General features: G+C 61.0%; 55 protein-coding genes (2 of these 55 cut by a window edge). 40 read left to right on the top strand and 15 right to left on the bottom strand.

Annotation, left to right across the window (positions count from 1 at the left end):
- The 3 genes in view from nadA to nadC are tightly spaced (each overlapping or abutting the next) and all read left to right on the top strand, a layout consistent with a single transcriptional unit that may run on beyond the window.
- Positions 1-421 carry the final stretch of a quinolinate synthase NadA gene (gene nadA, locus C7T36_RS00975; RefSeq protein WP_033230932.1) on the top strand. It extends 617 nt beyond the left edge of the window, so the window shows 421 of its 1,038 coding nt (coding positions 618-1,038); its start codon lies off the left edge, out of view; the stop codon is at positions 419-421.
- The gene (locus tag C7T36_RS00970; protein ID WP_045070196.1) at positions 418-1,992 is read left to right on the top strand and encodes an L-aspartate oxidase; all 1,575 of its coding nucleotides are present in this window, start codon (positions 418-420) and stop codon (positions 1,990-1,992) included. Before nadA ends, C7T36_RS00970 begins: the two co-directional genes overlap by 4 nt.
- A complete protein-coding gene (gene nadC, locus C7T36_RS00965; RefSeq protein ID WP_045070193.1) occupies positions 1,989-2,861 on the top strand; it encodes a carboxylating nicotinate-nucleotide diphosphorylase in 873 nt (290 codons plus the stop codon). Before C7T36_RS00970 ends, nadC begins: the two co-directional genes overlap by 4 nt.
- A 57-nt stretch (positions 2,862-2,918) precedes the next feature.
- Here the strand turns inward: nadC and C7T36_RS00960 are convergent, their stop codons facing one another.
- The gene (locus C7T36_RS00960; RefSeq protein WP_033230929.1) at positions 2,919-3,371 is read right to left on the bottom strand and encodes a GNAT family N-acetyltransferase; all 453 of its coding nucleotides are present in this window, start codon (positions 3,369-3,371) and stop codon (positions 2,919-2,921) included.
- 112 nt (positions 3,372-3,483) lie between these two features.
- Here C7T36_RS00960 and C7T36_RS00955 point away from each other — a divergent pair, with 112 nt between their 5' ends.
- The 3 genes from C7T36_RS00955 to C7T36_RS00945 all read left to right on the top strand — a co-directional run bounded on the left by C7T36_RS00955 (position 3,484) and on the right by C7T36_RS00945 (position 7,219).
- Complete coding sequence (locus C7T36_RS00955; protein ID WP_084703055.1) at positions 3,484-5,370, top strand: glycosyltransferase family 39 protein; 1,887 nt, start codon at positions 3,484-3,486, stop codon at positions 5,368-5,370.
- A gap of 47 nt (positions 5,371-5,417) precedes the next feature.
- The gene (locus C7T36_RS00950) at positions 5,418-6,602 is read left to right on the top strand and encodes a hypothetical protein (RefSeq protein WP_045070190.1); all 1,185 of its coding nucleotides are present in this window, start codon (positions 5,418-5,420) and stop codon (positions 6,600-6,602) included.
- 68 nt (positions 6,603-6,670) lie between these two features.
- A complete protein-coding gene (locus C7T36_RS00945) occupies positions 6,671-7,219 on the top strand; it encodes a GbsR/MarR family transcriptional regulator (protein WP_084703020.1) in 549 nt (182 codons plus the stop codon).
- Between the two features lie 28 nt (positions 7,220-7,247).
- On the opposite strand, the gene C7T36_RS00940 is transcribed toward C7T36_RS00945, so the two are convergent.
- Positions 7,248-8,282, bottom strand: a complete 1,035-nt coding sequence (locus tag C7T36_RS00940; RefSeq protein WP_045070188.1) for an iron-siderophore ABC transporter substrate-binding protein — start codon at positions 8,280-8,282, stop codon at positions 7,248-7,250.
- Positions 8,283-8,428: 146 nt separating this feature from the next.
- On the bottom strand, positions 8,429-8,884 hold the full coding sequence (locus C7T36_RS00935; protein ID WP_084703018.1) for a MarR family winged helix-turn-helix transcriptional regulator: 456 nt from the start codon (positions 8,882-8,884) through the stop codon (positions 8,429-8,431).
- An 85-nt stretch (positions 8,885-8,969) separates the two neighbouring features.
- Here C7T36_RS00935 and C7T36_RS00930 point away from each other — a divergent pair, with 85 nt between their 5' ends.
- The 7 genes from C7T36_RS00930 (at position 8,970) to C7T36_RS00900 (ending at position 16,485) form a co-directional block, all read left to right on the top strand.
- Complete coding sequence (locus C7T36_RS00930) at positions 8,970-10,232, top strand: multidrug effflux MFS transporter (protein WP_308191100.1); 1,263 nt, start codon at positions 8,970-8,972, stop codon at positions 10,230-10,232.
- A gap of 340 nt (positions 10,233-10,572) precedes the next feature.
- Positions 10,573-10,854: a hypothetical protein gene (locus C7T36_RS00925; RefSeq protein WP_033230926.1), complete on the top strand. Its 282-nt coding sequence runs from the start codon at positions 10,573-10,575 to the stop codon at positions 10,852-10,854.
- Between the two features lie 39 nt (positions 10,855-10,893).
- Positions 10,894-11,307, top strand: a complete 414-nt coding sequence (locus tag C7T36_RS00920; protein ID WP_033230925.1) for a hypothetical protein — start codon at positions 10,894-10,896, stop codon at positions 11,305-11,307.
- 113 nt (positions 11,308-11,420) lie between these two features.
- Positions 11,421-12,794 carry an MFS transporter gene (locus C7T36_RS00915; RefSeq protein WP_084703016.1) on the top strand — a complete coding sequence of 458 codons (1,374 nt, stop codon included), beginning with the start codon at positions 11,421-11,423 and terminating at the stop codon, positions 12,792-12,794.
- Positions 12,784-14,298 (top strand): aminotransferase class V-fold PLP-dependent enzyme, encoded by a 1,515-nt coding sequence (locus C7T36_RS00910; RefSeq protein ID WP_045070186.1) that lies wholly within the window; start codon positions 12,784-12,786, stop codon positions 14,296-14,298. The genes C7T36_RS00915 and C7T36_RS00910 overlap by 11 nt, the downstream gene beginning before the upstream one ends.
- Positions 14,299-14,481: 183 nt before the next feature.
- Positions 14,482-15,771, top strand: a complete 1,290-nt coding sequence (locus C7T36_RS00905; RefSeq protein ID WP_045071058.1) for a cyclopropane-fatty-acyl-phospholipid synthase family protein — start codon at positions 14,482-14,484, stop codon at positions 15,769-15,771.
- A 21-nt stretch (positions 15,772-15,792) separates the two neighbouring features.
- Positions 15,793-16,485 carry a DUF1345 domain-containing protein gene (locus C7T36_RS00900; protein ID WP_202025942.1) on the top strand — a complete coding sequence of 231 codons (693 nt, stop codon included), beginning with the start codon at positions 15,793-15,795 and terminating at the stop codon, positions 16,483-16,485.
- Positions 16,486-16,500: 15 nt separating this feature from the next.
- Here the strand turns inward: C7T36_RS00900 and C7T36_RS00895 are convergent, their stop codons facing one another.
- Entirely contained in the window at positions 16,501-17,130 is a 630-nt protein-coding gene (locus C7T36_RS00895) for a LysE family transporter (protein WP_033230922.1), read from the bottom strand.
- A 161-nt stretch (positions 17,131-17,291) separates the two neighbouring features.
- On the opposite strand from C7T36_RS00895, the gene C7T36_RS00890 reads away from it, so the two are divergent.
- Genes C7T36_RS00890 through C7T36_RS00880 form a run of 3 tightly spaced genes read left to right on the top strand, consistent with a single transcriptional unit; the run spans position 17,292 to position 19,659 of the window.
- Complete coding sequence (locus tag C7T36_RS00890; RefSeq protein ID WP_045070181.1) at positions 17,292-18,404, top strand: diguanylate cyclase; 1,113 nt, start codon at positions 17,292-17,294, stop codon at positions 18,402-18,404.
- A 56-nt stretch (positions 18,405-18,460) separates the two neighbouring features.
- Positions 18,461-19,117, top strand: a complete 657-nt coding sequence (locus C7T36_RS00885; protein ID WP_033230921.1) for a nitroreductase family protein — start codon at positions 18,461-18,463, stop codon at positions 19,115-19,117.
- Entirely contained in the window at positions 19,111-19,659 is a 549-nt protein-coding gene (locus tag C7T36_RS00880) for a dihydrofolate reductase family protein (protein WP_045070179.1), read from the top strand. Before C7T36_RS00885 ends, C7T36_RS00880 begins: the two co-directional genes overlap by 7 nt.
- Before the next feature lie 8 nt (positions 19,660-19,667).
- Here C7T36_RS00880 and C7T36_RS00875 read toward each other — a convergent pair whose 3' ends face one another.
- From C7T36_RS00875 to C7T36_RS00865, 3 genes are read right to left on the bottom strand one after another with little or no spacing between them, the layout of a single operon-like run.
- Positions 19,668-20,108, bottom strand: a complete 441-nt coding sequence (locus C7T36_RS00875) for a hypothetical protein (protein ID WP_033230919.1) — start codon at positions 20,106-20,108, stop codon at positions 19,668-19,670.
- Between the two features lie 8 nt (positions 20,109-20,116).
- A complete protein-coding gene (locus C7T36_RS00870; RefSeq protein ID WP_045070176.1) occupies positions 20,117-21,403 on the bottom strand; it encodes a glycoside hydrolase family 1 protein in 1,287 nt (428 codons plus the stop codon).
- Positions 21,404-21,452: 49 nt separating this feature from the next.
- Positions 21,453-24,692 (bottom strand): arabinosyltransferase domain-containing protein, encoded by a 3,240-nt coding sequence (locus tag C7T36_RS00865; RefSeq protein WP_052683649.1) that lies wholly within the window; start codon positions 24,690-24,692, stop codon positions 21,453-21,455.
- 270 nt (positions 24,693-24,962) lie between these two features.
- Between C7T36_RS00865 and hisD the strand changes: the two genes are divergently transcribed.
- The 11 genes from hisD (at position 24,963) to hisF (ending at position 32,975) form a co-directional block, all read left to right on the top strand.
- Positions 24,963-26,285, top strand: coding sequence for a histidinol dehydrogenase (hisD, locus tag C7T36_RS00860; RefSeq protein WP_033230917.1), 1,323 nt, complete (start codon positions 24,963-24,965; stop codon positions 26,283-26,285).
- Complete coding sequence (locus C7T36_RS00855) at positions 26,282-27,418, top strand: histidinol-phosphate transaminase (protein WP_045070174.1); 1,137 nt, start codon at positions 26,282-26,284, stop codon at positions 27,416-27,418. Before hisD ends, C7T36_RS00855 begins: the two co-directional genes overlap by 4 nt.
- Complete coding sequence (gene hisB / locus C7T36_RS00850) at positions 27,415-28,029, top strand: imidazoleglycerol-phosphate dehydratase HisB (protein WP_033230915.1); 615 nt, start codon at positions 27,415-27,417, stop codon at positions 28,027-28,029. The genes C7T36_RS00855 and hisB overlap by 4 nt, the downstream gene beginning before the upstream one ends.
- Positions 28,026-28,175, top strand: coding sequence for a hypothetical protein (locus C7T36_RS29965; protein ID WP_033230914.1), 150 nt, complete (start codon positions 28,026-28,028; stop codon positions 28,173-28,175). Before hisB ends, C7T36_RS29965 begins: the two co-directional genes overlap by 4 nt.
- A gap of 62 nt (positions 28,176-28,237) precedes the next feature.
- Entirely contained in the window at positions 28,238-29,392 is a 1,155-nt protein-coding gene (locus C7T36_RS00845; protein WP_239654794.1) for an MFS transporter, read from the top strand.
- Positions 29,379-29,675 carry a DUF2470 domain-containing protein gene (locus C7T36_RS00840; protein WP_033230913.1) on the top strand — a complete coding sequence of 99 codons (297 nt, stop codon included), beginning with the start codon at positions 29,379-29,381 and terminating at the stop codon, positions 29,673-29,675. Before C7T36_RS00845 ends, C7T36_RS00840 begins: the two co-directional genes overlap by 14 nt.
- Before the next feature lie 37 nt (positions 29,676-29,712).
- On the top strand, positions 29,713-30,348 hold the full coding sequence (gene hisH, locus C7T36_RS00835; protein ID WP_033230912.1) for an imidazole glycerol phosphate synthase subunit HisH: 636 nt from the start codon (positions 29,713-29,715) through the stop codon (positions 30,346-30,348).
- The gene (locus tag C7T36_RS00830; RefSeq protein ID WP_033230911.1) at positions 30,345-30,608 is read left to right on the top strand and encodes a membrane protein; all 264 of its coding nucleotides are present in this window, start codon (positions 30,345-30,347) and stop codon (positions 30,606-30,608) included. The genes hisH and C7T36_RS00830 overlap by 4 nt, the downstream gene beginning before the upstream one ends.
- Before the next feature lie 19 nt (positions 30,609-30,627).
- On the top strand, positions 30,628-31,362 hold the full coding sequence (gene priA, locus C7T36_RS00825) for a bifunctional 1-(5-phosphoribosyl)-5-((5-phosphoribosylamino)methylideneamino)imidazole-4-carboxamide isomerase/phosphoribosylanthranilate isomerase PriA (RefSeq protein WP_045070169.1): 735 nt from the start codon (positions 30,628-30,630) through the stop codon (positions 31,360-31,362).
- A 9-nt stretch (positions 31,363-31,371) separates the two neighbouring features.
- Positions 31,372-32,205, top strand: coding sequence for an inositol monophosphatase family protein (locus C7T36_RS00820; protein ID WP_045070167.1), 834 nt, complete (start codon positions 31,372-31,374; stop codon positions 32,203-32,205).
- The gene (gene hisF, locus C7T36_RS00815; protein WP_033230908.1) at positions 32,202-32,975 is read left to right on the top strand and encodes an imidazole glycerol phosphate synthase subunit HisF; all 774 of its coding nucleotides are present in this window, start codon (positions 32,202-32,204) and stop codon (positions 32,973-32,975) included. Before C7T36_RS00820 ends, hisF begins: the two co-directional genes overlap by 4 nt.
- On the opposite strand, the gene C7T36_RS00810 is transcribed toward hisF, so the two are convergent.
- The gene (locus tag C7T36_RS00810; protein WP_084703054.1) at positions 32,972-33,601 is read right to left on the bottom strand and encodes a TetR/AcrR family transcriptional regulator; all 630 of its coding nucleotides are present in this window, start codon (positions 33,599-33,601) and stop codon (positions 32,972-32,974) included. The two genes, hisF and C7T36_RS00810, sit on opposite strands and share 4 nt — an antisense overlap.
- Before the next feature lie 77 nt (positions 33,602-33,678).
- Between C7T36_RS00810 and C7T36_RS00805 the strand changes: the two genes are divergently transcribed.
- The 4 genes from C7T36_RS00805 to C7T36_RS00790 all read left to right on the top strand — a co-directional run bounded on the left by C7T36_RS00805 (position 33,679) and on the right by C7T36_RS00790 (position 39,616).
- A complete protein-coding gene (locus C7T36_RS00805) occupies positions 33,679-35,160 on the top strand; it encodes an NAD(P)/FAD-dependent oxidoreductase (RefSeq protein WP_045070163.1) in 1,482 nt (493 codons plus the stop codon).
- Positions 35,161-35,276: 116 nt separating this feature from the next.
- On the top strand, positions 35,277-38,609 hold the full coding sequence (locus C7T36_RS00800) for a protein kinase (RefSeq protein WP_045070160.1): 3,333 nt from the start codon (positions 35,277-35,279) through the stop codon (positions 38,607-38,609).
- Between the two features lie 101 nt (positions 38,610-38,710).
- Positions 38,711-39,220, top strand: a complete 510-nt coding sequence (locus tag C7T36_RS00795; RefSeq protein WP_045070158.1) for a DUF3558 family protein — start codon at positions 38,711-38,713, stop codon at positions 39,218-39,220.
- A gap of 57 nt (positions 39,221-39,277) precedes the next feature.
- Positions 39,278-39,616 (top strand): hypothetical protein, encoded by a 339-nt coding sequence (locus tag C7T36_RS00790; protein ID WP_045070155.1) that lies wholly within the window; start codon positions 39,278-39,280, stop codon positions 39,614-39,616.
- 307 nt (positions 39,617-39,923) lie between these two features.
- Here the strand turns inward: C7T36_RS00790 and C7T36_RS00785 are convergent, their stop codons facing one another.
- Positions 39,924-40,460, bottom strand: coding sequence for a universal stress protein (locus tag C7T36_RS00785; protein WP_045070153.1), 537 nt, complete (start codon positions 40,458-40,460; stop codon positions 39,924-39,926).
- A 129-nt stretch (positions 40,461-40,589) separates the two neighbouring features.
- On the opposite strand from C7T36_RS00785, the gene hisI reads away from it, so the two are divergent.
- From hisI to C7T36_RS00765, 4 genes are all read left to right on the top strand, one after another.
- Positions 40,590-40,934: a phosphoribosyl-AMP cyclohydrolase gene (gene hisI, locus C7T36_RS00780; RefSeq protein WP_033230902.1), complete on the top strand. Its 345-nt coding sequence runs from the start codon at positions 40,590-40,592 to the stop codon at positions 40,932-40,934.
- 25 nt (positions 40,935-40,959) lie between these two features.
- The gene (locus C7T36_RS00775; protein WP_033230901.1) at positions 40,960-41,253 is read left to right on the top strand and encodes a DUF1905 domain-containing protein; all 294 of its coding nucleotides are present in this window, start codon (positions 40,960-40,962) and stop codon (positions 41,251-41,253) included.
- A 24-nt stretch (positions 41,254-41,277) separates the two neighbouring features.
- Positions 41,278-41,904: an SRPBCC family protein gene (locus C7T36_RS00770; RefSeq protein WP_045070150.1), complete on the top strand. Its 627-nt coding sequence runs from the start codon at positions 41,278-41,280 to the stop codon at positions 41,902-41,904.
- A 73-nt stretch (positions 41,905-41,977) separates the two neighbouring features.
- The gene (locus tag C7T36_RS00765) at positions 41,978-42,367 is read left to right on the top strand and encodes a DUF2784 domain-containing protein (protein ID WP_045070148.1); all 390 of its coding nucleotides are present in this window, start codon (positions 41,978-41,980) and stop codon (positions 42,365-42,367) included.
- 8 nt (positions 42,368-42,375) lie between these two features.
- Here C7T36_RS00765 and C7T36_RS00760 read toward each other — a convergent pair whose 3' ends face one another.
- The 3 genes from C7T36_RS00760 to C7T36_RS00750 all read right to left on the bottom strand — a co-directional run bounded on the left by C7T36_RS00760 (position 42,376) and on the right by C7T36_RS00750 (position 44,154).
- Positions 42,376-42,987: a glyoxalase gene (locus C7T36_RS00760; RefSeq protein ID WP_045070146.1), complete on the bottom strand. Its 612-nt coding sequence runs from the start codon at positions 42,985-42,987 to the stop codon at positions 42,376-42,378.
- A 128-nt stretch (positions 42,988-43,115) separates the two neighbouring features.
- Positions 43,116-43,703 (bottom strand): DinB family protein, encoded by a 588-nt coding sequence (locus C7T36_RS00755; protein ID WP_033230897.1) that lies wholly within the window; start codon positions 43,701-43,703, stop codon positions 43,116-43,118.
- A 25-nt stretch (positions 43,704-43,728) separates the two neighbouring features.
- The gene (locus C7T36_RS00750) at positions 43,729-44,154 is read right to left on the bottom strand and encodes a nitroreductase/quinone reductase family protein (protein WP_033230896.1); all 426 of its coding nucleotides are present in this window, start codon (positions 44,152-44,154) and stop codon (positions 43,729-43,731) included.
- 103 nt (positions 44,155-44,257) lie between these two features.
- Here C7T36_RS00750 and C7T36_RS00745 point away from each other — a divergent pair, with 103 nt between their 5' ends.
- The 4 genes from C7T36_RS00745 (at position 44,258) to C7T36_RS00730 (ending at position 50,396) form a co-directional block, all read left to right on the top strand.
- Positions 44,258-44,671, top strand: coding sequence for a metalloregulator ArsR/SmtB family transcription factor (locus C7T36_RS00745; RefSeq protein WP_084703014.1), 414 nt, complete (start codon positions 44,258-44,260; stop codon positions 44,669-44,671).
- Entirely contained in the window at positions 44,668-45,687 is a 1,020-nt protein-coding gene (locus C7T36_RS00740; protein WP_045070141.1) for a cation diffusion facilitator family transporter, read from the top strand. Before C7T36_RS00745 ends, C7T36_RS00740 begins: the two co-directional genes overlap by 4 nt.
- 137 nt (positions 45,688-45,824) lie before the next feature.
- Positions 45,825-48,932 carry a multicopper oxidase family protein gene (locus tag C7T36_RS00735; RefSeq protein WP_375128876.1) on the top strand — a complete coding sequence of 1,036 codons (3,108 nt, stop codon included), beginning with the start codon at positions 45,825-45,827 and terminating at the stop codon, positions 48,930-48,932.
- A gap of 132 nt (positions 48,933-49,064) precedes the next feature.
- Entirely contained in the window at positions 49,065-50,396 is a 1,332-nt protein-coding gene (locus tag C7T36_RS00730) for an HNH endonuclease signature motif containing protein (RefSeq protein ID WP_045070136.1), read from the top strand.
- A gap of 209 nt (positions 50,397-50,605) precedes the next feature.
- Here the strand turns inward: C7T36_RS00730 and C7T36_RS00725 are convergent, their stop codons facing one another.
- The 3 genes from C7T36_RS00725 to C7T36_RS00715 are packed head-to-tail and all read right to left on the bottom strand — an operon-like array spanning position 50,606 to position 55,100.
- Positions 50,606-51,577 carry an antibiotic biosynthesis monooxygenase gene (locus C7T36_RS00725; RefSeq protein WP_045070134.1) on the bottom strand — a complete coding sequence of 324 codons (972 nt, stop codon included), beginning with the start codon at positions 51,575-51,577 and terminating at the stop codon, positions 50,606-50,608.
- Positions 51,574-54,279, bottom strand: a complete 2,706-nt coding sequence (locus tag C7T36_RS00720) for a molybdopterin-dependent oxidoreductase (protein ID WP_045070132.1) — start codon at positions 54,277-54,279, stop codon at positions 51,574-51,576. The genes C7T36_RS00725 and C7T36_RS00720 overlap by 4 nt, the downstream gene beginning before the upstream one ends.
- Entirely contained in the window at positions 54,276-55,100 is an 825-nt protein-coding gene (locus C7T36_RS00715; protein ID WP_033230890.1) for an FAD binding domain-containing protein, read from the bottom strand. The genes C7T36_RS00720 and C7T36_RS00715 overlap by 4 nt, the downstream gene beginning before the upstream one ends.
- A gap of 244 nt (positions 55,101-55,344) precedes the next feature.
- Here C7T36_RS00715 and C7T36_RS00710 point away from each other — a divergent pair, with 244 nt between their 5' ends.
- Positions 55,345-57,198, top strand: the 5' end (the start) of a protein-coding gene (locus C7T36_RS00710) for a non-ribosomal peptide synthetase (RefSeq protein ID WP_084703012.1). It continues 25,041 nt past the right edge of the window; only the first 1,854 of its 26,895 coding nucleotides appear in the window; the start codon lies at positions 55,345-55,347; its stop codon lies off the right edge, out of view.

Raw genomic sequence — 57,198 nt, 5'->3', positions numbered from 1 at the left:
CGAGTTGACGGCGAAGTCCAAGGCTCACCCCGATGCCGAGCTTTTTGTGCACCCTGAATGCGGTTGTGCCACTTCGGCTCTGTACTTGGCCGGTGAAGGTGCGGTTCCGGCGGACAAGGTCAAGATCCTCTCCACCGGTGGCATGCTCGACGCTGCCCGCGTCACGAAGAGCAAGCAGGTTCTGGTCGCCACGGAAATCGGCATGCTGCACCAGTTGCGTAAAGCCGCACCGGATGTCGACTTCCAGGCGGTGAACGACCGCGCGTCGTGCCCGTACATGAAGATGATCACTCCGGCCGCGTTGCTTCGTTGCCTCCTCGAAGGCAAGGACGAGGTTCACGTCGACCTCGAGATGGCCAAGCGTGCTCAGAAATCTGTGCAGCGCATGATCGAGATCGGTAATCCGGGCGGCGGCGAGTGACGAGCCCTGCCGGGCGCTACGCCTGGGAGGCGCATGCCGATCTTGTTGTGGTCGGCGGCGGCGTTGCGGGGCTCACAGCCGCGCGCGTCGCGTCGATACGCGGGTTGAAGGTGCTCACTGTCAGCAAGGGCGGTCCGACCGATACGTCGACGCAGTATGCGCAGGGCGGGATTGCCGTCGTGGGCGACTTGAGTACCGATTCGGTGGATTCACATGTCGCCGATACCTGCGAAGCCGGTGTCGGACTGTGCGACGAAGCAGCGGTGTACTCCGTTGTGGAAGCAGGGCACGAGGCAGTCGCGGCACTGGCCGCGCTCGGTGCAGTGTTCGATCGTGGGCGTGACGGCGAAGTGTCCCGTACCCGCGAGGGTGGCCACAGCACCAGGCGAATCATCCACGCCGGTGGAGACGCCACCGGCGCGGAAGTGCAGCGGGCACTCAACGCCGCTGGTCTCCCGGTCCTGTTCGGCGCCGCTGCCGTGCAGGTAGTCACCAATCGGCGCGGTGTGTGCGGGCTTGTCGTGTCCTCCCCGGACGGCCTGGGCGTGATCCATGCGCCTGCTGTTCTGTTGGCGACGGGTGGTCTCGGCCAGTTGTACTCGTGCAGTACCAATCCGCCCGGTGCAACCGCTGACGGTATCGCGCTGGCGCTCGCAGCTGGTGCGTCGGTCGCCGACCTCGAATTCGTGCAGTTCCACCCGACGGTTCTGTTCACTCCCGGCGGCCTCGGTCGACGGCCGCTGATCAGTGAGGCCGTACGCGGTGAGGGTGCAATTCTTGTTGACACCAACGGTGATTCGGTGACTGCAGGAGTTCACCCCCTTGGTGATCTGGCGCCCCGTGACGTCGTCTCGCGGGCAATTGCCGCGCGTCTGCGTGACCTGGGCAGCGATCATGTGTACCTCGACGCTCGAAAACTCGACGGGTTCTCGACGCGATTCCCGAACATCACGGCCTCGTGCCTCGAGGCGGGCATAGATCCTCGGACGCAGCTGATTCCGGTTGCTCCCGCCGCCCACTACTCGTGTGGTGGTGTCGCGACGGACGTCCACGGACGTACCGGAGTTCCGGGACTCTATGCGGCGGGAGAAGTTGCCCGTACCGGTCTGCACGGTGCCAATCGCCTTGCATCCAATAGTCTTCTCGAAGGATTGGTCGTTGGGGAGCGAGCCGGGATCGCCGCCGCGGAGCGACGTGAGGTTCACGCCGAGGTTGTCAACGTCGCCAGCGCACCGCTGCCGATATTGCCCCGCGAGGCCGTTCAGACGATCATGACTACTCACGCATCGGTTGTTCGAGACGGCGCCGGCCTCGAAGCTGCACGCACCGGCCTTGCGAATGCGGAACTCACTCTTGCAGTGAATGCCGAGGAACTCGAGGACGCCGCGTTGACGGTGACTGCGACGGCACTGGTTGCGGTCGCCGCTGCACGTACCGAGAGCCGCGGGTGCCACACCCGCACCGATTACCCGGAAACCGATCCCGATCAGCGTCGCAGCATCCGCATCAAGCGCGGTGCCGATGGCGAGATGGAAATACACGACATGTTGTTGACAGGAGCCCACCGATGACCGCGCAGAAGACCTTGCCGGCCCCCCTCGAGCTTGACGAAGTCCTGACGCTGGTTCGACTCGCTTTGGACGAAGATCTTCGCTATGGACCAGACGTCACCTCCGTTGCGACAGTTCCCGCTGACGCGACCGCGAAGGCGTCGGTTGTCTCGCGCGCCGAAGGCACTGTTGCGGGAATCGATATCGGACTGCTTGTCCTCGACGAAGTGATCGGCGCGGGCAACTACGACGTTGTCGATCGAGTTGCCGACGGCACCCGTGTGGTTCCTGGCCAATCGGTGCTGACCGTCGAAGCGCCTACCCGCGGACTGCTCACGGCGGAACGGACGATGCTCAACTTGGTGTGCCACCTGTCCGGAATCGCCACCGCTACAGCGGCTTGGGTTGATGCCGTTGCCGGCACCGATGCAAAGATCCGCGATAGCCGCAAGACCCTTCCCGGTCTGCGCGCGCTGCAGAAGTACGCCGTCCAGGTCGGTGGGGGAGTCAATCACCGCATGGGTCTCGGTGATGCGGCTTTGATCAAGGACAATCACGTTGCTGCCGCCGGATCTGTCGTCGCAGCACTGCGGGCTGTGCGTGAACTTGCGCCGGACATCGAGTGCGAGGTCGAGGTAGACACCCTCGAGCAGCTTGATCTGGTGCTTGCCGAAAATGTCGAACTTATTCTGCTGGACAACTTCCCGCTGTGGCAGACCCAGATCGCGGTGCAGCGACGTAACACCGCGTCGCCCACGACCAAGCTCGAATCTTCCGGCGGTCTGAGTCTCGACGTTGCCGCCGAGTACGCGGGTACCGGAGTCGATTATCTGGCAGTCGGTGCCCTCACGCACTCTGTGACGGTTCTGGATCTCGGTCTGGATATGTGACTCTCATGGCCGCCGCCTGTTCGGGGGCGGCCATGAGAGCATGTGTGGGTTCGGCCGTCAGGTCGTCAGGCGAAGCTGGATCAAAACGTGGTCGGTCTCGGCATCGGTGTAGCGTCCCGTTTCCTCGAAACCCATGATGTCGTAGAAGCGTCGTGCCGATCCGTTGAGTTCGTAAACCTCGAGCGTTACCGCTCCGTGCAGTGTCGTTGCATGCTCGACGAGCAGCCGCCCGATTCCGAGTCGTTGAGCCTGTGGTGACACGAACAGGCCGCCGATCTCGGCTCCCAGTAGGCCGAGCAGGCCTACAACCTGCTCGTCGGTTTCGGCAACCCAGTTGTCTGCCTTCACGAGGTAGATGTCGCGCATCTTCGCCTCACGTGCACCTTCGCCCTCGCCGTCGATAAAGGGGTGTGCGAGTTTTGATGCCTGCGACCACAATTCGATGACGGCATCCTCGTCGGAGGGCCGATAGGGTCGAATCTTCACGATGTTGGCGCCTGTTGAGTCCACGGCATCACCCTAGGTCATCTCGAGTTCACAGGAATCTCGCAGCCACTGTGCAGTGGCGTCGCGGGTCCGCGCGCGAAGGTAGTGAATATCACCACCTGTGAAGGGACTCATGATGACCGCAGTTCTGAATCCGGCGCCGACGCGGCCGCCGGCGCCCTCTGTCCATCACGGCGGCCCGTCACAGTCGTGGATTCGTACCCGCGGCGCCGCATCGGCCTTGACTGCGCTTCTCGTAGGCACCGCAGTTCTCTACCTGTGGAACCTGAGCGCAAGTGGTTATGCCAACACCTTCTATGCGGCAGCGGCTCAGGCAGGTTCGCAGGACTGGAAAGCTTGGTTCTTCGGATCGCTGGACACGTCCAACTTCATCACCGTCGACAAACCACCCGCGTCGCTGTGGGTAATGGGGTTGTCAGGACGAATCTTCGGATTCTCGAGCCTGAGTCTGCTTGTGCCGCAGGCGTTGATGGGAGTTGGTTCGGTTGCGCTCGTCTACGCGGCAGTGAAACGCGTCGCGACTCCGACAGCGGGGCTCATTGCGGGCGCCGTTCTCGCGGCAACACCCGCCGCTGCGCTCATGTTCAAGTTCGACAATCCCGATGCCTTGTTAGTGCTCCTGATGACACTGGCGGGTTACTGGGTGGTTCGAGCAGTCGAGACGTCGGTGGGCCGACGCGCCGCGATGTGGATTGCTCTCACCGGCATTGCTCTCGGCTTTGCATTCCTCACCAAGATGCTGCAGGGCCTGATGGTGCTGCCCGCGTTCGGCCTGGCGTATCTGGTTGCCGGACAGGCCAGGTTGCGCGCCCGAGTTCTGCACCTTGCGATCGGTGTTGGTGCGGTGATCCTGGCGGCCGGGTGGTGGGTGCTGGCCGTGTGGCTCTGGCCCGCAGATTCGAGGCCGTACATCGGGGGCTCGACCAACAACAGCGTCATGGACCTTGTCCTCGGGTACAACGGGCTCGGTCGGATCTTCGGGAATTCCGGTGGCGGTGGCGGCGGAATGAGTGGCGGCGCTGCAGGTTCGAGCTTCGGCGGGAGCACGGGCCTCGATCGGTTGTTCGGAAGTGAGATGGGAATTCAGATCTCGTGGCTGATCCCCGCTGCGCTGATTGCACTTGTTCTCGGACTGATAGCGCGTGGTCGTGCCCCGAGAACCGATCTGTTGCGGGCGTCGATGATCGTCTGGGGCGGCTGGTTCCTGGTGACGGGGCTGATCTTCAGCTACATGTCCGGCACCATCCATCCCTACTACACCGTGGCGTTGGCTCCCGCGATTGCCGGAATGATCGCAGCCGGCGGCTACGCATTGTGGTTGGAACGGTCGCGGTGGATCGGGCGACTCGGCCTGGCATCAATGATGCTTGCTGCGGGAATCTGGAGTTGGGTTCTCCTGCATCGCAATTCCGACTGGCTACCGGCTCTCGAATGGATCGTACTGGCAGGGACTGTCGTCGGCGCGGCACTGATTCTCCTCGGCGCCAGGAATCGGTTCCGGAAGTTGGTGATCGCGGGGCTGGTCGTCGGATCGTTGGCCGGCATCGGAGGCTCAGCCTCGTACTCAATCGCCACCGCAGCAACAGCTCACGGTGGATCTATCCCCACGGCCGGCCCGGCCGGTGCCGTCTCAATTGCGCCGACCCCATCGGCCGGTACGGGTGCCAACAGTTCCGAGCTGACAGCCATGCTGATCGGCGCAGGCACCCGCTGGTCCGCAGCAACCAACGGGTCGCAGAGTGCCGCGACGTACGAGTTGGCGAGCAATACTGCCGTGATGGCGACCGGTGGTTGGAGTTCGGACCCAGCACCCACGTTGGACCAGTTCATCTCCTATGTCACGAACGGCGATGTCCACTATTACGTCGCTGGTGGTCAGGGCGGTGGCCGCGGCGGCGGTGACAGTACGTCGAGTGCAATCCAAGCCTGGGTGGAAGCCAATTTCGAAGGCACAACCGTCGGGAATGCAACGGTTTACGACCTCAGTGGCTACGCCGACTAGGCAGGGCAGGTGCCCGGTCGCCGGACACTGTCGGTCATGATCGAACAATGCCTGGAACCGAGGAGCGTCTGCCGAAGGATCGGCGTCAACGATGGACGTGGCGCGACACCGCGTTTATCGCGGTGGTCGTGCTGCTGGGCGCCGGTGCGGCGCGCCTGACGCAGGACGACGGCCCGGCTGCGATTCCCGGTTGTGAATCCGTCGAAGCGGCCGGGGAGGTGAAGAGTTTTCTGGTCGCCACGATCGGGGGTGACGACCCCGGGTACAACGATCCTGACTATCCGTGGTTCTCCAAGTCGAAAGCAGACGCGATGCGTAGGGCGGTGACTGAGGCACTACCGGTGGACGCCAGACTTGAAGACCCGGGATTCGCCTTCATATTTCCGCCAGTGCACAACTTCGGCGAGGCCCGGTCGCCCGAATCGGCGGAGGAATTGACCCTCGGTGGTTCGACCACTGCACTTGGTGACATAGCCCGCGGTGATGCGCGAGCAACGGTCTCGGTGGATGTTCGAGAATGGACAGGACCGATTCCGTCGTGTGTCGAAGGTTCCGTAGATCGGCGTGAAGTGCGTGCCGACGGAACAGTTCTCGACTTCTACGAGGCGAAAGGCGCTGCCAGTCCATATGCTCAGGACTTTGTCGTAGTCTACGTCCCCGGTGTCAGTCGCGTCTTCGCCTCGGTAACCGGATTTGACGGATCGGACGCGCAAGTCCTGTCGACGGACGAGTTGGTCGACGTCGCTCTCGCGCCAGGTTTTGCTGTGACAGAAGATATTCCGCCGGCGACATTCTGTGGCATTCTCACGGTGATGGACGAGGGTGGGGTGGACGAAGACGACGTGTCGAGGCTCAACGCCGTACTTGACGAGCGATGGCGGTGGCTCGGAACAACCGGCGTCACGCTTGACCGTCCGTTGGGTTCGCTGGTGCCAGACGACTCGGGCAGCGGCCTGTGTGGGGACGTTGTCGTGAGCGCGCCGGGTGCGGCAGCGAACCTGCAAATCTCGATTACCCGGAACGAATTCCGCTTGCTCGAGAACGCCGTAATCCTGCCCGACGATACGTTGATCAGTCGCACCGAGAACCCCGGCACAAGTTCGGTGGCCGTCCAGCATCCGTCCGGCGAGACTGTTGTTGTGCGAACGGTGACGCACACTGTGTCGCCGCTGGTAATCGAGCAACTCGAGTTGATTGCGACGTCACCCGGTCTCGAAATTGCGCCGAGCTAGGGAAGGTTCGATGGAACTGGCAGAATCAGAGGGTATTTGCCGCTTCGACTAGCTGGAGGCAACAAAAAATGGGCGACGTCAGCCCGGCGCGGGGTGGGGACTTTTCCGCGTGGTTCATCGACCAGTTTGCGACGTATTGGCAGTCGGGCGGTGGTGCTCGCATCGAGGGCCGGATCGCCGGCTATCTGCTCATCAGTGAATCTCCGGGAGTCAGTGCCGAGGAGTTGGCCATTGCTCTCGACACCAGTCGTGGATCTGTCTCCAACTACATTCGACGGCTTATCGATCGTGGATTTGTGAAGCTCGTTCGTAAGCCTCGCGATCGAACTCATTATTACGTCATGGATTCCGACGTGTGGGGCGGCTTCCTCGAGAACGAGCACCAGTACCTCGAGAATCAGCGCACGCTCGCGACCGAGGCACTCCAGTATGCAAACCCCAACGGCCCCGCCTACATTCGTGTGCTGAACATGCGCGACTACATGGGCTGGATCATCGACAATCGCATGCTGGGCAGTGAATGGGCTCGATTCAAGGAAGTGCGGGACGGGGCAGTTCAGGACGAGGCAGTTCGGGACGAGGCAGGACAAGATAGAGCAGGGCCCGCACCTGAATAAGGTACGGGCCCTGCGGGTCTCGCCGGATTTATTTGTTCAGTTTTGCGACTGCCTCGTCGATCATCGGTGCGTAGCGCTCGAGTGACCACGGGACGGTCAAGGGATTGATCATCGATGATCCCGTCACAAAAGGCTGGTCCGTCGGGGCGATGATAGTTCCTCGTGCGACGGCCGGAATCTGCTGATAGGCGGGCTGCGCTTCGATTTCGGCCCGGTTCGCGGGATCGGAGTAGAAGGTGAACAGCAGATCCGAATTGTTCAGGAGGTGGGCATTCTCGAGGCCGATCACTGCAGAATCGGTACCTTCGGACTCGGTCAGCGTGTTCACGACGGGATCAACCTGCAAGCCCAGTCCGCGAACCATGGCAACACGCTGCTCTTCGGCGAAGAACACGCCGAGTGTTCCTGGGCCGGTGTTGTAGATGAACGAGAAGCTTACGTCTGCGTAATCGGGATGTGCTGCAGACGATTTCGCGAACTGGTCTTTGATCTTGTCGATCTCGGCGGTGGCTTTCCCGGTTTCGCCCATGGCCTTTCCGATCACGTTGATCTGCTCTTCCCATGTGATGGTCCACGGGCTTTCCTCGTACGCAACGGTGGGTGCAAAGGCGTTGAGGGAGTCGAACTGCTGCTGGGTGATACCGGACCATGGTGCGAGGATCAGATCGGGATCAAGAGCGATGATCGCTTCGATGTTCAGATCGGCTCCGCCGGTGAACTGCTCGGGGAGTTCACCGCCTTGTTCGGTGACTGCCTCGTGAACCCAGGGGAGGTAGCCGGATTCGTCACTGCCCCATGAATATTTCTCGACGCCGACGGGAATGGTACCCAGCGCTATGACTGTCTCGGCGGAACCCATGCCGAGCGTGACGATCCGCTCCGGCTTCTCGGTGATGACTGCCTTGCCGAGAGCATGCTCGATAGTGACGGTCTCGAAGTTGCCGGTATTGGTGTCGGTGGTGTCGCTGCTACTGGTACTGCAACCGCCGATTGCCAGGGCGGCGATGACAAGTCCACTCAGGAGCGCAGACCGGCGGAGGGATCGCACGGGGGCGTATCGCATGAAGAGCCTTTCGGTGTCGAGGCGCCGGAGTGCTCTTGTGGCTCTCGTGGATCGCCGAGCAAGATGGACTAGCGCACAGGAAGCATAGGCTAGCCTTCCCTGAACTTTCAAGTCAATTGAAAGTTCAGACCGCCTGCACCGGTTGTTCAGTCCGTCGGCATGGATCCCAGGCGGGCCAGGAGTGGCGCCGCGTCGACAAGTTTGGCCGCGTCGTCGGGATCCATTCCCGCCAAGAGGCTTCGAATGCCGTCGGCCCACATCTGGTCGATCTTCTGGTTGTTGCGGGTGGCCACTGGGGTTTGGTGCAGGCGGAACGAGCGTCCGTCGCTGGGATCGGATCGCTTTTCGAGTAGGCCTTGGTCCACCAGTCGGCGAACCGTTGTGCTGACGTTGCTGCTTTGCAAGTTCAAGGCGCGCGCGATCTCCGACACCGTACTGCCGGGATGTTCCTCGATTACGCGGAGGACTTCGATCTCGGAATGGGGGAGTCGGGACAAGCCCGCCTCCTTCTCGCCGAAGCGCCGCAATGCCCACACCACCGAACGCGCCGTATGTGCCAAGCGCTGGACATCGTCATCTGTTGCAACCGATTTGTTGGACACGAACCCAGTCTAGACGTTAAGATATATATAAATCTATATCTATTTCTAGATATAGCCGTAGTGCAAAACTGGATGAAGGATCAATGTGAAACAGCACGTGCAGGAAGCAGACACCATGGTGGAGTCCGACCCGGTGTCTGTGTCGGACGCGGGACACGCGACACATCTACCCGCCAAGATCATCGCCACATTGGCTCTGTTGGCGGCTGTGGCACCACTGGCCATCGACATGTATCTGCCGGCATTCCCTGAGATGTCGGTGGAGTTCGATACCAGTGCATCAGCCGTACAGCTGACACTCACGACCTTCCTGGTCGGCCTTGCCCTTGGGCAACTTGTGTTCGGCCCGCTCTCCGATCGGTACGGTCGACGGCCACTACTTCTCATCGGGACTGCGGCTTGCGCCGTCTTCAGTGCCGGCGCCGCACTGGCGCCGAGCATCGAACTTCTGGCCGCAGCGCGCTTTGTGCAGGGCTTTGCCGGGGCGGCGGGAATTGTCCTGGGCCGCGCGGTGATCTCCGATCGTGCCCGCGGTGCCGCTGCGGCAAAATTGTTCAGCCTGCTCGTGGTGATCAACGCAGTAGCACCGGTAATCGCGCCGCTACTCGGCGGTGTTGTTGTCACTAATTTCGGGTGGCGTGGCGTGTTCTGGGTTCTGACAGTGCTGTCCGCGTTGATGTTCGTGTGCGTCCTTGCATTGGTATCGGAAACGCTCCCGAAGGAATTGCGCACCACCGGCGGCGCTGCCGCGATGCTGGGTGAGGCTCGAAACGTTCTGCGGAACCGCCGGTACGTCGGGTTCACCCTCGCGTACGCCTTCGCTTTTGGTGTCATGTTTGCGTACATCTCTGCGTCACCGTTTGTCCTGCAGAATGTGCACGGACTCTCCACTGCTTGGTACACAGTTGTTTTCACCGTCAACGCGGTCGGTCTTGTGATCTTCAGCGTCGCCAACGGCGGGGTTGTCGCGAAACTAGGTGACCGGGTGACGTTGCGGATCGGTCTCACGTTGCTCGCGGTGTTTTCGGCAGGCATGCTGATCAATGCGCTTGCCGGGCCCGTTCTGTGGATCACTCTGATCGCGTTGTGGTGCACGATGGCCAGCCTCGGCCTTGTCATCGCCAACGCCACAACCTTGGCGCTCGGTGAGGCGCGGCAGGCCGCCGGTACCGGATCGGCAGTGCTTGGTGCGCTGCAGTTCCTGCTCGCTGCTGCGATTTCCCCGCTCGTCGGGATCGGCGGGGAGGGCACCGCCCTGCCTATGGCCATCGCAATGGTCGTCAGTGCGCTCATCGCGCTGTCGGCGCTTGCCCTGACGAGAGGGAAGGCTTCAGCAGACGCGCAGTAATCTGTGCCGAACTCGCCACAGCCGACCCGGGACACCACCAGTCCCGGGTCGGTTTTTACGTGGAAGGAGTCGAAATATCACCCTCAGCGGGTGATGTCCGACCGCCAGTGGCCGGATACATTTCAGCTACCCGTTTCCTCGAAGTAGAGGTGCGCGAAGTAGAGGTGCGCGAAGTAGAAGTGCGCGATGCAGAAGTGCGCGAGAGAACAGTGCAGGTAGAAGCAAGGCGGTCAGCGGATTTTGCTCAATTCACCGACGGATAAACGGACATATGGGAAAGATTGCGCGAAAGCGTCGTGTTCGGTTCGCGGAGTACGCCTAGCTGAAAGGGCTTTGCCTCATGCTCATCATCGGAATGATCTTGTTCGGAACCGTCATCGGAGCGGGTGCCCAGTTGATTCTCGGTGGCAACACCCGACGATTGGACTGGCCCTTCGCTTTTATCGCGGGAATTGGTGGATCGCTGGTCGGCGGCTTGCTCGTGAGTCTGATTGCGGGTGACGGACTTTCATTGCGTCCCAGTGGAATCATCGGCTCGCTGGTCGGAGCTGTCCTGATCACCGCAGGCTGGCAGTGGTACCGCCGGACTTCGAGCAACGCTGCGCATTCCACCGATCGCTAACTTTCATCGTCGACATCTCCTTCTGCGAGAGGCAAGAATATGACCGACACATCGTCACCGTCACACGCTCATCCGGTGCGCAGTGGCATCGCGACCGGCACAAATTTTGCAGCAGCAGCCCTTCTCTTCATTGTCGGCATCATTTCTCTCCTTCAAGGGATTTCGGCTGTCGCGAACGACGACCTTTTTGTTGTCGGGGTCAACTACGTCTACGAATTCGATGTGACGACGTGGGGTTGGATTCACATAGCCCTGGGCGTCGTTGGCCTCGCGATTGCCATCGGAATGATGATGGCTGCCACGTGGGCGCGTATCGCTGCGATCCTGATTGCAGCGCTCTCGATCATCGCGAACTTCCTGTGGCTTCCGCATTATCCGCTCTGGTCGATCCTGATCATCGCGCTCGATGTCATTGTTATCTGGGCCGTAGCCACCTGGGATGCCGAGGACTGACCAAGCGAGGCTCGAAGCGTCTCGGCAGAAGGTGCCTCGAGGTGTTTTCCGAGTTATCCGTGTCTCCCGGCTTTTGCTCTTGAGGATGCACGTCGCCATCTAGTGTGTGATTGGTGACCACAGAAAAGCCCATACAGGGCAGCGGACGCCGCGCGGGCGGACGGTTGTCGCGGGGGGTTGTTGCCGCCTACGCCGCGGGAAGTGTCGGGACGGGTGGTTTTGGCGTCCTGCCAGGATTGGTACTGGCGTACTACCTCACCGACACCTTGGGCGTCGCGGCTGGTTTGGCGTCGCTGGTAGTAATTGTTCCCAAGATTGCGGACGTACTTGTCGATCCGCTGATCGGCACGGTCAGTGATCGAAGTTCGCATCGAACGGGCACGCGCGTACCCCTGATGTTGGCGGGTTCGCTTGCCCTTCCGTTGCTCTTCGTACTCACCTTTGCTGCACCGGTGTCAGCCGGCCCGGGTGTCGGCGCGGTGTGGGTACTGGTGTTTTTCCTGCTGGCAGCGAGCGCCTACAGCCTGTTCCAAGTGCCGTACATCGCCCTGCCTACAGAACTGACGGGCGACTATCACGAGCGCACTCGATTGGTGTCCGTCCGAATAGCGGTACTGGCCTTGGCAATTCTTGTGATCGGTGGCGGGGGACCAGCGCTTCGCAACGCTGCTGGAGGTGGGGCTGCGGGCTATCTGGTGATGGCCGTGGGCGTGTCGGCGTTGATGTGCGGGGCAATGCTCTGGGCGGTATTCGGCGCGGCGCGGCGCACGGTGACACGCGCCGATGCCCCGGTGGGCTCATTGCTCTCGCAGTATCGCGACGGATTCGACGCAGTTCGCAGTACGCGATCGTTCCGTTTGCTCGTGATCGTGTTTGTCCTGCAAGCCCTCGCGACGGCCGTGATGTTGGGCGGTGCCCAGTATCTCGCGACGTATGTCATGGGGAACGAAGACGCCATCACGGGGCTGTTCGCGGCGTTGGTCGGCCCGGCGCTGGTCATCATGCCGCTGTGGTACCGCTATTCCCATCGCCACGGCAAGCTCCGCGGATATGTTGTCGCATCGACGGTCTTTGTTGTCGCCACACTGCTTTTGGCGTTCGCCGCAGTTGACGCCGGAGCGTGGATCTACGGTGCGGTCGGACTGGCGGGCGTCGGCTACGCCGGAATGCAGGTATTTCCGTTGGCCATGCTTCCCGACGTAATCGAAGACGATGCCCGCATCGGCGGACGCCAACGAGGCGGCTCGCTCAGCGGGATCTGGACGGCAGCAGAGACTGCTGGTCTTGCACTCGGACCAGCAGTGTTCCTTCTGTTTCTGGCGTCGACAGGCTTTGTGTCCTCGCAGGCAGGGGAGACGGTTGACCAGCCGGACTCCGCAATCACCGGCATCGCCCTCGGATTCTCTCTGGCCCCGGCCGCTCTGGTCGCGATCAGCCTTGTCGTCTTACGCGCATACAGCAGTGAACAGGAGCACGATGACCGCTAGTGACACCAACTCTTTTCTTGGTAATACCTCGATCGAGCAACGGTCTGCGGAAGTGCTGGAGAGACTCCGCAGCCTGCGTGAACAGGACGCCCCCACCCACGGTGGGCGAGTTCTGTCTTACGTGTACGACAGCGGACTGGCCGCGCTTGATCAGTTGGCCACGGACGCAGCGCAATTAGTACAACCCGTCAACGGGCTTGATCCCACGGTGTTTCCGTCCACCGCGGTGATGGAACGAGAACTCGTCGGGTTCGTCCGCGGATTCCTCCACGGAGATGGCGATGTTATCGGCAACGTCACCAGCGGTGGCACCGAAAGTTGTGTGCTGGCCGTCAAAGCCGCCCGCGACCTGCGCGGACTTCCGCCGGGAGAGGGATCGATAGTCCTGCCTACTACCGCTCATGCTGCTTTCCACAAGGCGGCGCACCTACTCGGACTCGAACTGATCCTCGTCGCAGTCGATCCAAATTCCGGTCGTGTGCGCGCCGCCGACATTGGATCGGCTCTGCGGAGCGACACGGTGCTGATCGTGGCGTCGGCACCGAGCTATCCGTTTGCTGCTCTCGACCCGATCGTCGAGATCGCGGAAATTGCTCGTACACAGTCGGTTCCGTTTCACGTCGATGCCTGCATCGGAGGGTTTGCCCTGCCCTGGTGGGGTGAACTGCCGGCCTGGGACTTCCAGGTTCCCGGTGTCACCAGTATCTCGGCCGACGTACACAAGTACGGCTACTCGCCAAAAGGTGCGTCGGTTCTTCTGTACCGGGGGCGTGATCTGCATCGCAAGCAGTACTTCGGGCTTACAGCGTGGCCCGGATATCCCGTGGTCAATCCGACACTGATGGGGTCGAAATCCGTTGCCGCCCTGGCCGGAGCCTGGTCCATCACCCAAGTGCTGGGCGAATCGGGTTACGCCGACCTGGTTGCGCGCGCTCACCGGGCAACTGCCTCGCTCGTGGACACGATTGACCGCATCGACGGTTTGTGCGTCGTCGGAACGCCGGTCGGCCCACTCTTCGCAGTAGCGGCGGATGGGGGAGTGCCGCCGGACCGGCAGGTCGATCCACATCGCTGGGCCACCGCCGTCGGCGTTCGAGGGTTTGTGCTCCAGGGGCAACCCGCGTCGACGCAACACGACGGAACTGCATTGCCGCGAACCACCCATCTCACGATCACGCCCGTGACGGACAGTGTGCTGAGTGAGCTGACCAGTGCGTTGGTGTTGGGGGCCGACGATGTTCGGGGCCTTCCCGCGGCCGGACCGCCGCCCGCGCTGGCCGAGCTGGCCGGCGCGTTCGAGCGCGGTGACGTAAGCGTCGACGATGTTCGCACATTGCCCAGTGAGGCTGTTGCGGCAGCGCTCGTGTCGGCGGGGCTGGATCCGAAGGGCACTGGCGACTCGCCCCTCGACATGGCTGCGGTCCTCGCCGCCGTCGAGTCCTTGCCCCGCGAGGTCACGACGCGACTGCTGGTGGAATTCCTGGCTGGTCTCGTGGAACCCTGATTCGGCTGATGGTCCTCTACCCTCCTTTTTGAGCGAAAGGTACATCCATCGCCGTGAACGCGCCGAAAGGTACGTTCGCTCCGAAAGGGGATGCACCAAACCTCACATATGCCGCGAAATTTCGCTGTCCCGGGCGTAGATTTCGAGTATCGGAGGCTGTCGTTTCGGGGAAGGGACGAATGGGTGACTGGTGCCGCAACCAAGGTTCTGACACTGTTCGAGGAATTGGTGGGGATCGAACTCCCAATCCAGGTGCGCTGTTGGGACGGATCCCAAGCCGGCCCTCCCGACGCAGCGGCCCGGGTCTTTTTCCGGAACCGACGCGCGCTGCGGAGGGTTCTCTACTCGCCGAACGAATTGGGTTTGGCGCGGGCGTACGTCTCTGGAGACTTGGACGTCGACGGAGACATCTTTGCGCTGCTGGATGTTCCGGATCTTATTTCGCGGATTGGTGAGCATCGCCTGGCCGGAATGTCGGCACGCACGATTGCCCGGTCGGTGGTGACTTTTGTCGGCTTGGGCGCGGTCGGGCTTCCGCCGTCGCCACCCGAGATCGAGATGCGCTCCAAACGGGGGAAGCGCCACAGCAAGTCTCGTGATTCGGCGACTGTCTCTCACCACTATGACGTCGGAAATCGTTTCTACGAGCTGTTTCTCGGACCGAGCATGGTCTATTCGTGCGGGTACTGGCCGGACGGCACTGTGTCACTCGAGGACGCGCAGCGAGAGAAACTTGATCTGATCTGCCGGAAGTTGGATTTGAAGCCGGGAATGCGCCTGCTCGACGTCGGGTGTGGGTGGGGATCGATGGCACTGCATGCGGCGCAGAATTACGGCGTCGACGTTGTCGGTGTTTCGCTCAGCCGCGAACAGGTGGAGTACGCCAAGGCCCGGGTAGCGGACGCGGGATTGACAGAACATATCGAGGTTCGGGTGCAGGATTACCGCGACGTGGATGACGGCCCGTACGACGCTATTTCGAGCATCGGTATGTCGGAACACGTGGGTTTGGCGAACCTGCCGGTCTATGCGGCACACCTGCACGGGTTACTGAAGCCGGAGGGACGCTTTCTCAATCACGCCATTGCTTCGGTGAAGTCGTTGCCGGACAAGGTTGTCGACGCTCCTGGTTTCATCGACAGATACATCTTCCCGGACGGTGAGATCCTTCCGTTGAGTAAAACGGTTGACGCTCTGGAGCGTTCAGGATTCGAGACTCGGGACAGTGATGCGCTGCGCGAACACTATGCGCTGACACTGCGTGCGTGGGTGGCGAATCTGCGGGAGAACTGGGACGCTGCTGTTGCCGAGGTCGGCGACGCGCGGGTCCGTACGTGGTTGTTGTACCTTGCGGCCAGCGCTCTCGGCTTCGAGGAGGCGCATCGACTGACCATTCATCAAGTGCTGGCGGTGAAACCCGGTGAACGAGGATCAAGTGGCATGCCGCGATCGCGGCGCAACTGGTATCGCTGAGCCGGATCGCGGGCGCGTTCGATGCGTCGATGGTTGACTGAGCGGGTGAACGAGCCATTGCAGGATTTGCCGATTCCGGGAAACCAGAGCGGCTTGGGTGCCGGGCCCGCACTGCGAGTCACCGCGGGACTGGTGCTCGGCATTGTCGCGGGAATTGTCATGTGGATGGTGGGCTTTCCGCGATTCTCCTTTCTGATCGGCTGGAATGTGGCGGCGCTGGTGTTCACGGTCTGGACGTGGATCCTGGTGTGGCCGTTCGACGCTGTGACGACGGCCAGCCACGCGACTCGTGAGGAACCGGCACGCAATGTCGCACACCTTCTCGTTCTCGGTGCAGCGGTGGCCAGCCTGGTCGGTATCGCGCTCCTGCTTGTTGCTTCCCCTGACGGCCGTCGATACCAAGTTGTCGCCGCGTCGGTTGCGGTTATCAGCGTTGTCATTTCGTGGATGGCGGTGCACACGCTGTTCGCTCTGGGATACGCCCGGTTGTACTACACAGGTCCGGACGGTGGGATCGACTTCAATCAGGAAGATCCGCCGCGGTACAGCGATTTTGCCTATGTCGCCTATACCGTGGGTATGAGCTTCGCGATCTCGGACACCAATTTGCAGTCGTCGGATATGCGGGCAATGGCGCTCGGCCACGCGTTGCTGTCGTATCTGTTCGGCTCGGTCATCGTCGCGTCGGTAGTCAATTTGATCGCCGGATTATGAGCTGACACCGGTAGGTCAGGCCGCGGCGCGGCCGATGCTCGACAGGAAGCCTGCCGCCCCGAAGAACAGTCCGGCAAAAACACGGTTGGTGATTCTCTGCTGTTTCGGTGACCGCATGAGCCGCAGGACCCGAGCCGCAAGTCCGGTGTATCCGGTCATCACGACGACATCGACCGCGCACATGGTCGCCGCGATGATCAGGTACTGCGGTACCAGTGGCGCGTTCGGATCGAGGAACTGCGGAAGAACTGCGAGCATGAACACCACGGCTTTGGGATTGCTGGCATTTACCAGGAACCCACGCACCATCATCATCGGACCGGAGCGCCGCGCGGCTTCGGAGTCGGTGGTTATCTCGCTGGGAGCGGACCGCCACTGCCGCACTCCGAGATACACCAGGTAGGCGACGCCCAGCCATTTGATGATCGAGAACGCCGCCGTCGAGTTGGCGAGGATCGCGCCGACGCCGGCCGCGACGATTCCGATCTGCAGGAGAAGTCCGAGTTGCAATCCGAGAATGTTCCAGTAGCCGCGACGGAGTCCGACGGCCAGACCGGAGGACATCGAGGCGATTGCCCCGGCGCCGGGCGACAGACTGATCACCCAACTTGCGCCGAAGAATGCCAACCACACGTGCCAACTCATACTTTTGCCTTTCGGCTGGGAAGGTGTGCGGCCCGTGAAGGTGACGGGACTCCGAAGAAGTGTAGTTGTACGTGTTGGTGGGTTCGGAGTGGTACCGACCGTTCCGGCACGGTACATTCGTTCTTGTTGTCTGAATATTTGCCAGGCGGGGGATCGGCGTGATGAATTTTGGCGGTGACGCAGGGCCGCGTTCGTTGATTCGTAATCAGATCGAGGTTTCCGAAACCCGTATGCGTAACGGAATCGCCGTGCTGGTTCCCGTTTTTGCTCTTGTCGGGGTGTGTGCTGCGTTTTCCGATGAAGGTCAGAACACTGCGTTCCGGAGAATTGTTGCGGTGCTGGTCCTGGTCAGTACTCTTCCGGCAGCGTATCTGGTCAGTCGAATTCGATTCGGCATCATCTGGTGGAACCGGGATATGGGGCATCATTCCGTTCCGCGGGCGAGCACGTACTTCGTTCTCTATGCAGATTTGGGTGTGACCGTAGTACTGGCGACGTTCGCCAATCACGAATTGGCGCTGTACGGGACAGCTCTGTTTGCGGTGATCAGTGTGTACGTGGCGCATTTTGTCCGGTGGGCAGAGACCGTGGTGCACATGGTCTTCACGAGTTGTGTGATCGCCGTTTTTGCCATTCTCACGTGGCGTCAGGGATACCACGATATTGCGGGAATTCTTGCGAGGGCGGTAACGTCGGTGATCGCTGTCAATGCGACGCTTGTCCTACTCAGGTCGTTCTCGGCGGGCATGCTGACGTCGTACCGCACTCAATTTGCGAATGCCAATCGTGATCCGTTGACCGGACTCCTCAACCGGCGAGGCTTCGAATTGTGGATGCAGATTGCGGAAGAGCGTGAGCCTGGTCGATCCGGCGTGCTACTGCTCGACATCGACAACTTCAAGGCGGTCAACGACGGGTCCGGTCACGACGGCGGTGACACGGTGTTGCGGTTGCTTTCGCGCAGACTCGAACGAGTCGTCGGCGTGGACGCGGCAGTAGCTCGAACAGGTGGCGATGAGTTTGCTATCGCGGTGCGCGGCGATATAGCAGGGCTCACGCGACTTGCAGAAGCGATTCGGGGGGAGGTCGCCGTGCGTTCCGACGACGTTCCGATCACGGTCAGTATCGGTGTTGCACAACTCGCGTCGGGCGCGCACGGGAAACTGACGGGGCAGGAACAGATCAAGGAGGCTTTGTCTCGTGCAGACAAAGCGATGTACGAGGCGAAGTCGGACGGTCGCAACCGCGTCGTGGCTGATGTGTCAGCGCAGTAGTCCACACTGAGCCACATTTCCAGCGCCGCTCGTCCCGTCGATGCGATGATCGATTGATGAGTGAATTTCCGGTTCTGGACCTGACGCCCGACGAATTGTTGACGACAACGCGCACGGTACGAAAGCGCTTGGACCTGACAAGGCCCGTTCCTCTGGATCTGATCAAGGAATGCCTGGAGATCGCGTTGCAAGCTCCGTCGGGATCGAACCGCCAGGGATGGCAATGGGTGGTGGTGACCGACCCCGAACTGCGTCGACAGATCGGCGACATTTACAAAGACGTCACGGAGAGCTATTTGGCGTCGCAGGGGGCTCCGGCGCAGTTGTTCAGTGACGATCCGGATCGGGCTGCAGTCCAAGCGCGTGTCGGAAGTAGTGCCGAGTGGCTCGGCCAACACATGGGTGAAGTTCCGGTGCTGATGATTCCGTGCATCAAGGCGGAGCGGACCTTGCCTGCCGGTAATCAGGCGGGACTCTGGGGATCGTTACTTCCCGCGGCGTGGAGTTACGCATTGGCGGCGCGCGCCCGCGGATTGGGAACGGCGTGGACAACACTGCACCTTGCGCGCGAAGCCGAAGTCGCAGAAATCCTGGGAATCCCGGCGGGCTTCCACCAGGGCGCGCTGGTACCCACCGCGTACTTCACGGGAGAGACCTTCAAACCGGCGGCACGCGAGCCGATCGACAACATTCTGCACCTTGACCGATGGTGAACCTCGAGTACTCGGCGATCTGCTCGATCGACGGCTATGTCGCCGACAAGGAGGGGAACTTCGACTGGGCAATGCCGGACGCCGAGGTACACGGCTTTGCCAACAACCTCGAACGTGACGTGGGCACGCACCTGTACGGGCGCCGGATGTACGAGGTCATGGCAGCGTGGGAAACGATGGCAGATCCCGACCCGATTGCCGAAGATTTCGCTCGGATCTGGCGCCGAGCGGACAAAGTTGTGTTCTCCACGACGCTGGCGGAACCGTCGACTCAGCGAACCCGTATCGAGCGAACCTTTGACTCCGAAGCCGTGCGGGCGATGAAAGCAAGGGCGACGCAGGATATTTCGATCGGTGGTCCCACACTGGCAGCGCATGCGCTGGCCGCCGGTCTGGTCGACGAGATTCACCTGTTCCTTTGCCCAGTGATCGTCGGTAGCGGACTGCGCGCATTGTCTGCCGACGTTCATGTCGACCTCGAACGGATGGAGCAGAAGGCGTTTCGGAGCGGAGTTGTCTATCTGCGATACAGAGTGAGGTAGGGACTGAGTCAGGACAGCGATACGGGCATGATATCTGCCACGATGACGTGAATGAGGCCGTCGCGAATCTCGAATGTCTCCCGGATCTCGACCGTCATCAAGCGTGTGTCGGCAACGCCGGCATCGAGGAGATAGACGGCGGTCACGACGTCCCCCTCTTCGGTCATTCGAAGATCACGCACGGACTGAATCACGGTGTACTGCACACCGTGATCGAGGTCGGCGCTCAACTGAGGGCCCGAGAACCCGGTTTGGATGCCTGCTTCGACGCGCGTGGCGTCCGGCGCGAAGTGCACGTCGGTGACGTCGTGAGAAACCAATGCGTCGATGTAGGCCCGGGCTTCTGCCTCACGGGGTGAGTCCGGTGCGGCTTGGGCAAGTGAAGCACCGGTAAAAATCATTGCTGCAGAGATGGCTGCAGTGGCGACGGTCTTTCCGAACGTGGACATGAGAGTTCCTATCGCATGGTGTTGGTGCAACTGAGTGGGGGATCGACAAGCGAGCAGAATGCGGGAGCTTTCACGGGTACGTAATCCGGCCCGACGCCGTTGTCTTCGATGATGTTCCGGTACGTCTCCACACCGTCGGTGGGGGTACGGGTGAGGGTGGGATCGGTCAGGACGTCGACGGTGTACAGACCGAAACGTGGCCGGTACGAACCCCATTCGTAGTTGTCGGTGATGGACCAGTAGTTGTATCCGATAACGTCGGCGCCGTCCTCGCGGGCGCGTTCCATCCAATAGACGTGGTCGCTCAGATGATTCGAGCGCGTGTACCCGTCGGGGCGAGGATTTCCGTTGTCTGTGGGCATTCCGTTCTCGACGACGTAGAGGGGGAGTTCCGGGTACTTGCGCGAATAGCGCATCAGTGCGTCGTACAAACCCTCGGGCTGTGGTGTGACGTTGTAGAATTCGTCGATCGCGGCATAGGCCGCGGTCGGGTTGTCCAGTGCCACACCGTAGTAGTAGTCGATACCGAGGAAGTCGAGTTTGTCGCTCACCCGATCGGTGAACACGGAGTCGATTGCCTCCGAGACACCCGGAATGAACGCGAAGTTGCTGCTGACGCGAGCGCCCGGGTCGAGGACGTGGATGCGGTCGTAGATCGATCGGTGCACTCGAACAAGTGCGTCGAACATCAAGGGTGCCTGGGGGAGAGTGATTCCGCCGTACGTCAACTCACGCTGCACGTACACCGTCGGTTCGTTGATCGTGATCCACAATGCTCCGACCCCCGAATATCGCGCGACCACCTTCTCGGCGCTGGTCAGCCAGTCGGCTTCGGTTTTCGGGTTTGTCCACCCACCTTGATCGACGACCCAACCCGGATATACCCAGTGATCGAGAGTGATCATCGGCGTCATTCCGCGGGCCAGGATATGCGCGACAACAGCATCGTAGTATCCGAATTCGGTGTCGTTCCACGTTCCGGGTGAGGGTTGCACCCGCGCCCATTCGACGCCGAAGCGGAACACCTGCGCGCCCAGATCTGCCGCGCGGTCGATGTCCTCGGTGAAGCGGTGCCGAAAGTCGACCGAGTCGCCGATGGCGTCGTGGGTGCGACCCGATGCGGAGTATCTCGACCAGTTGCTGTCGGGGGAGGAACCCTCGGATTGAAAACCGGAAGTGGCAACGCCCCACAGGAACTCCTCCGACGGGGTTCCCGATGCCTGCGCCGGCGATGCCGCCGCCCCGATCACGAGGGCGAGTAGGGCGGCGGCAATCGACCGTGACGTGACTCCCATGATGGGAGGTTAGGTCATACAGGTGTCCAGAAAGGTGGCTTTTGCAGGATCAGAATTCAATCGTCATCGGACCGGGAGTCCACATACCTGAACGTTGCACGCGGGATTCGTCGAGTTCCGCGGGTACCGCCGCGGGATCCAGTCGAGTGTATTTCTCGATCGAACCCCAGTCGCGATCCCAGTCGTTGTCGAGATACGACGGTATGGTCTGCGCACTGACGAGGAGATCGATCCACCCGAGCGGACCACCACCGAAGTGGTCCTGCCACGCTGTGGTCACGAGTGCGCCGCTGTGATCGGGCAGGATGCGGTACTCGGGAACCTCGGCAACGCCGACACGATGGTCGAACGGGCGCTGGCACGGAAAGGCCAGACCCACAGCCCAATCCAACATCACGGGAGCGTCGGAACCGACAACGTCCTGCAGTTTCTGTGTTTGCGGTACACGCGGCGGAGTAACCGCTACCCATTGATCGTCCTTGCTGTCGAGATCGCTGACAACAAGACGAATAGTGTTGGCTTCCACAGGAATCTGGTCGAGAGGAACGCGAAGGTTGCGCCACGACGGCGACGGGCCGATGTCGAGAGGTGCGATTCGGCCACCGATTTCGACGTCATCGGCACCTCGCGCGGTGCCGTATTCGACCTCGACGTTCTGCCCGTAGGTGACGATGCCGTCAGTGTCGACGGATCGGACGCGTCCGGCTGCGGCGATGGAAATGATGTCGCCGCGGGTGCCGCTGTCGCTGAGGTCGGGAAGTTGGTACCACCCACTGGTCAGGGTGCCCGGTGCGGCTTGGCCGTAGCTGCCCATCACCGGAGTTGTGGCGGGATCGAGGCCGAACGGCAACGCGACCGAACTGCCGTTGACGCCGGTCACTCCAGCGCCACCACCGGTTCCGGCGGAGTTTCCGGCCGTGGTCTCGTCGCTGTCGACAGTGTTGGCACCACCGGTGGCGGTCGCTTCCTCGTCGGCGCTGAGGTCGCCGGCAACACCGTTCGGATCAAATCCGGTGGCGCCGCCGGCTGAAAGTGCGGTTGCGATGTCGCCGGACAACGGTGCCAGCATCGATGCGTTCGGATCTGTTTCGAGCAGGACGTCGTTGGCTAGTCCACAGGGTTGTCCGAGCACCGCGTCGACGTTCGCGCGACCCACCGAATAGGCCGGGTACTGGCTGATCACGCCCTTGGACATCGAGAGAACTTCGAAGAGAACCATGGCACCGGCCGCGACGGTCAGCGGTGAGATGGCCAGCAGGCGAGCCTGACGCGGCGACATCTCCTTGCCGACGGTGTACGGCTCACGGAAGAAGAACCACGCGGCGACCCCGAGCATCAGCACGGTCAGCCCGAGGAGAACGGTGCTCGCGCCGAGCCCACTGATCGATACGGGTTTGTCCCACCAGGGAACGCTGTAGCTCGAGACGTAGTAGTAGCTGTTGCTGCCGGTGAACGCCACTGCGAGCAGGAACAGCACGCCTGCGGCGAACAGCGCGCGATTGCGCGGGGAACGCAGAAGGGTGGTTCCGACCGCAACTGCCGTCATCATTGCGAGCACTGCTGTCAGCCCCGCGAAGATTCCGAAGTGGTGCGTCCACTTGGTGGGCGAGAACATCAGCAGCGGCAGCGCGCCGATGGTGAGACCGACAATTCGCCGCGGCGGGCCGGCGGCCAATCCGGGGATGCGGCCGCCTTTGCGGAGCATCATCGCGGTGCAGACTCCAAGGCACAGGAACATGACAAACACGCCGAAGCGCCGTGTCAGTGATCCGTCGACGGAGATGTTGAGCAGGTACTGGTAGCGCAGATATTCGTCGAACCACGGAGCGTTCGGTGAGATCGAGTGAACGCGCTGCATCTCGATGACGGCGGCCAGGCTCTGATCGCCGAAGGCGGGGATGAGAATCGACAGTCCTGCAGCAAGAAGCGGTCCGACGGCAGCGAGGTAACCGGTGGTCCGAGCGCGTTCGACGATGATGCCGATGACGGGACGGATGCCGGCGATCAGCGCGGCGAAGCAGATCAGCCCGGACGGACCTGCCGTCAACGTGAACCCGGCAATCAGAATTGCGACGGCAACCGGCAGGAGTCGACGTGTCGCGATGGCGCGTTCGATCGAGCACCACGTCAGGAGAACACCGAGTGCAACAATCGGTTCGGGACGCAAACCGTTGTTGAACGGGAGCCAGAATGCGAGAAAAACGAGCGCGCCGGTCCAGAGAGCAAGACGGTTTCCGCGGATTGCTGCGCCGAGGCGCGGGGCGACCTCACGACTGATGACAAGCCACGCGACGACGCCGGCCACCAGTGCCGGTAGCCGGACCCACGGGCTTGCCGGACTGATGTGCGCGAGTAGTCCGAGGATGTTGTAGTAGGGAGTTCCGAACGGTGTTTCCGGGACGGCGAACCAGCGGAAGTAGTTCGACATGTACCCGGATTGCTCAGCTGCCCTGGCCATCGTGAACTGGTAGCCGTCGTCGGTTGTCGTGGCTCCGATGAAGTGCCACAGCACCAATGTTCCGATGACAACACCGTCGACGCGGGTGAATTTCCACCACCTCGTCGGCAGAAATTTGCGGCTGTGACGGCCGTCGAGATTATCGAGGCGGTGCAACGCGACGAGCGAGATGATCGCGGTCAGCGCACCGAGAATCATGGCGAGCGTTTTGATCGTCGACGGGCTCGACGTGAATCGGGAGTCGGAGTCTATCGAGACGTCCAATCCGGCGGCAGCGGTGTTCAGGTCGCTGAACACGCCGACAACTTGCGGCCGGTGGTCACCATCGAGAATCCGTGGCTCTGACCCGGTGACGGAGACCGTCGTCCGGGTGGGCTCGGCGAGCACCGCCAGCGCGCAACCGCCGGGGAGTTCGTCGAGCGGTCCCGAGAACACAACCTCGTCGCGCAGGATCGCGTCGACGCGTGCGGGTGCATCTGCCGATGCGGGCGACACCGTAGCGACAAACCCGTAGCGACGCGCATCGGCGGCGCTTGTGGGTGCGGTAGATACGAGGGTTCCACCCGTTGCTGCCAGCTCGTTTATCGACGCGCACGGAATGGAGGCCTCGAACCGCTGCGGTGTGTACGAGACGAGGGGGGATTCGACGCTGGTCGTCGAACCGGCCTGTGGCCAGTTGATGCCGGCCGTGTCCTGCTGGATAGGCAGGAACGGTATGGATACACACGCGAGGATTCCGAGAATGGAGGCAACGATTGCCACCATCCTTGCGTGCGACTGCCGTGCGGCGCGCTGCGGAATCGGCGGGTTGGGAGGTGCGGCCACGGCCACGTCACTGTCTGTCACGACTTTCGACCCTAGCGGTGCGTGACGCGTTTGTTATAAACACAGCGACCTTCGAAATGTCGGATGTGGAATTTGCCTACATCCCGCGACGCCGATCGACCGTGACCGCCGCCACTGGCGGCGATGGCGGGTGGTCGCTGAGCGCCGCAGGTGGACCGGTGCTTAACAGGGTGCGACTATCCTGAATAATTGACGTCAGTTCTGTGTTCTCTCCGCGAGACACAGGTCCCCCGTTTGCGTACGAGAGGAACTCTCATGCTTGCCCGCACCGACCTGCGTGGTCGTACCCCATCCACGGCCGAACTTCGTGCCGCGCTTCCCCGAGGTGGAGTGGATGTGGATGCGGTGCTGCATCAGGTTCGCCCGATGGTCGAGGCCGTTCGCGATCGCGGCGCAGAAGCTGCTCTCGAGTTCGGCGAGAAGTTCGACGGCGTTCGTCCCGGGTCGGTTCGTGTGCCCGCAGCTGAGCTCGAGCGCGCACTTCGTGAACTCGACCCCGCAGTCAAGGAAGCCCTCGAGGTTGCGATCGAGCGCACTCGCAAAGTGCACGCCGATCAGCGTCGCAAGGACACCGTCACAGAGGTCGTTCCGGGTGGCACGGTCACCGAGCGTTGGGTTCCGGTCGAGCGCGTTGGTCTCTATGTTCCCGGCGGCAACGCCGTGTATCCGTCGAGCGTTGTCATGAACGTCGTCCCGGCTCAGACCGCCGGCGTCGGATCGTTGGTTGTCGCTTCGCCTCCGCAAGCTGACTTCGGCGGATTGCCGCACCCCACCATTCTTGCCGCCGCAGCGATGCTCGGCGTCGACGAGGTGTGGGCCGTCGGCGGCGGGCAGGGCGTCGCCCTGCTGACCTACGGCGGAACCGACACCGACGGAACCGAGCTTGTCCCGGTCGACCTCATCACCGGTCCCGGCAACATCTATGTCACTGCCGCAAAGCGTCTGTGCCGCGGACTGGTCGGCATCGACGCAGAAGCCGGTCCCACCGAGATCGCGATCCTCGCCGACCACACCGCTGACCCGGTCCACGTTGCCGCCGACCTCATCAGCCAGGCCGAGCACGACGTGATGGCCGCCAGCGTCCTTGTCACGACCAGCGTTGAATTGGCCGACGCGGTCGACAAGGCTCTGGCCGCGCAACTCGAGATCACCAAGCACCGCGAGCGCGTCACCACCGCCCTCACCGGAAGCCAGTCCGGAACCGTTCTGGTCTCGGACGTCGCAGCTGGTCTCCGCGTAGTCAACGCCTACGCAGCCGAGCACCTCGAGATTCAGACCGAAGATGCCACCGGTGTCGCAGCTCAGGTCACCAGCGCCGGAGCGGTTTTTGTCGGTCCGTGGGCGCCGGTCAGCCTCGGCGACTACTGCGCCGGCTCCAACCACGTTCTGCCGACGGCCGGCTGTGCACGTCACTCGTCCGGACTGAGTGTGCAGACGTTCCTGCGCGGCATCCACGTGATCGACTACTCCGAATCGGCATTGAAAGATGTTGCCGGACATGTCATCACGCTGGCCAATGCTGAAGACCTGCCGGCTCACGGTGAGGCTGTGCGTCTGCGGTTCGAGGCTCTGCGATGAGTGCCGCTCCCGGAGCGTCGATTTCGGTCGACGCGCTCCCGATTCGCGAGAACCTGCGCGGTAAGTCCGCGTACGGCGCTCCGCAGTTGACGGTTCCCGTACAGCTCAACACCAATGAGAACCCGCATCCGCCGACGCAGGCGCTCATCGATGACGTCGCCGAATCCGTGCGTGAAGCGGCCAAGGAACTGCACCGTTACCCCGACCGCGACGCTGTGGCGCTGCGGACGGATCTTGCTGCGTATCTGTCGAAGCAGACGGGTGTACCGGTCACCGTCGACAACCTGTGGGCGGCCAACGGATCGAATGAAATCCTGCAGCAACTACTCCAGGCCTTTGCCGGTCCTGGACGCAGCGCGATGGGATTTGTGCCCTCGTACTCGATGCACCCGATCATCGCGGACGGCACCGATACCGAGTGGGTCGAGGTCTTCCGTCGGGATGACTTCGCATTGGACGTGGATGCTGCCGTCACCGTGATCGCGGAACGTCGACCGGATGTCGTGTTCGTGACCAGTCCCAACAACCCGACCGGCCACAGTGTCGGCATCGCGGAACTGCGACGCATCCTCGAGGTGGCGCCGGGCATCGTGATCGTCGACGAGGCTTACGCCGAGTTCTCCGCCGCCCCCAGCGCGATGACGCTCATCGACGAGTTCCCCACCAAGATCGTGGTCACACGCACGATGAGCAAGGCGTTTGCGTTTGCCGGTGGCCGACTCGGCTACCTGGCTGCCGCCCCCGCGTTCATCGATGCATTGTTGTTGGTGCGCTTGCCGTATCACCTCTCGGTGGTCACACAGGCTGCCGCGCGCGCTGCGCTGCGTCACGCCGACGAGACCCTCGCCAGCGTTCACGCATTGTCAGCCGAGCGTGATCGGGTATCGAAGGCATTGGCGGACACCGGTTTCCGAGTGATTCCCAGTGACGCGAACTTCATCTTGTTCGGTCAATTCACCGACAGTGCGCAGGCGTGGAAGGAGTACCTCGATCGAGGTGTCCTCATTCGCGACATCGGCATCCCCGGATATCTGCGGGCGACGGTCGGACTCGAAGCCGAGAACGACGCGTTCATCAAAGCCAGTGACGAGATCGCCGGTACAGAACTCATCAACGCAGGAGAAACGGCATGAGCGATCGCATTGCGCGGATCGAACGAACGACGCGAGAATCCAGCATCGTCGTCGAATTGAACCTGGACGGGACCGGCATTGTCGACGTTTCCACCGGCGTTCCGTTCTTCGACCACATGCTCACCGCGTTGGGTACGCACGCCAGCTTCGACTTGAGTGTTCAGGCGAAAGGTGACGTCGAAATCGACGCTCACCATACCGTCGAGGACACCGCCATCGTTCTCGGTCAGGCGTTGGGTCAGGCATTGGGGGACAAGAAGGGTATTCGCCGATTCGGTGATTCCTTCATCCCGATGGACGAAACCCTCGCGCACGCGTCCGTCGACGTGTCCGGCCGTCCGTACTGCGTGCATACCGGGGAACCGGATTACATGGTGCATTCCGTCATCGGCGGGTACCCCGGCGTTCCGTACCACGCGGTGATCAACCGCCACGTCTTCGAGTCGATCGCGCTCAATGCTCGTATCGCCCTGCATGTTCGGGTTCTGTACGGACGCGATCAGCACCACATCACGGAGGCCGAGTTCAAGGCTGTTGCTCGCGCTCTGCGTGAGGCCGTCGAGCCGGATCCGCGCGTGAGCGGCGTGCCTTCGACGAAGGGAACTCTGTGAGCGTCCTCTTTACCTATCTGTTGTTCATCGGCGCGGGAATCGCTGTGGGCGGGGCCTACTCGATGTTCAAGGTGAACAAATTGGCGTCGGGAATCCTTCTGGCACTGGCAATTCTTGCAGCGGTAGCCGGCGCGCTGCGCATCTGATGGTCGAACGCACATCATCCCCGGGGTTACTCCGAACCCCGGGGATGATCAGTGTCCTGGTCATGGCTGCTGCTGCATTTGGTGGCTGGTCGTTACTGCTTCCGGTTGTTCCGTTGGTGGTGGCGCAGTCGGGTGGCTCCGACGCCTTGGCCGGGGCCGTGACGGGCGTCTTCATGGCGGCTACTGTGCTGACACAGTTGCTGGTGCCGCGCTTGTTGAGGACTCGCGGCTATCGTCCTGTACTCACTGCGGGGTGCCTGTTGCTCGGGCCACCGTCGCTGGTGCTGTTGATGTCTTCCGATTCGATTGCGGCGTTGTCGGTGTCGGCAGTGCGCGGTGTCGGATTCGGTTTGCTCACGGTCGCCGGCGGCGCATTGGTCGCGGAATTGGCGCCCAGGCGGATACTGGGCCGAGCCACCGGAGCCCAGGGCATCGCGATTGCAGCCTCTCAAATGGCAGGTTTGCCACTGGGTTTGGCGATAGCAGCAAGATGGTCGGCCACACCGGTCTTCGTTTTGGGCGCCGTGGTTCCGGCGCTCGCGGTGATCGCCATCACCCGCTTGCCGAAATTGCGCGCTCAGCCAACCGGCACGGCTGCGCGAGTGAGTGTGTTCACGGTGATCGTCCCCGTGGTCGCGCTTGCGTGTGTGTCAGCGTCGTTCGGCGGCTTGTCCTCACTGTTGCCCATCGCAATTTCGGATCGTGCCGCAATCGCCGGCGTGGTGCTGGCGACGGCCAGTGGGTCCATGCTGGTGGGTCGATACTCAGCGGGATTGATCTCCGATCGATTCGGCAGCGGCAAGATGCTCGCACCGGCCTTGGTGTCGGCGACAGTCGGTCTCCTCCTGTTCGCCCTGAGTGTCGACGACGGTGCGAACATGGTGTTGATCGGCGCTGCAGTGCTTTTCGGGTTCGGATTCGGTGCTGTGCAGAATGAATCCTTGGTCATGGCTTTTTCGGCTGCAGGCCCGAAACGCATCGGATCGGCCAGCGCGATCTGGAACATCGCATACGACGCCGGAACTGGAATCGGCGCGATTGCGCTGGGATTTGTGGCATCGGCGTCGGGATATACGTGGGTATTCATCGTCTCGGCAAGTGTCGTCGCGTTGATCCCGGCACTCGCTGTGGCCGGCACATCGATCGGCCGGCGGGGCGATCCGAAACCGGACAACCACACGGCAGGTTCTAAGATCCGGAGTTATGACAACCTTTGACGACACGGTTATCGCCGGTGTGACCGCTCATATGAATGCGGATCACACGAGCGACAATCTGATGATCGTTCGGGCTTTCGCGGAGCCGACCGCGACCAGCGCGCGAATGGTGGGACTCGATTCGGTTGCGGGCGAGTGGGTTGCCGAGGTCGACGGGACGGAAAAGCTCGTGAAGGTTCCGTGGCCCGAGCCGGCAGTGGACCGCGCCGCCATCCGGACGCAAGTGGTTGCTCTGTGTATGGACGCGTACAACAAACTTGGTGTCGCGAGGCCCGAGCACTGATCGCAGTAGCGTCAGACGTGCCCGATAGAGTTGGGGCATGAGCGCTTCCACGATTGCCGTCCTCGACTACGGCTCCGGCAACCTGCATTCGGCCACCCGCGCATTGGCGCGCACCGGCGCACAGGTGGAGGTAACCAGCGATCCCAAGGTGGCGCTGGCCGCAGACGGCCTGGTCGTTCCCGGCGTCGGCGCTTTTGCTGCGTGCATGGAGGGCCTGCGTGAGGTTCGGGGTGAGCGGATCATCGGTCAGCGCCTCGCGGGCGGACGGCCGGTTCTGGGCATCTGTGTCGGTATGCAGATCCTGTTCGAGCGCGGCGTCGAATTCGGCGTCGAAGCCGAAGGGTGCGGCGAATGGCCCGGCACTGTCGAGCGCTTGAAGGCCGATGTGTTGCCGCACATGGGATGGAACACCGTCGAAGCACCCGAGTCCAGCACGCTGTTCAAGGGCATCGACGCGGACACCCGTTTCTACTTCGTCCACTCGTACGGTGTGCAGAACTGGGAACTGCCGCCGTCCGAGCACATCGCTGCTCCCAAACTGACGTGGGCCGATCACGGCGGAAAGTTCCTCGCTGCCGTCGAGAACGGTGCGCTGTCCGCAACGCAGTTCCACCCCGAGAAGTCGGGCGATGCGGGTGCTGAGTTGCTGAGCAACTGGGTGCAGAGTTTGTGACCGGACCTTCCGGCAAGTACAGCGGAGACAACTTCTCGTTGGCTCGTCTTGCGCTGTTCTCGCTCGGCGCCGCCGTGGCTGTTCTGGCAGTCACGACGGTGATCGTCGTTCTGGTGGATCCGACGCCCGTCGTGGGGCTCGTGATCGGCCTCGTCGGGGTTGGCGCGGCCATCGCGGCGATGGGCGTCGTGTCGAAGCGGATGACGCGAAATGCCTTCGGCGACGGTGATCAAGACCCGACACACGGTTCAAGGTCCTGACCGACTAGGGTTATCGCACGTGAGCCTGGTCCTTTTGCCTGCTGTGGATGTTGTCAACGGTGAAGCTGTTCGCCTCGTGCAAGGAGAGGCGGGAAGTGAGACCGGTTACGGGTCGCCCCGCGACGCCGCCCTTGCGTGGCAGAACGACGGTGCCGAATGGGTACATCTTGTCGACCTCGACGCCGCCTTCGGGCGCGGATCCAACAGCGAACTGCTGGCAGGCGTCATCGGTGACCTGACGGTCAAGGTCGAACTGTCCGGTGGAATCCGTGACGACGCCTCCCTCGAAGCTGCACTGGCCACCGGCTGTGCTCGCGTCAACCTCGGCACCGCTGCCATCGAAGATCCCGAGTGGTGCGCTCGTGCATTGGCCAAGTACGGCGACAAGATTGCCGTCGGCCTCGATGTGCGTCTGGTCGACGGCCAGTACCGTACCCGCGGGCGCGGCTGGGTCACCGACGGCGGAGACCTTTGGGAAACCCTCGCGCGTCTGGACCGTGACGGCTGCACGCGTTACGTCGTCACCGACGTATCCAAGGACGGAACCCTCACCGGTCCCAATCTCGAACTTCTGAGCCAGGTGTGCGCCGTGACCGACGCCCACGTTGTTGCATCCGGTGGTGTTTCAACCATCGACGATCTGCTGGCCATCTCCAGCCTCGTTGATCAGGGCGTCGAAGGCGCGATTGTCGGCAAGGCGCTGTACGCCGGCCGCTTCACCCTTCCTGAAGCACTTGCTGCAGTTTCCGGTTAGATTCGCTTGATGAACCCGCCGCGTGACCTCGACGAACTCCTCGCGATTGCCGGTGGGCTGCTTGACGGCGTTCACGATCAGTTTGTTGCCGGTGTGGGTTCGCCGAGCGCAGTCCGTAAGGGTTGGGCCGATTTTGCCACCGAGGTGGACCTCGCGCTCGAGAAGCGGTTGTCGTCGGAGTTGTTCGATCGCACCGGGATTGAAGTGCACGGCGAGGAATTCGGCGGGCCCGACATCGAGTCCGGGCTCGTCTGGGTTCTCGATCCCGTCGACGGCACGTTCAACTACTCGGCCGGGCTCCCGCAGGCCGGAACTCTGCTGGCATTGCTCGACGACGGCGTTCCGGTCCTGGGGTTGACCTGGTTGCCGTTGATCGGACATACCTACGCGGCAAAAGCAGGCGGCCCGTTGCTGGTGAACGGCAGTGCCGTACCACCCTTGGCATCCACTGATCTGGCGTCGTCGATCGTCGCGCTGGGTGCGCTCAACGTGAAGAGTCGCGGACGAATTCCCGGCAGCTATCGGCTGGAAGTACTGGCCGAAATCAGCAAGGTGTCTTCCCGTATCCGTATCCACGGCAGCACGGGAGTTGATCTGGCCTTCACCGCGGCAGGCATTTTAGGCGGCGCAATCGTCTATGGGCACAATGCGTGGGACAATGCGGCGGGCGTTGCCCTTGTACGCGCGGCAGGTGGGGTGGTCACCGACCTCGCCGGTAACCCGTGGACCGTAGAATCGGGTTCGGTACTTGCTGCCGCTCCCGGTGTTCACGGTGAAATTCTCGACATCCTTACATCGCTCGGTGATCCGCGCGCTTCGTCCTCAGGAGGACCAACGTCATGACCCTCGCAGTTCGTGTGATCCCGTGCCTCGACGTCGATGCCGGACGAGTGGTCAAGGGTGTCAACTTCGAGAACCTTCGCGACGCGGGCGATCCGGTCGAACTGGCCGCAGCGTACGACGCCCAAGGCGCCGACGAGCTGACCTTCCTGGACGTGACCGCGTCGACGTCTGATCGTGGCACGATGCTCGACGTTGTAAGTCGTACTGCCGAGCAGGTTTTCATTCCGCTGACGGTGGGCGGCGGTGTACGCACGGTCGAGGACGTCGACCGCCTGCTGCGCGCCGGAGCCGACAAGGTCAGCGTCAACACCGCAGCCATCGCACGTCCTGAACTGCTCAAGGAATTGAGTGAGCGTTTCGGTTCGCAGTGCATCGTCTTGTCCGTCGACGCAAGGACGGTTCCGCAGGGCCAGCCGGACACTCCGTCCGGCTGGGAGGTCACGACGCACGGTGGCAAGCGCGGAACCGGCATCGACGCGGTCGAGTGGGCCGAGCGCGGCGCAGAGTTGGGCGTCGGAGAGATCCTGCTCAACTCCATGGACGCCGACGGCACCAAGGCCGGTTTCGACCTCCTGATGATCCGCGCTGTCCGTGCCGCTGTTCACGTTCCGGTCATCGCCAGCGGCGGCGCCGGTCTGGTCGAACATTTTGCGCCTGCCGTCGAAGCAGGCGCCGACGCAGTCCTCGCGGCAAGTGTCTTCCACTTCGGTGACCTGAGCATCCCGCAGGTCAAGGACGCCATGCGCGCCGAAGGGATTGTTGTCCGCTAGGTGTTTTCTGCTCGGATTCCGTCGAACATCATCCGGGTGATCGCCTGATTGAGGGCGGTGCAGTCCACGGACGACTCGGCTCGCAGTCCCTGTATGCCGCTGGCCAGCATCATGCCGTTGACGGCCTGGGCCGTATTCGCGATGTCGAGGTCGGCGCGAAGGTATCCGCATTCGACGCCGTGACTGAGATATCCGGCCGTCAGTGCGGCGGCCTGGTCGAGTAGGTCGAGCATCCGGCCCGTCAGGTCGGCGTCGACCCCCGTTGTCTCGAAGAGCAGCACCCGCGGGATCCGTGGGTCGTCGAAAAAGATACGGGGGAGTACATCCGCGATGCGGGCTACCTGGGCTCGGTACTCGTCCAAGGTGTTGGCTGCGTCCGGCGCATTGTCGGTGGCCAGTGCGTCGATGATCTTGGCAATCAGATCGTCGATGACGTGATCGATGATGTCGCGTTTGTTCTCGAAGTATCGGTAGAACGTGCCGTGGCCGATACCGAGAGTTGTTGCAATATCAGCGATTCCGGTGGCGTGATAGCCCCGTTGGGCAAAACACTCGAACGATGCGTCGATGATCTCGCGGCGTAGTTCCGCCTTTTTTCGCTCCGCTCGGGTTATGGCCTTCGTCACGCTGAAGATGATACCGTTTTCCATAACGGAATGACGTGTCAGTTTCTGATGTGCGGTTCACGAGGGGATTTCAACTGATGGCAGTGCAGTACGACGCAGTAGTGGTCGGGGCGGGCTTTGGCGGAATGGGCGCAGCCATTCAACTCAAGCGGTTGGGCCTGAACAACCTGGCGATCCTCGAACGCGAGGATGATCTGGGTGGAACGTGGCACGTCAATCGCTATCCGGGATTGGCGGTCGACATCGCGTCGGTCACCTACTCGTATTCGTTCGAGCCCAATCCGCACTGGTCGAGGCTCTTTGCGCCAGGTGCGGAATTGAAGAAGTATGCCGACCATGTCGCGGACAAGTACGACCTACGACGCCATATGACATTCGGCGCCGTCGTGAACGGCGCGCGGTGGGACGAGGACGAGGCGCACTGGGTGGTGTCCGTGGACGGGCAGCCTGAGATCACCGCGACCTATCTACTGACGGCGACGGGCTTTCTCTCTCAGCCGCATCGGCCGGATATCTCCGGCATCGACGAATTTGCGGGCAAGATCATTCACACCACGGCGTGGGACGATTCGTACGATCTTGCCGGTACGAAGACGGCAATCATCGGAACCGGCGCTACTGCAGTGCAACTCATTCCCGAAGTTGCGCGCCAAGCCGCGGATCTGACCGTGTACCAACGCACGCCAATCTGGGTTGTTCCCAAGCTCGACGTCCCCATTCCGTCGGCCGTCCAGAAGCTCTTCTCTCGAATTCCGTTGACCCAGCGGATCGCGCGAGCTGTCAGTTCCGGAATTCTGGAAATGATCATGGTGAGCGCTGTCTTGCACTACAAGCAGGTGAAGTTGCTCAACAAGGGCGCCGCAGCAGCATCGCGTGCCTTCCTGCGGTCGCAGGTCCGCGACGCGGCGCTGCGTAAGCAGCTCACTCCCGACTACGATTTCGGATGCAAGCGACCTACCTTCTCCAACAGCTACTTCCGTACATTCACCAAACGAAACGTTCACCTCGAGACCACGTCGATCGACCACATTGCCGCCGACGGTATCGTCACGGTTGACGGTCGTAAGACCGAGATCGACACTCTGGTGCTGGCTACTGGGTTCAATCTGTGGGACGTCAACTTCCCGGCCATCGAGGTTATCGGCCGAGAGGGCAGAAATCTCGGAAAGTGGTGGCGTGACAACCGTTTCCAGGCGTATGAGGGAGTATCGGTTCCGTATTTCCCCAACTTTCTCACCCTCGCGAGTCCCTATTCGTACAGCGGGCTGTCCTACTTCACGACCATCGAATCGCAGATGCAGCACATCGAGCGACTGTTCGGTGAACTGAAGAGGCGAGGAGCCGACACCTTCGAGGTCACCGAGGCCGCCAATACCGAGTTTCTCGACCGAATGACCGAAAACCTGGCGGACTCCGTTTTCTACGGCGGCAGTTGCCAGACCGCGCGAAGCTATTACTTCAATCAGCACGGTGAGGCGGCTATCCTGCGGCCGACATCGACGCGCAACGCATTTGTCGAGGCGAAGCGCTTCCCTCTCGAGGCCTATTCGATCTCCTGAGCTTGTTTCCTGGCCGAGGGCGACGGTGCGCTGCGGTAAAAAGGGATATCCTGATTTTGGGCTTCTCGAGATCAGTGCCAGCGAATCTTCGGGGAGGGTTGGTTGGTGCAAGGTTGATGTCGGAAATCGATCCGTTTGGTACGCAGCGTGCTGATCCGTTCAGCACGGCGCACGATACGTCGAACGTCGTCTCCGAACTGGAGATGTCGGGGCTGGAGGACGCTCGCGAGATCGGGCGTGGAGGCTTCGGCGTCGTCTATTGCTGTTCGCAGCCGCGCTTGGATCGCATCGTTGCTGTCAAGGTCCTGACCGCGAGCGTTGAACAGGAAAACGATGCTCGCTTCGTCCGTGAACAACACGTGATGGGGAGGCTGACCGGCCATCCGAACATCGTCAACGTTTTGCACGTCGGCACCACGGCAAGCGGTCACCCGTACATCGTGATGCCGTATCACCCGAGAGGATCTCTGGAAACAAGAATTCGTTCGACGGGTCCGCTGTCGCTGAACGAGACTCTTAGGCTCGGAGTGAAAATTGCCGGCGCCCTCGAAAGTGCTCATCGACTCGGGATCCTCCACCGGGACGTCAAACCTGCGAACATCCTGTTCACAGACTATGGCGAGCCGGCGATCACGGATTTCGGTATCGCGCACATCGTGGGCGGATTCGAGACGTCCACCGGTACCGTGACGGGATCGCCGGCGTTCACGGCACCCGAAATTCTCAGCGGAGAGCCGCCCAGCGTTGCGGGAGATATCTACGGCCTCGGTGCAACATTGTTCTGCGCTGTGTCCGGGCACGCGGCATTCCAACGTCGCAGCGGCGAGGAATTGATCGCGCAGTTCTTGCGCATCACGACCGAGCCGATTCCCGACCTCCGTGAACTGGGAATCCCGGAAGGGATGTCCGCGGCGATCGAGCACGCGATGAATGGCGACCCACTTCGGCGGACTGCGTCTGCCCGCGAATTCGGCGAAGACCTTCGGAAGATCCAGTCGGTTAAAGGTTTTCCCGTTACCGATATGGCGCTGCTGGCAACTGAAGCGGGTGAGGAAAGTCAGCAGAACTCCGGAGCGTCAGATGGCAATGTCCTCGTCAGATACGCAGGCTCGTCTGCGACTACCACGTCCCCGCCCCCTTCCGGCAATTTGCCGTTGGAACTGACCAGCTTCATCGGTCGGCGGCGAGAGTTGACCGAAACCAAAGCGAAGATTCTCGAATCTCGGCTGGTCACATTGACGGGTATCGGTGGCGTAGGAAAGACTCGGCTGGCGGTCAGAGTCGCAGCGGATCTGCGACAGAAATTTGACGACGGAGTGTCCGTAGCCGAACTGGGCGAACTCCAGGACGCGTCTTTGCTTGCCGATCTTGTTGCGTCCTCGCTCGGGATCAGAGACCGAACCGGCCCTCTCGACGACGTATTGGCTGACTTTCTGGCCAATCGGAACGTTCTGCTTTTGCTGGACAACTGCGAACACCTGGTTGATGCAGTAGCCGATCTGGTCACGTTTCTTTTGCGCGTGTGTCCGGAACTTCGCATTCTCGCAACCAGTCGTGAACCGCTCGGTATCGGTGGCGAGACTGTACTTCGGGTGCCTCCGTTGTCCGTGCCCGCCCCCGACCGCGAAACGTCAATTCACGGTTTGTCCAGATTCGACGCGATCACGCTGTTCACTGATCGCGCCGCCGCGGCATTGCCTGGATTCGAGCTGACTGAGGGAAACAAGGTCACGGTTGCGCGGATTTGTCAGCGACTCGACGGATTGCCCCTACCCATCGAATTGGCTGCAGCCCGATTGCGTTCGATGTCCGTCGAACAGATCCTGGATCGGTTGACCGACCGGTTCAAGCTTCTCACACTCGGTAGTCGTAATGCGCCGTCCCGTCAACAGACCTCGAGATTGTGCATGGACTGGAGTTACGACCTCTGCACCAGGTGGGAACAGCAGTTGTGGGCGCGGCTGTCCGTTTTTGCCGGTGGCTTCGAACTCGATGCAGTGGAAAGCATTTGCTGCGGCGATCACAGTGCGGACGAGTTGCTCGACGGAATGGCCTCGCTGGTCGACAAGTCGATCCTGATCCGCGAAGAATCGGAAACGGTCGTGCGTTTCCGGATGCTCGATACGCTCCACGACTACGGCCGCGAGAAGGCAGAGGAATCCGGCGACTACGGTTTGTTGCGGCGGCAACATCGCGACTGGTATCGAAAGATGGTGCTGGAAGCGGAAACCGAATGGATCAGTGCCCGGCAGAAGGACTGGATTGATCGATTGGGGAGAGAACAATCAAATCTCCGCGACGCGATGGACTACGCGGAGTCGACGCACAGTGACGACCGCCTCGGGCTGCAGATCGCCGGCGCACTCTTCCCATTCTGGCTCTCGCGTGGACTTTTCAGCGAGGGGCGCTATTGGCTCGATCACCTCCTGGACATCGATGTCGAGCATCCGACCGTCGACAGAATCAAAGCGCTATGTGCCAGTGGCGTTCTCGCCGAAATCCAGGGTGCGCTCGATGTCGCGGCGGCGCGTGTTGCCGAAGCCGTCGAGCTGTCCCAAAAGCTGGATGTGTTCGATCACCTGGACTTGTCCGAGCATCTCGACGAGTGGACCTCGCAGGCTAGGGTGATCCAAGCGCAAGGCTGCCTCGAACTGTTTCTCGGCGACACTGCGCGCGCGTGTGACTACCTCCGGAAGGCATTGGACCTGGTCGGCACCGGCGATGATCTCGCCTTGCGGGTGTGGATTCTGAACACGCTCGGGATGGCGTACGAAGCCAATGGTGAGACGGACCAGTCGATCTCCTGCCATGAGCAGGTTCTTGCGATCACGCAGCGCACCGGCGAATCGGTGTACCGGTCCTACTCGCTGTGGTCGATGGGCGTCGCGGTCTGGCGTCAAGGAGATCTCGCTTACGCAGCGGACCTTGTCAAACAGGCATTGCGTATCGCCGAACGCGTCGAGGAACCGCTCACAGCGACGGTGTGTTTGGACGCGCTTGCATGGATTGCCGGCGCCGAACACGACGAACGTCGCGCCGTGGTCTTGATGGGCGCCGCCGAGGCGATCGTCGACATGGTGAACAGTTCTCCGGTTCTGTTTCCGAGCTTGGGAAACTATCGGCAGCGATGCGAGCAGGAAACGCTTCGTGCGCTTGGCAGCCAGGCTTTTCGCAGTGCCCGGAATCAAGGGCACGCCCTGGACTTTCACGAGTCCGTAGCCTTTGCGCTGCAGGAGAATCCGTCGGCTACCGGCCAGGAGGCCGGATTGAGTGCGCGCGAACAACAGGTTGCCGACCTCGTCGCTGTCGGCCTGGATAACAAAGCCATCGCGGATAACCTGGCAATCTCGGTTCGGACGACGCAACGGCATATCGAGCACATTCTGACAAAGCTCGGTTTCACCTCGCGCACACAACTCGCGGCGTGGGAGTTGGAGCAGCCCTCGTAGCGCTGGGGATCATGACTTGTCGCAATGGATGTAGTCGGGCGGAACCGTGCGGTACTCCCGTGCGTCCAACTGGGTGAAGCCAATGGACAAGGGGGAGTGCTGTGAGGCCGTGGGGCGCTTGTCTGTCGGTTTCTGTGGTCGCTCTACTTGGGGGGTGTTCCTCGACGGTCGAGGGTGAGGCTTACCCGGTCGATTCGATCGGAATGTTCGATCCGTGCGCGGTTCTGAGTCACGATGACCTGTTGAACCTGGGTGTTGATCCCGGCACGCAGCGTGTGGACCTCCTAAACACCCACATCGATGGATTCAACGTGTGTAGCTGGGAGGGCTCGTGGTTCTATCTCGGACTTACGTCAGCGGATCGTTCACTCGATGCTGTGGAAAAAAATTCCACGATTCGAGATTTGCGTCGAGACGAAATCGCGGGACGAAGCATTCTTGTGTACCAGGAACAGGGCGATGACGGGGATTTGGCATGCAACGTAGCCTTCGCGACAGCTCAGTCAACCGCGATGGTTCGTGTGGGTGCAAAGTTTAGTATCGACCGGCCTGAAACGCCATGCGCACTAGTAGAGCGGGCGGCGCAAACTATCGTTCCGCTGCTGTCCTGAAGGGGTGGGATTTTGTCTTGACCGAAAATCGAGTTATTGAGAGTGAGTGTGAGATCAGTGTCAAATTCGGATCAGGTATTCGGCGTTGACCCGAATGTTGCAAAACCGCTGGCGATTGCATGTGAGGTACTGATCGCCGAGTATCGATCGTTAGTAAACGATGCCCAACACATCAAGCAGTTTGGAGGTTTCGGTACTCTGAACTCCGGTCTTGCTCTCCAAGGAAAATTTCAAGAAAAGGCATTTGGTAGTCCAGACTCATTGGTGAATGCGTTGGAAAGTCACATCGCCGCAGTCGATGGCATGCGCGCGTACTTTCAGAAGTGCATCGACAATGCAGTAACACAAGACCAAACCAATGTTGACTCTCTCAGGGGTGTGGGTCAGACCAACTGAATTATGTTCATTATCGGACGGATTGACACATATTGCCATACTATGTTCAACAGCTATCAATTGCAGTTCCTGTTGAACGAATTGTCAATGGTAATTCCGAAAAATGATCAAGAAGAACAATTGATCACGGATCTGAAAACTGCGCCGCGAAATCTGCAATCCGTCGACACGGATATCTCTGGTTCGTTGGAGATTGAGTGTGGTCGCGCCCTGTTAGATTCGAGAGGTTACGACCTGCGCAATCGTCGGGCGGCAGCAGTTGGTCTGAAGGAAAGCGAGCCTGACAGTGCAATATTGCCGGCGATAGTTACGTTGACTTATGCGTCCATGTCCTCGACTTCACCCTGGCAGGAACCATGACAATCGGGTATCTGTTCTGGCGGTCCAGGCGTGAGGTGACAGAACTGTGCAGCAACTGACTCATCGCGGAAATCGGACCTCGTCGCGGCGCCCCGATCACGATGGTGAACGCGTCGTACTTCTCCGCCGTCGACACGATGAGATCTGCCGGGTCATCGTGCTTGCAGTCGTATGTCCACTTGCCGGGGTGAGATGTCAAAGCAGAGAGTGCGCGTTCACGTTGAGTGATCATCGCGGAATTGAGGCGTTTCTCGAACTGAGGTGAATCGGTTTCCACGGGTTGGTCCTCGGCATCGATGCAGTGAACGACATGAAGTGATGCATCTTCCGCGGTGGCCAGCGAGAGGGCAAAGTCCAGTACGTCACCGCCCGACGGTTCGCTGCCGATGCCCACCACAACATGGCGTGGATTGACGATGCCTTTTGCTGGGCTCTCGAGGTGGAAGGTGTGCTCGGGGTGTGGTCCGTCATGATGCTTCTTCATCGCGAGTTCTCCTTAACCAGGCGAACGAATCTACGAATTCGGAACTTTGACAACTACTTTACGGCTGTCGCCACTGAGTTTCCGGAGGCGGATTCCGCAGGAGAGGCCGTGGGACGGTATAAACGTCCTATGAGTCTTGACCCCGCGATTGCAGCAAAACTGAAGCGAAATGACGCCGGACTGTTCAGCGCAGTCGCGCAGGAAAAGTCCACAGGCGATGTGTTGATGGTCGCGTGGATGGACGACGAAGCACTCGCTCGCACATTGGAAACCCGTAAGGGAACGTACTATTCGCGTTCACGTCAGCAGTACTGGGTCAAGGGGGAGACGTCGGGCCACACCCAGTATGTCCACGAAGTTCGCCTCGACTGTGACGGCGATTCAGTCCTTCTGATCGTCGATCAGGAAGGCGCTGCGTGCCACACCGGCACACACACCTGCTTCGATACCGACGTTCTGCTCGCTGCAGAGTAGGAAAACTTCACCGAAGGGGAGCATTATGGCCGCGACGAAGACTCCGCAACCGCTCGACTATTCGTTTACCTCTCCGATCGAGAAGGACGGCGCGTTTGCGACGTATCTGACCGTGCCGGGGTCGGCGGACCTGCTCGGTACCCGGCGAGCAGTCAAGGTTGTCGGCACGCTGGACGGTGAGCACCCCTTCGAAGCGACCTTGATGCCCTCAGGCGACGGACCGCATTGGTTGCCACTGCGGGTAGCGCTGTGCAAAGCGATCGGTAAGAGCGCGGCAGGCGAAGAAGTGTCGGTTCACCTGCAGCAGCGTTTGAGCTGACTTTTGCCTTGATGAAGGAGCGTCATGGTCGCTGAAGCAGTTGACTCTTTGTCATTGGTAACCCGGCACCTGAGCGGGGTCAGTGGCGACGAGGGGAAAACGCGATCGCTCCACATGTCGCGTGAACTCGCGGCTCCGATCACGACGGTGTGGTCGGCAATAGCCGACTTGGATCGCATTCCACAGTGGTTCATGCCTGTTTCAGGCGACGCCCGACTCGGTAGTCGCTATCAACTCGACGGCAATGCCGGTGGTGAGATTCTGGCGTGCACCGCGCCGCACACACTGAAGATCACCTGGGAATACGGCGGTGACGTCAGCTACGTGACGATCAAATTGATCGAAACCTCCAGCGGGGAAACGCTATTCGATTTCGATCACACCGCCGATGTCGACCCGGATCGTTGGAGTGAATACGGGCCAGGTGCCGTAGGGGTCGGTTGGGACATGGGATTGCTGGGATTGGCACAACACGTCGAACAGGGAACCAACACACCACTGGAGGCGCCGGAGTGGTCGGCAAGTGACGAAGCCAAGGCATTCATGGCAGCCAGTAGTGAATTGTGGGCTGACGCCGCGATTGCTTCCGGCGACGATCCTGCGCAGGCGCGAGCCGCCGCCGCACGAACAACCGCTGCATACACCGGGTAGAGATCATCTCCGCGGACTAACATCGGAATAGTCTGGTTGTTGCGGGACTTCCGCGCCACGAGCGGAGACAACGATGGTGTACCGGCTCATCGAAAGTGCGACGGTATTCGTTCACTTCAGCTTCATTCTCTACGTGGTCTTCGGTGGTTTCGTGGCGTGGAAGTGGCGTCATACAATTGTTTTTCACCTCGTCGCAGTCGCGTGGGGTGCAGGTTCGGTCCTGATCGGATATGACTGCCCGCTCACGCATCTCGAGAACTGGGCCCGTCGGATGGCGGGAAGTTCCGAATTACCGTCCGCAGGGTTCATCTCTCACTACATTGCCGGCGTTTTCTATCCGGTCAGTATCGAAGCGATTGTCCAGGGCGTTGCCGCGACAGTGGTCGTGGGTTCCTGGGTGGGATACGTGTTGCTCGGACGGCATGTGAAGTCTGCGTCGGTAGGGGCGCAGCCACGCCGTTGATGGTGTTTTCAGGCGAGTCCGGTCTCCCACGTGAAGCCGTCCGGATCGGTGAACGGCGCCCCGTCACCAGTGATGATGATTCGACGCGATCCGCTGCCTTCGGGTGCGACGCCCGCATCCTTGGCCAGGGCCTTCCGGCCGTACAGCGCAACCGTGAGCTTTTTCGGGGGAGCTGTGAACTGGACGTACTTGCGTCCGTAGCTTTTCGACACCTCGAGACCGTGATCGACGTAGAACTGCTTACTGGCCTTGACATCCTCGACGCCGAGCAACAGCACGAGATCTTCGATCTCCCGGGTCGCTGGGCCGGTGTTCTTCTTCGACGACGTTGCCACTTTCCAGATTGCGCCGTCGGGTGCCTGTACAACACCGCCGTATCCCCAGAACGATTTCTTGACGGGCTTCAACACTGTGGCGCCGGCTTCGAGGGCCGCATCGACGAAGGCGTCGACGATGTTCGGCTGCGACACGACAAGCGAAAGCGTGTGGCCGCGGAACCCTGTTGTCGGTGTCTCCGACGCTCGTACACTCACGCGGTCTCCGACGCCGAAAGCATCGTAAAAGGATTGGGCGGCTGCGGTATCGGGGACTTCGAGGATCACGGACTCTGCGGTGGTCATATTGGCGCTCCTCGTTGATATGCGAGCGGACTGGGTATCACGTGGTGAATTCATGTCTGTAACGGTAGTTTCGGTGCGGCAACCAACGCTTCTCGATTCCTGATCGGTTTTGTGCGCGCTCCGGGCTGCTACGGGTTTGCCTGGATATCAACAGATCTGGTGTGGGTGTAGAGGTCGCGCAGCAGGGCGACCTCGGACAGATGATGGATCAGCTCGCGGTGGATGTGCAGCACCAGATCGGCCATCGCCAATTCGGGGTAAGGCTCCTTCGCTCCGACTGGTTCCCGCAGGCCGCTCTCGCCGAGACTCCGGACTCCGGCGAGCCAGATATCGAGCTGCGTCTGGAGTTGCTCGAGTGCCTCGGCCCCGGTGCCGGCATACTCCCAGGTCTCGTACGACGCGGCGGCAGCGCCGAAGTGTGAAGCATTCCGCGCGGCAAGCACACCGACAATGACGTGGCCGAGTCGCCACGCGATTGTCGTGAAAGGCGGTGGGACCGGCTCGGGAAAGGCGAAGTCGATCGCGAACTCTCCAGCGCCGACATGCATCGGTGCCGTCGACTGGCCGCGAGGACGGATGCTCCAGGCATTGGGCACCGGGGACCAGAAATACTCGTCGTCGGTGAGACCGTCGAGTCGAGTTTTGATCTGATGGTTCCAATGAAATTCCCACTGCTCGCGGAGCGTACGATTCCAGTCGAATTCAGTTGCGTTCATGTACTCACTCTGCCAGCGTCGCTAGCTACGTGCGTCGGAGAGCAATCACGGGAATAGTGCGGATTCCAGCCGTCTTCTCTGCGTACTCTGCAAAACCGGGATACCGCTTGGCCTGCTCGTTGAAGATCTTGTCGCGTTTGTCGCCGGTCACGTCGCTGACAGCAACCGAGTACTTTTCGGTGCCGACCTCGATTTCGGCGTGGTCCGTTGCAGTGAGGTTGTAGTACCAATCCGGATTGGTGGGGGCGCCGGCTTTGGACGCAAAGACGTAGATGGTGTCGGGGTCTTCCTCATCGGCCAGGTACATCATCGGGCTGACGAATTCACGTCCGGACTTTCGGCCTCGATGGTGGACCAACACCATCGGTGCGCCTTCGAAGGGGCCTCCCACGTGACCTTGATTTTCTCGGAATTGGGCAATGATGTCTGCGTTCCAGTCGTCAGTACTCATCGTCGTCTCCTGGTTAGGACTGTGGGGGTTTCGATAACAAAATCTTGGCACACCTTGGGATGCGAGGGGTTGTGTTCAGACATACTTGATCTATTATCTACGCATGAACGCAGATAGTCAGGTTTGTAGGCGGAAGCTTCCCGACGATCAGGTAAACCTCGTCGTCGAGGTGTTTCGGATGCTCGCTGACGCGACGCGTGTGCAGATTCTCTGGGCGTTGGTCGATCGAGAGTGCTCGGTGAACGAACTGGCGGAGCGCGTCGGAAAGCCCGCGCCGTCAGTGTCGCAGCACCTGGCAAAACTACGGATGGCTCGATTGGTGCGAACCCGTCGTGAAGGCACCACTGTGTTCTACCGCCTCGAGAACGACCATGTGCGCCAACTGGTTACCGACGCAGTCTTCAATGCCGAGCACGCCGGTCCAGGCTTGCCGGGGCATCACCGCACCGCCGGAGAACTCCGTGAGATACATCCTGAGCGCGTGCCTCGCGGAAATGAGGAGGAGGGGGCGTCATGACGCACGAACGCACTGTTGGTCACGGCCACGGCCACGGCCATGGCCATCCTCGCGGTGGTTTCCGGTCTGCCGTGCGTGATGTGTTTGCGCCACACAGTCATGACGCGGCCGACAGTGTCGACGACGCTCTCGAATCGAGCAGGATCGGTATCCGGGCAGTCAAGATCAGCTTGGTGGCGTTGGGAATCACTGCTTCGGTGCAAGTGGCGATCGTTGCGATCTCCGGGTCGGTGGCGCTGCTGGCGGACACCATTCACAACTTTTCGGATGCGCTTACCGCGATCCCGCTGTGGATTGCCTTTGCTCTTGGACGACGAGCGGCAACGCGTCGATATACCTACGGATTTGGCCGTGCCGAGGACTTGGCCGGACTGTTCGTCCTGGCCATGATCGCGCTGTCTGCGGTGGTTGCCGGTGTCGAGGCAGTTAGGCGGCTCATCAACCCGATCGAGATCGATCATCTGGGATGGGTTGCTGCCGCAGGTCTGGTGGGCTTCGTCGGCAACGAACTTGTGTCGTTGTACCGGATCAGGGTCGGTCGGCAGATCGGTTCCGCCGCACTGGTCGCCGACGGATTACACGCTCGGACAGACGGATTCACGTCATTGGCAGTTCTGCTCGGTGCCGGGGGAGTTGCGTTGGGATTCCCGCTTGCAGACCCGATCATCGGACTTGTCATCACCGCTGCCATAGTTGCCGTGCTCCGCAGCGCCGCTCGTGACGTGTTGCGACGTCTCATGGACGGCGTCGAACCGGAGTTGGTGGACGACGCTGAAACCGCTTTGCGTGCGGAACCCGGCGTTCTCGGGGTTCGCGGCTTGAAGATGCGGTGGATCGGTCATCGGTTGCACGCAGATGCCGAACTCGATATCGATCCATCTGCGAGTCTTGCGGAGGCCCACGCGATTGCGCACAGCGCCGAACACACATTGACGCACGCGGTTCCGAAGCTGTCCTCAGCGTTGGTTCATGCGTACCCCGCTCACACTACGCTCGACAGGCACACAACAACATGACCACTTTGTTCTGAATATCCTGTTCACTAGGGGTTTCCTCGGTACGCTACGAAGCGTCGATCGGACGTATCTCACGCCGCCACGGAACGGGGAAACCAGTGATCGCTCGGTACAGAAGGTCGCTCGTCGCCCTGATAGTGGTGTCATTGACGGTGGCCTTGGCTGCCTGCGCAACGGGTGATCCGGTATCTGGTGCCGGCGCCAATTACGGATCGGACGGGGCGCCGGCCGACTTCCGGGAACCGATCAAACTCAGTAGCGTGGACGGTGTTCTCGAGGTGCGATTGTCTGCGCACCAGGGATCGGTGCCGCTTGATACTGCGTCGGGAACAGTGTCGGACTTCTTGCTCTTCGGATACGACGTCATTCGTGGCGCAGCGTCTGATGGGTCGAGTTCCGGAACCGATGTGTATCCGGCTCCGACATTGCGGGTTAATCCTGGCGAGCGTTTGATTGTCCACTACGACAACGACTTGCAAGATCTCACGATCGAGGACTTCTACGATCCCGCATTCACTCCGGCGGGTGGTGAAGTACCGATCTATCCTCCGGTGCTGACGTCTGCGCCGCTCAATCTGCACACTCATGGCGTGCACGTCAGTCCGGACGGTAATGCCGACAACGTGTTGCTCAACATTCCCGCCGGGCAGGGGAATGTTTACGACTACGCGATTCCCGGAACGATGCCCAACGGTTTGTACTGGTACCACAGCCACCGTCACACGCTCACTGCTCAACAGACATATATGGGACTCGCGGGACTGTTGGAAATCGGCCGCCCCGATGGGAATTTGCCGATAGTGACGGCCAATGACGTACCAGTTCGCGATATGGCACTGCAGTACAACTTCATTTTTGACCGCAAAGGCCTGGGCCGAAAACTCAATGACGCGATGTGGCCACAATTTGTCAGCACTTTGGATCCGCCGACGGGTCAGGAACTTGCCGACGGCTCCTACCGCCCGAGTCTCGCGCCGGTGAATTTCTCGGAAACCACGGAGGGCTCACAGTATTTCACCAACTGGTACAGCGGGCCCTTGTCACCGGCCAACCATCGTGGGCAGAATCAGTTTGTCCCCGCAAATCTGCAGAGTTTCGTTGGCGAATCGACGAACGTTCCGGCCGATCTGTCGCTGCCGGACAATCAACGCGATGTGCAGTACACCGTGAACGGGCAGTTCCAACCTTCGTTGAAACTGAAGCCGGGTCAGACCGAAATCTGGGTGCTCGCCAATATCAGCGACTTCGCATACATGCCGGTTACGTTGACGGAAACCGCGACAGGCCACCATCCGCGGTTCGCGATAGTGGGTCAGGACGGAAACCCGTTCTCCGAGGTCAGGCCGCCGGTGGACGGTGACGGAACCAGGCTCGTGATTCCGCCGGCGTCGCGATACGCGATCGCGGTGACGATGCCGGAGTCCGGTGATCTGGTGCTGGAAATGCCGCCGCTCGACGGTGCACAACCGGTGAGCAATCCTGGCATTCTCTACACCAACAACGGCACCGATAATCCTCCTGCTGAGCTCGGAACCGTCACTGTCGACCCGTCGGTGATCAGTTACGCCGACGGATTCTTCACCTTCCCGACCCAGCAGCTGATCCGAGCAACGCCAGACGAAGGTGAAGGCAGGACAACACCATTCGAGTTCGGTAAGAAACTTGATGCCTATACGTCTTTCGTGGATACCGCAGCAGCGAATCCCGATGTGACCCGCAACCTGACTGTCTCTGGTGGATTCGGAAACAACAAGGCCAGTAACAGTGACCCGAAAGCCTTTACATATGAGTTCGCCGACAACACTTTCCCGAACATCCCCTTGATTCAGCCGCGGCTGAACTCGGTAGAGGAATGGACAATCACAAACCTCAACAATGACGAGCATCCAATGCACATCCACGTCAATGATTTTCAAGTGATGGAGGTTGTGGATCCTGTTGCCGGGACCACAACCGGGGTGCAGCAGTGGGGGATCGACAACGTCAACGTGCCTGCGCCTGTGACGGACGAGAATGAGAACGCGCTTGTACCGGCGTCGGTGACACTGCGTACCAAGTTCACCGAATACACGGGGACCTTTGTGATCCATTGCCATCGCCTCAATCACGAGGACAACGGTTTGATGGCGACGGTGAACGTGATTCCCGAAGTGTCGACGTATGCGGTTGCGGTGCCCGGCTCGCCCGGCGTGCCTGCGACCGTGCAGATCTTCGACGCGAACGGCGATACGATGCTCACAACCGTGACGCCATTCCCGTCGTTCGAGGGAACCCCGAGCGTGGCGATGGCAGACGTCAACGGTGACATGGTGCTCGACCTCATCGCTGGAACCGGCGCTGGCGGTGCACCAGAAGTGGTGGCGTACAACGCGGTCGACGGGCCACCGTTCACCGACGAACTGGCACGGTTTGCTCCTTTTGATGCAGGTTTCCGTGGTGGTGTCAACGTTGCCGGCGTCGATATCGACGGAAATGCATTGGCGGACAACATTATCGTGGCCTCCGGCCCGGGTATGGAATCGCAGGTCAAGATCTACTCCACCGTACTGCCGACGGACAAGAAGTCGGCGCCGGTCGAATTCGGATCGTTCATCCCATATCCGGGTTCGAGCAGCGGAGTCACCATTGCCACGGGAATGGTCGACGCGCATTCCGGCCGGGCGAGCATCGTGACTGCTCCCGGACCCGGCGACGAGCCGTTGGTGAAAACGTTCCGGTATGACCTGTACGAGCCGACAGCAGCGGCCGGAAAGACCGACGAACATGCAGGACACACAGGTGGGCCGGTGGCGACCTCGCAGTTCTTGGCATTCGATCAGAGCTATCGAGGTGGGGTATCACTGTCGACCGGTTGGGTGGCCGGTGCGGAAGGCGGCGCGAAATCCATAGTCGCCGGGATGAACGGCGGAGACGGAACGGTGCGAATCTTCTCGAGCGGATCACGCCTCGACGGATCACCTGAGATGTATCTGGAAAGCCCCGACCACCACTCAACCGACGTTGCCTTTCGGGAGATCGCGTCCTTCGGTCCGTTCGAGGGGCCCTCCGGCGTGAGCGTTGCGACTACCAGCACCACAACGGGGGCGGATTTGCTGATCAGCGGTAGCAGCGGAGCGAGTGCCGAAGTTCGGAAGTTTTCTTTGGGACGTGCAGATCCGTCTGCGACGACGCTTACGCCTAGCCTGATCGGAACATTGCCGCCCTATGCGAGTGGGATCGGAGCGTTGCCGCTAGGAGGTCGCTAGTGCGTATGTCGAACGTTGAATGCTGTTGCATGTCAGAAGTTCTCGAGCGTAGATCTCGTTAAACCTGTCCGAAATGCCTCTTGAATCGAATGGTTGTTCGAGTGCAATTGGGTCAAGGGTGGGGAGGCCTTGATGACGACGGTTTGCGATTCAACTTTGGTGGGGGATGTTGTCGCTGGTTCCGCGACGGGGGTGCGGGGCAGGTTGTGGCGATTGCGACCGGCTGAGGTTCGAGACGTTGCCGTCTGTGCGTCTGCGGAAATTCTTCGGCTGGAAGCGATTCGGGTTGCCGCAGTCGACGAGTTGGCACTCAACCCGGATGAACAGGTGCTCTGTTACCGGGGTGTTGGTCGCTGGTTGGCGGCGAACACGATGCTGCAGAACGCGGCCGGTAACAAGATCGCCGCCCTCGGTGCCGCACTGCGGGTATTCCCGGACATTGCTGCCCAATTCGAGGCCGGCGACCTCTCGCTCGATCATGCGGCAATAATCGTCGCGTTCTGCGAATCCCCACCAAAAGGAATGCCGGACAGGGCGTTACCGTCCTGTATGAAGACTCTTCTTGCTGCCGCATCCGGCGTGGAGGCGACCACCATCAAACTCCGCTATGCGATTGCAGTTCTGGAGCGGATATTCGAATCCGACGACACCCCGCCCGGTGAGGATGATGATCTCAATGTGTTGCGGATTTCGCCGACGCTCAACGGGCGCGTGGCGATCAAGGGCGATTTCGACGCGTTTACCGGTGAAATGTTGTTGTCGGCTCTCTCGGGTTTGTCGATGCCGAAACCGGCCGCGGACGGAACCCCGGATCAGCGGTCGGCAGCCAAACGCACCGCCGACGCGTTCACGGAGTTGATTCGCCGGTATCTCGACAATGCTGTCACCGGTGTTGATGGTGGTCAGCGTCCGCACGTGAATGTGCACATCACCGCGAAAGATCTTGCCGAGCATCGCGAATGCGCCGCTACGCGACCTAGCAGGGACGCAGAGCTTGATGTCGAAGATCTGGACGTCGGCTACATGCCCTGGATGAGACCACTGAGTGTGAGCCTGACCCGGATGCTCGCCTGTGACTGCATGCTCTCCACCGTGTTGATGGACGGCAACGGTGCACCGCTGGATGCGACGCCGCACAAACGCCTCGTCACACCCGAGCAACGCACTGCGCTGATCGCTCGGGACAAAGGCTGCGCCTTCCCGAACTGCGATGCGGTACCGGCCTGGTGCGATGCGCACCATATAAAACCGTGGTCGGTCGGCGGTTTGACGGTGATGGACAACCTCAGCCTCCTCTGTCGAAATCACCATCGGTTGATTCACAGCACCAGTGGGTTCCGCGGGATCTGGGAAATCAAGATGGGCGATGATCACAAACCGTGGTTCATCCCACCAGCTGCGATCGACCCGAAACAACGACGCCGACGCTCCACCACCCGCCAAGGTCCAGTTCACCGAGACTGAATCCGGCTCTGCCGGAACTGAACACCGCGTGCAAGCTTCGCATCACGAGCTAAGACGATGCGAAGCCAACACGCATGCGCAGCTCCTGAAGCAACACGCACGGGTTCGCACGGCATATTCGTGGCGAGGGCCAAAGCGGGTAAGTAGGATTCCGCAGATGATGGGGAGGCGCCGCGTTGCGATCAGTGCTGCTGCGTGGTGCTGTGCAATCAGGGCAGCGACCAGATCTGTGTAGTGACGAGATAGAACACCACAACCCAGAACACCGTCACCGCTGCGACGATCGCCAAACCCTGAGCATTTATCTTCGCCGCGGGAACATCGGCCGGCGGACGCAACCAGCGACTCAGCAGACGGTTCACGTAATAAGGCATCGTGAAGAAACTCATGATGAAGCTCGAGAGAAGGTTTCCCACCAACAACCCAAGCCAGAGCGGCATTTTCAGTGGTGACAATGCCAAGGTCAGCAAGACGACAGTCGGGTACAGGCCAACCCACACCGCGATCGCAGTCTTGGTGTCCGATGGTGGTGGGGCTTCGTTGCCGTTCTCGTCGAACGCAAACCAACTGCCGAATGAATTGTCGACGGTGCGCAATTCGAAATCGTGGAACCTACGCCCCTCGGCAAGGAGTTCCTGACGTTCGGGGGAGGTCAGCCAGGTATCGAGATGGGCGGCGCTGTCGAAGCGGTAGAGAGTGGTCCATTCGTCTTGGACTCCGTCGACGGGTCGGAAAAGTTCGGTGCCGCGGAATCCCTCGAACGTGCTTTCCACCTCGCGCAGGCGGTCTTGCCAGGCAAGGAATTCCTCGATGTTGTCATCACTGACTCGGTGTGACACGACAACGGTGAGAAGTGGATCGGGTGGTTTGATCCCGCCACTCACTACCTGTTGGGTACCGGGTCCGTCGAAGAATTGGCGGCCGCGCTCGAGGAAATCCTGACGTGTCGCGCTGTTGATCCAGGCCTGAACATGAGCGATGGAGTCGAAGCGATACACGATTACCCACTCCGGGTGGATGGCCGTCGGCGCGGACACTTCGGTGCCCAGAAATCCGGCGTAGCCCGCGGCAGCCCGGTTGAGGTCCTTTTGCCAGACTTCGAACTGCTCTGCCATTCCGGCGTGTACCCGCTGACCGATGATGACTGTGGCGATGTTGTCGGCGGATGTTTCCGCGGTCATCGGTTCAACCCCGTGTAGATCCGTTCAGGAGTGAGGGGAAGCGACCGGAATCGGGTGCCGGTCGCGTTATGCACAGCATTCGCCAGGGCCGGGGCGACCGGGTTGATGCAGCACTCCGCCATGCCTTTCGAGCGGAGTGGGCCGACGGAATCAGCCGAATCGACCAATATCACCTCGGTGCGAGGAACATCTGCATACGTGGGAATGCGATAGTTTCGCAAGTTCGGGTTCATCATCGCGCCGGCTGCGTCCACATGAAAGTTCTCGGTGAGAGCAAAGCCGATTCCCTGCGCGACGCCACCTTCGATTTGCCCTCGAACTTGTGCGGGATTGATGATCACACCAGCGTCGGTCGCATGAACGCTGGAGAGTATCCGGATTTCGCCGGTTATCCGGTGCACCGCGATGCGGAAGCCGTGAGTATTGGACACCACGCTCCGCGGCGATCCGTAGGCCTTGCGGGCCACGGTAAATCGGATCCCGCGTTGCCTCGCGGCGTCGAGAACTTCTTGCAGAGTCAATCGTGTACTTGCGCAGACGATCTTGTCGTCGTCCATCGAGCACTGATCGACTGCAACGCCAGTGTGGTGTGCGGCAAAGGCAAGTAGGCGATCTCGCAACGCATTCGATGCTCGCAAGACAGCGTTTCCGGCTACAAACAGGCCCGCACTGGCAAAAGCGCCTGTGTCGAAACCGGTACGGTCGGTGTCCGACTGGATGATTCGCACGCGGGACGGTGTGGTTCCCAACTGATTCGCGGCGATCTGGACGTGAGCGGTGGACGTTCCTTCGCCGAATTCGACTGTGCCGATGGCAAGTTCGTACATACAGTCGTCGCCGAGCGTGAGCCACGCCTCCGAGATGTGCTCAGTGGGTGGGGCGGTCTCGTGTAACGAGCTGGCCGTGCCGGTACCGATGAGCCAGTCCTCGCCGAGAGATGGGACCGGCGTGCGATCCAAAGCGGAGTCCACCAGGTCGATGCACTGGCCGAGTCCGTCTTCGGTGAAGATGACGTCATCGGGTCCGTCCTCGAGCGCCACAAGTGAATCGCCTGGCCGCACGATGTTGCGTCGGCGCAGTTCCAGCGGGTCCATGTTCAACGCGAGTGCGAGTTCGGTCATCGCGGACTCCACGGCAAATGCGGGCTGAGTCATCCCGTAACCGCGCAGGGCTCCACTCGGAACGTTGTTCGTGTAGACGGAATACGCGTCGAACTTCTTGTTTGCGCATCGGTACAGCGAGACGGCAGCTCCGCCGGCGAACAACGTTTCACCGCCGTGGTTTCCGTAGGCGCCGGTGTTGGAGATGTTTCGGTACTGAAATGCGGTCAGCGTCCCGTCCGCCGTGGCGCCCAATTTGATGGTCAATTTCATCGGATGTCGCGGAGATGCGGTGGTGAACTCCTCTTCGCGCGTGAACTCGAGGCTGACGGGTCGGCCCGTGTCCAGTGTTGCCAGTGCAACGAGGTCTTCCGTGATCACCTCTTGTTTTCCGCCGAATCCGCCGCCCACCCGTTTGCAGAACACGCGAAGCTGATCCGGGCGCAGATCGAACAGGTGGGAGAGTTTGACCTTGGCAATCGACGGCGACTGCGAGCTGGTGCGCACGTGTAGGCGTTCGTCTTCCATCCAGGCGATGGAACCGTGCGTCTCGAGGTGCGCATGTTGGACCCGGGGCGAGAAGTACGTGCCTTCGTGGATCACGTCCGCCGCTGCAAACCCGGCTTCCACGTCGCCGACATGCCCATGGATCTCGAGCAGGATGTTGTGCTCGGGGTCGCGGACAAACGGGTCGTCCGATCCGTGCAATGGCGGGGCGCCATCGGCCATCGCCTCCTCTGGATCGAAAACAGCCGGGAGAACCTCGTACTCGACCACAACTCTGCGACGACCTTCTTCGGCTGCGGCAATGGATTCGGCAAGTACGGCTACCACCCGCTGCCCGACGAAGCGCACCACGTTGTCGAGAATGTAGGTGTCGTCGGGATCCACAAGGTGGTCGGTATGGATAGCCGTCGTGAAACGCTTGCGCGGCACGTCTTTCCAGGTATAGACGCGGTGCACTCCAGGAACGGCGAGCGCAGCAGCAGTGTCGATCGAGGCGATGCGCGCGTGGGCGTGCGGTGAATGCAGCACCTTCAGATGCAGCATCCCGCCCGTCGATGTATCGATCGTTGTATCCATCGTGAACTCGGCGCGGCCGGTCACGATATCGGTAGCGGCGGGTGCGCCGACGCTTGTCCCTACTGCTTGCCCGGGTAGTGCGACCTCGATCGCGCTGACTCCGTTGACCGCGTCCTCGATCGCTCGATAACCGGTGCAGCGGCACAGGTTTCCTTTCAGGGCGCGCGGCAGGTCGTCCTTCTGATCGTCGGTCAATGCTGCCGCCGTCATGATCATGCCGGCGGTGCAGAAGCCGCATTGAAATCCAGGCGCGTCGCGGAACTGCGCCTGCATCGGGTGCAGATTCTCCGGAGTGCCTAGGCCTTCGATAGTCGTGACTTCCCGACCTTCGGCTCGAAAGGCGGGGGTGATGCAGCTGTGGATCGGAGCGCCGTCAAGCCAGACGGTGCAGGCTCCACAATCGCCCCCGTCACATCCTTTCTTGACGCCGTGATGGCCGAGTGTCCGGAGGAAGGTACGGAGACACTGCCCGGCGAATGGCTGCTCGCTGAAGATCCTGCCGTTCACCACGTAGCTCATAACCGGTCCTCGCTCAGTTCCAGGCGCAGCTCCTCGGCGTAATGCCGGGCGAGGTGAAGGCGGTGGTCAGGGGTGCCGTTCGGGTCGTCGAACCAGGCAGCTTCAGGAATGGCATTGATGACGTGCTGCAGAGAATCGCGGTCCGGGATGGTGGCAAACGACAGTTGGATCGGTCGGGTTGTTCCGGCGGTGATGGTGAGCAGGAGATCAGTAGTCCCCGGTGTCCGAGTAGCGATCATGAAGATGGTGGAACGGCCGAGGTGCGTGAGACTGAATCGGCGGTGGGCGTGACGTTTGGTGAGCGCGTGAATCGGAATGTCGATGCTACGAAGCACCTCGCCCGGTTCGAGGATGTTCTGGTGGTCTCCGATCACAAAATCGGCGGCGTCGACGATTCGTTCGGTGCCGTCGGTGGACCACAGCGTGTATGTCGCCTCGAGTGCGACGCACAGCGTGATCATCGGGCCGGCGGGCAGCGACATGCAGATGTTCCCGCCCACGGTTGCGCTGTTCCAGACTTTGAACGAGGACAGGAAGTACTCACAACTGATACGACAGAGTTGAGCGGCCGGCCAATCACCCGGCGCTACAAACGTATACAGGTCGTGGATCGTGCAGGTTGCGCCGATGGTGAGACCGGTCGCGTGTGTTTCCAGCGGCGTCCAGCCCAGCGTTGTCAGATCGACAAGGCGATCCAGATCGGGTTGTTCTGCTGAAAACAGCCATGTACCACCGGCAAGCCACGCGTCGCCGACCCGCCAGATCGCACCGGGGCGATCCGGTGGTCGCCGAACTACGTCGTTGATGGTGGTGAGGTCCATGCGTCGTGCTCCCCTCGGGGAAGTGACATACCGGACTGCGACATTACCGAGTACACGAAGCGCATTCACATGTTTCGGGTATTTCAGACCAATCGGAATTAAGTCCAACTGGTCGGTGCATGCGATTTCAGATTTTGGGTACGTCTGAGTACGGGGCGGGTTCCGCCTCTTGCATTTTGCGAGCTCGGATACGGACGTGGCTACGCATTCGGCGGCTGCGGAGACCCAACAGGGTGGCACTATTGTGAAACGCTTCGATGTCAGGCAACAGCCCACTCGAGTTTCGGACGTAGAGCTGTTTCCTCTCTCCGCCGCGCAGCGTGCGACCTGGTTTGCGCAGCAACTCGAGCCGAAGGTGCCGATTTCGATAGCGCACTACGTCGAGTTGCGTGGAGTTCTCGATGTCGACCTGCTGCGCAGGGAAACCCGGACGGTCGCACGGGAGTTTCAGTCGCCCTTGCTCAAAGTGCTCGAGGTCGACGGCCAGCCGATGCAGTACGTGGACAACTCGATGGAGATCCCGGTCGAGCTCATCGATTTCCGTGACTACGACGATCCGATGGTCGCTGCACACGAGTGGATGCAGCGGGATTATCAGACCACTCTTGATCTCGGAATTGATCGACTGGTCGAGACCTCGGTGCTCTGCGTGGGTGAGCTGCACTATTTGTGGTACAGCCGAATTCATCATGTCGCACTCGACGGATTTGGTGCGATGACGCTGATGAATCGTATTGCGCACCGATATTCGGCAGCAGTCTCCGGAGGCGAACCGGATCCGAATCGCGCTGCGCCACTACGCAAGCTGTACGACATCGACAGTCGCTACCGGTCGTCGGATCGGTTTGCCGCCGATCGCGAGTACTGGGCGGAGAGGAACTCAGACGGTACCGGTTCAGCCCTGGCGACCGGGCACGAACCGGCAGTCGCTGCGAGCAAACTCCAGAGCGCTGTGCTGTCCGGGGAATCGTCTGCCGAACTCCTGGAATCCGAAGGTCAGGCGGCTACGATCATCGGAGCGCTGGCCTGTTATTTGGCACGTCTCACTGCGAAAGACGCTGTACTGGTGCAAGTTCCGATGTCAGGCCGAACGACGGCGGTACTGCGCGAGTCCGGCGGCATGATGGTCAATGTTGCGCCGCTGTCCATCTCGGTCGACGAAGGGGATACCGTCGCGGAACTCGTGTCCCGGGTTCAGCGTGAGTTGATGGGCGCACTACGCCATCAGCGCTGCAGTCTCGAAGACATTCGCCGCGACATCGGTGTCAGTACAAATGGTGTCAGTACAAATGGTGTGAGCAGCGATGACGCATTGGCCGGGCCGATGGTCAACGTCATGATGTTCCGACAAGAAGTTCAGCTCGGCGCGATGGTGGGTGAATACCACATCGTCACCTCGGGGCCGGTGGAAGATCTCCTGGTCAACGTGTATCCGAGCGCGGATCAACTGTTCGTCGACTTCCGGGCGAATCCGAACAGGTACGCGGATTCGGTGTTGCGTGCGCATCACGGGCAGTTCGTCGAACTGCTGGAAGAACTGATCGCGGCGGCTCCGGATGTGCGGCTTGCGACCATTCACGACCGCTCCTTCCGCACTGGCGTGAAACTGCGCCGTGAGGCCGAGCAACTCGAGTACTGGAAGAACCAGCTCGCGGGGATGCCCGAACTGCTGAGTCTCCCGTCCGACCGAATTCGACCCGCGGCGCAGTCGTTGAGCGGCGATCGGGTTGACGTTCGGATCAGCGCTGACACACATCAGCACCTGATCGCGCTGGCTCAGGAACACAACACCACAATGTTCGAGGTGCTGCACGCTGGGTTCGCGCTCTTGACGAGCCGCCTGTCCGGTGTGCTCGATGTGGTGGTCGGGACGCCGGTGTCGACAGGATCGAACATCGTCGTGTTGCGCAACCAGGTGGCACCGGATAAGTCCTTCTCGCGACTGTTGGGCCAGTTTGTCGAGGTCGACGCGGAAGCGTTCGAGCGCGCCGATATACCGTTTGATCGGTTGGTGGGGGAGCTGGAGGTCAAGCAATCCCCTGCGTATTCGCCTGTTGTCCAAGTGTTGTTCGAGAGCGGCCTCGGGCGCGGCCTCGAG

It is taken from the genome of Rhodococcus sp. AD45-ID, from assembly GCF_003023755.1.
GTDB lineage: Bacteria > Actinomycetota > Actinomycetes > Mycobacteriales > Mycobacteriaceae > Rhodococcus_F > Rhodococcus_F globerula.
This window is presented reverse-complemented; position numbering and strand designations above follow the sequence as displayed.

Excerpts from the sequence above, each read along its gene's own strand:
- nadC (WP_045070193.1), top strand. The coding sequence starts at position 1,989 with ATGACCGCGCAGAAGACCTTGCCGGCCCCCCTCGAGCTTGACGAAGTC.
- C7T36_RS00955 (WP_084703055.1), top strand. The coding sequence starts at position 3,484 with ATGACCGCAGTTCTGAATCCGGCGCCGACGCGGCCGCCGGCGCCCTCT.
- C7T36_RS00950 (WP_045070190.1), top strand. The coding sequence starts at position 5,418 with ATGCCTGGAACCGAGGAGCGTCTGCCGAAGGATCGGCGTCAACGATGG.
- C7T36_RS00945 (WP_084703020.1), top strand. The coding sequence starts at position 6,671 with ATGGGCGACGTCAGCCCGGCGCGGGGTGGGGACTTTTCCGCGTGGTTC.
- C7T36_RS00940 (WP_045070188.1), bottom strand. The coding sequence starts at position 8,282 with ATGCGATACGCCCCCGTGCGATCCCTCCGCCGGTCTGCGCTCCTGAGT.
- C7T36_RS00925 (WP_033230926.1), top strand. The coding sequence starts at position 10,573 with ATGCTCATCATCGGAATGATCTTGTTCGGAACCGTCATCGGAGCGGGT.
- C7T36_RS00920 (WP_033230925.1), top strand. The coding sequence starts at position 10,894 with ATGACCGACACATCGTCACCGTCACACGCTCATCCGGTGCGCAGTGGC.
- C7T36_RS00910 (WP_045070186.1), top strand. The coding sequence starts at position 12,784 with ATGACCGCTAGTGACACCAACTCTTTTCTTGGTAATACCTCGATCGAG.
- C7T36_RS00900 (WP_202025942.1), top strand. The coding sequence starts at position 15,793 with ATGCGTCGATGGTTGACTGAGCGGGTGAACGAGCCATTGCAGGATTTG.
- C7T36_RS00895 (WP_033230922.1), bottom strand. The coding sequence starts at position 17,130 with ATGAGTTGGCACGTGTGGTTGGCATTCTTCGGCGCAAGTTGGGTGATC.
- C7T36_RS00890 (WP_045070181.1), top strand. The coding sequence starts at position 17,292 with ATGAATTTTGGCGGTGACGCAGGGCCGCGTTCGTTGATTCGTAATCAG.
- C7T36_RS00885 (WP_033230921.1), top strand. The coding sequence starts at position 18,461 with ATGAGTGAATTTCCGGTTCTGGACCTGACGCCCGACGAATTGTTGACG.
- C7T36_RS00880 (WP_045070179.1), top strand. The coding sequence starts at position 19,111 with ATGGTGAACCTCGAGTACTCGGCGATCTGCTCGATCGACGGCTATGTC.
- C7T36_RS00875 (WP_033230919.1), bottom strand. The coding sequence starts at position 20,108 with ATGTCCACGTTCGGAAAGACCGTCGCCACTGCAGCCATCTCTGCAGCA.
- C7T36_RS00870 (WP_045070176.1), bottom strand. The coding sequence starts at position 21,403 with ATGGGAGTCACGTCACGGTCGATTGCCGCCGCCCTACTCGCCCTCGTG.
- hisD (WP_033230917.1), top strand. The coding sequence starts at position 24,963 with ATGCTTGCCCGCACCGACCTGCGTGGTCGTACCCCATCCACGGCCGAA.
- C7T36_RS00855 (WP_045070174.1), top strand. The coding sequence starts at position 26,282 with ATGAGTGCCGCTCCCGGAGCGTCGATTTCGGTCGACGCGCTCCCGATT.
- hisB (WP_033230915.1), top strand. The coding sequence starts at position 27,415 with ATGAGCGATCGCATTGCGCGGATCGAACGAACGACGCGAGAATCCAGC.
- C7T36_RS00845 (WP_239654794.1), top strand. The coding sequence starts at position 28,238 with ATGGCTGCTGCTGCATTTGGTGGCTGGTCGTTACTGCTTCCGGTTGTT.
- C7T36_RS00840 (WP_033230913.1), top strand. The coding sequence starts at position 29,379 with ATGACAACCTTTGACGACACGGTTATCGCCGGTGTGACCGCTCATATG.
- hisH (WP_033230912.1), top strand. The coding sequence starts at position 29,713 with ATGAGCGCTTCCACGATTGCCGTCCTCGACTACGGCTCCGGCAACCTG.
- C7T36_RS00820 (WP_045070167.1), top strand. The coding sequence starts at position 31,372 with ATGAACCCGCCGCGTGACCTCGACGAACTCCTCGCGATTGCCGGTGGG.
- hisF (WP_033230908.1), top strand. The coding sequence starts at position 32,202 with ATGACCCTCGCAGTTCGTGTGATCCCGTGCCTCGACGTCGATGCCGGA.
- C7T36_RS00805 (WP_045070163.1), top strand. The coding sequence starts at position 33,679 with ATGGCAGTGCAGTACGACGCAGTAGTGGTCGGGGCGGGCTTTGGCGGA.
- C7T36_RS00800 (WP_045070160.1), top strand. The coding sequence starts at position 35,277 with ATGTCGGAAATCGATCCGTTTGGTACGCAGCGTGCTGATCCGTTCAGC.
- C7T36_RS00785 (WP_045070153.1), bottom strand. The coding sequence starts at position 40,460 with ATGAAGAAGCATCATGACGGACCACACCCCGAGCACACCTTCCACCTC.
- hisI (WP_033230902.1), top strand. The coding sequence starts at position 40,590 with ATGAGTCTTGACCCCGCGATTGCAGCAAAACTGAAGCGAAATGACGCC.
- C7T36_RS00775 (WP_033230901.1), top strand. The coding sequence starts at position 40,960 with ATGGCCGCGACGAAGACTCCGCAACCGCTCGACTATTCGTTTACCTCT.
- C7T36_RS00770 (WP_045070150.1), top strand. The coding sequence starts at position 41,278 with ATGGTCGCTGAAGCAGTTGACTCTTTGTCATTGGTAACCCGGCACCTG.
- C7T36_RS00765 (WP_045070148.1), top strand. The coding sequence starts at position 41,978 with ATGGTGTACCGGCTCATCGAAAGTGCGACGGTATTCGTTCACTTCAGC.
- C7T36_RS00760 (WP_045070146.1), bottom strand. The coding sequence starts at position 42,987 with ATGACCACCGCAGAGTCCGTGATCCTCGAAGTCCCCGATACCGCAGCC.
- C7T36_RS00755 (WP_033230897.1), bottom strand. The coding sequence starts at position 43,703 with ATGAACGCAACTGAATTCGACTGGAATCGTACGCTCCGCGAGCAGTGG.
- C7T36_RS00750 (WP_033230896.1), bottom strand. The coding sequence starts at position 44,154 with ATGAGTACTGACGACTGGAACGCAGACATCATTGCCCAATTCCGAGAA.
- C7T36_RS00745 (WP_084703014.1), top strand. The coding sequence starts at position 44,258 with ATGAACGCAGATAGTCAGGTTTGTAGGCGGAAGCTTCCCGACGATCAG.
- C7T36_RS00740 (WP_045070141.1), top strand. The coding sequence starts at position 44,668 with ATGACGCACGAACGCACTGTTGGTCACGGCCACGGCCACGGCCATGGC.
- C7T36_RS00730 (WP_045070136.1), top strand. The coding sequence starts at position 49,065 with ATGACGACGGTTTGCGATTCAACTTTGGTGGGGGATGTTGTCGCTGGT.
- C7T36_RS00725 (WP_045070134.1), bottom strand. The coding sequence starts at position 51,577 with ATGACCGCGGAAACATCCGCCGACAACATCGCCACAGTCATCATCGGT.
- C7T36_RS00720 (WP_045070132.1), bottom strand. The coding sequence starts at position 54,279 with ATGAGCTACGTGGTGAACGGCAGGATCTTCAGCGAGCAGCCATTCGCC.
- C7T36_RS00715 (WP_033230890.1), bottom strand. The coding sequence starts at position 55,100 with ATGGACCTCACCACCATCAACGACGTAGTTCGGCGACCACCGGATCGC.